Origin of the sequence: Liquorilactobacillus ghanensis DSM 18630 (assembly GCF_001435235.1) — a bacterium.
In the GTDB taxonomy this organism is placed as follows: Bacteria; Bacillota; Bacilli; order Lactobacillales; family Lactobacillaceae; genus Liquorilactobacillus; species Liquorilactobacillus ghanensis.
The window spans coordinates 1-42,309 of record NZ_AZGB01000018.1 but is presented as its reverse complement, the minus strand read 5'-3'; the positions used below and the strand labels follow the sequence as shown (position 1 = coordinate 42,309).

The following is a 42,309-nucleotide window of genomic DNA, read 5'->3' as shown; positions in this document are numbered from 1 at the left end:
TCAGCTTTTGTTGTCCGTATTGCATTTGTCCTTGGTTATTGTAATAAACGGTTTTACGCTGGTTAGCAATAGATTGAAATCCCGTCTTCATAGCTCCGGTAGCACTGTCAAATAAATACCAATGACCGTTCAATTTTTGCTGTCCATATTGCATTTGCCCTTGGTTATTGTAATAAACGGTTTTATGTTGGTTAGCGATATATTGAAACCCCGTCTTCATAGCCCCGGTAGCACTGTCAAATAAATACCAGTGACCATTCAGCTTTTGTTGTCCGTATTGCATTTGTCCTTGGTTATTGTAATAAACGGTTTTATGTTGGTTAGCGATAGATTGAAATCCCGTCTTCATAGCTCCGGTAGCACTGTCAAATAAATACCAGTGGCCATTTAGCTTTTGTTGTCCGTATTGCATTTGCCCTTGGCTATTGTAATAAACGGTTTTATGTTGATCAGCAATAGATTGGAACCCAGTTTTTTTGATACCATTTTGGTACAAATACCAATGGCCGTTTTCGTAAAACTGTCCATTTTTAGCGGTATGATTTTGAGCAGTAGTTAAAGCGGCTTGTGCTTGTTGCAATTGCTGGTTGGCAGTATTATATGCTGCTAAAGCTGTATTGTAATTGGCAGTGGCCTTATTTAACGCTGCTTGAGCGGCTGTAATTTGGTCTTGATTGGCTGCTAAGGGAATCGTGTCAAAATTTGCTTTGAATTTTGTTTGATCACTTACATAATCTGGTTTGATTAATTCCAAATGAACATTGCCATATTGATCAAAACTGACAGCAAAGTATTCTTCTGTAATTCCTTCTGAGGCAGTGATATCTAACCCCAAAATAGAATGTGCATGTGCATATGCTTCACTGGCATCATTAAATAACATGTCGTAAATGGCATTATAAAGATAATTTTTAGCCGCATAGAGTGTCATATCAGTTGCGTAGTTTACGGAAAATGATTCCATATCTTCATAATAGTTGGCACCCTGATCTAATCCATTAGCAGCGGCAGCTTTTTGAATTGCCGGAACATCGTGGTTGCCTTGGGTATATCCGTTCCAATGATCGCTATTATAATTAGCAGCAACTTGTTTGGCAAAATTAATTGCGCCGGGAGTAACGACTACCGATGTATTGCGATAGTAATCATTGGCAGCACGTTGATTATTGAGGGTATTATAGTCTAATTGTCCCCGTAAGTTATTGATTAAGCCGGCAGCATATGCTGAAAGAGTTGCTGCTTGAGATTGAGTTAAATTGTTAGCATCAATTTTGGTGTTCTTATCCGTTGATTCATTATCAGTAAAAGCTGTTTTGGCTGCGGGACCCTCATCAAGGGTGCTCCAGTTAGTTGCAATTTTTGTTTTTTGATTATTAGTCAGATTAATTTGGCTACCACTTGAATTGTTCGTCTGCTGATCTTTTAAGTTATTTACGGCTGTTTGAGCATTGTTTTTAGCCGTTGTGGCACTTGACAGTTGGCTGGAAGCCTTGCTAGCTGCCGTTTGGGCTTGTTTAAGCTGGTTTTGTGCAGTTGTAACGTCATTGGAGTTGGTGCTGTAAACTCGATTAGCATTAGTAGTACTGCTGGCAGTAGCCGAACTGGTTGAACTGCTAGCACTGCTTTGGTGTGAAGCTGTTGGGGCAGTAGTCAGACTACTGGAACTACTAACGGAAGCTGTAACGGTAGCCGTACTGCTGCTGGAAGCATCATCCGCGGCTTGAACAGCTGATTCACCGGCAGCTCCGACAAGAATAATGGCTGCAGTGACAACGGCTTGTCCGAACAGCCGATAAAATCGTGAATATTTCACTTTTGGTACATCCTTTCTTGTTGAATTATTAATTGAATGTGAAAAATATTTTTGACATTACTTATTATTTAATAGTAATCACTGGAAGTCAACGGATCATTTAAAGAAAAGTTTAAATAAATCAAAATTCCTAAAACAAACTTAAGCCATATTAAGCGCTAACTTCTTTAAAATATAAGTTAGATTAACTTGGAGGAATTGAATTTGAAAAAAGAACGCCTTTTTATTATTTTGGGAGTGGCTGGTTTATGTGGACTTTTTGTGGGTTTATTTAATAATATGCAGCAGGAAAGAAAGTATAAAAGTCAGCAGCGATTAGTTGAGCAGCATACAGGCAATGGTAGTCATTATTCAACTCGAATGCCGACTTTAGCCACCATTGATCATAATCATCAACTTGATGCAATACTGCAAAAGTCAGGCTTTACAGGAACCGCGTTGATTGTCAAAAATCAGCAGATCGTTTTGCGTAAAGGATATGGTGCTGCTGATCAGGCCAAGCGGATCCCTAATACCCCGCAGACACTTTTTCCAATCGCTTCAACGGAAAAGGCTTTGATTGCCACGAGCATTTTGCAATTGGATCAAGCACATAAACTATCAATTAACGATCCAATTAATAAATATCTGCAAGGTTTTCCCAACGGATCAATGATTAAGCTACGTAATTTTATGACGCATACATCCGGTATTGTTGGGCGCGCGGAAGATTCGCAAACCAAATCGCTGAACCAGATGATCGAAGAAATTGAGCATCATGGTATTCATCGACCGCTTGGCAGTTGGGAATACGAAGATTCAAATTATACGGTGTTGGTTAAAGTTTTAGAAGAGGTTACACATGAGAGCTTTAAAAAATATTTAGCACAGCATATTTTCGGACCGACCGGAATAAAAACGGTTGGTTATGTCGATGATAATTTTGATCACTTGAAAGCTGCCTCAATTGGATATCTTAAACAAAATAATCGGTTATCAGCACAGCCGTTGCCAAATTTTTCCCAATTGTATGGCGTTAGCGATATGTACATGGACACTACATCTATGTATCAGTTTGATCGAGCCTTAATAAATAAGAAGTTGCTGGATACCACTCATTTGCAGCTGATGTTTACCCCCGGCAGCAGTTCACATTATGGGATGGGATTTTATAATGATCCCGGATTGATCGTTAATCGTGGTTATGTTTCCGGGTGGGTTATCTCTAACGGTTTTACACATAATGGACGCGATTATATTTTGTTGTTTTCCAATGTTAAAGATCAACAGTTATCACTTGGAAAACTGAATGGTGAGCTGTTGAATGTTTTAAGCAAAACAAAAAATTAAATTAAGCTGGTAAAGCCTGAACTTAGACCGAGAATTTAGCCTAAGTTCAGGCTTTTTAAAAAAGAGCAGCTTAATGGACTACATGGTTAGAAATATTTTAATTGCTGTTTCAAAATTGTAACAAATTACTTTAATATGATTACTGTTACTATTAAACCGAGTAATATGTTAGCGCATTCAAAAAGACGCTATAATTAAGAAAAGCCAACTAAAAGGAGCTAACTAAAATGAAATATTCGATACCAAAAGATTTTTTATGGGGTGGAGCAGTGGCAGCTCATCAATTAGAGGGAGCTTGGCAGGCTGACGGCAAGGGCCCAAGTATTGCTGATGTAATGACTGCAGGAGCGAATGGTGTTAGGCGCCAAATAACTGACGGAGTTCTACCGGATAAATTTTATCCTAATCATGAAGCGATTGATTTTTATCATCATTATAAGGAAGACATTAAATTATTTGCGGAAATGGGTTTTAAGAGTTTTCGAACATCAATTGCGTGGACGCGAATTTTCCCGCAAGGAGATGAAGAACAACCCAATGAAGCTGGTTTGCAATTTTATGATGATTTATTTGCCGAATGTCACAAATATGGAATTGAACCGGTTATTACACTATCGCATTTTGAAATTCCATACCATTTGATCAAGAAATATGGTGGTTGGCGAGACCGAAAGATGATTGATTTTTTTGTTCATTTTGCAACTGTCGTTTTTAAACGTTACAAGAATCAGGTTAAATACTGGATGACATTTAATGAAATCAATAACCAAACAGATTATGAAGAGCAATTTTTAATGGCGACAAATTCAGGCTTAATATTAGAGCCAAATGAATCAGATAGTGAAGCATTAATGTATCAAGCAGCCCACTATGAATTAGTTGCGAGTGCTTTAGCTGTTAAAATCGGTCATCAAATTAATCCTGATTTTAAGATCGGCTGTATGGTCAACGTTTCACCATTGTATCCGGCAACCTGTAAACCACAGGATACTTTTCAGGCACTAAAAGCCATGCAGCGGCGTTACTGGTTTGCCGATGTCCATGCACTTGGCAGCTATCCGCGGCACATGGAAGCTTTCTTTGCAGCAAACAATTTACGACCGGATATTACAGCAGAAGATCGGCAAATACTTGCAGCTGGTACAGTGGATTATATCGGTTTTAGTTACTACAATTCATTAACTATTGCTGCGCAAGATGATAACCCTGAATTTCATTTTGTTGGCCCTGAAGCAATTCAAAAGAATCCCTATTTGAAAGCTAGTGATTGGGGCTGGCCAATTGATGCGCTCGGCTTGCGTTATGTGTTAAATTGGCTGACTGACCATTATCATAAACCATTAATGATCGTTGAAAATGGTCTAGGTGCCAGAGATGAAGTAACTGCCAATGGGCGAATCCATGATGATTACCGGATCGCATACTTGAAAGCACATGTTCAGGCAATGAAAGATGCCATTGAAAAAGACGGTGTGCCGCTGATCGGATATATGCCTTGGGGCTGCATTGATTTGGTTTCTGCTGGTACTGGGGAAATGTCAAAACGTTATGGCTTTATTTATGTGGATCGTGATGACCAAGGACACGGCAGTAATAAACGTTTGAAAAAAGATTCATTTTACTGGTATCAAAAAGTTATTAAAACCAATGGAGCCAACTTGGATTAATCTCTTTGAAATAATGTATCCAATGACAATTAATTGAAGATTATTGAAAAATTTATTGTAATGAAATAAGGCTGTGCAAATTAATTTTTGGACAGCCTTTTGCTATGCTAAAAAAGCGTAAAAATAGTGTTGCTTTATTTTCGCTGACCAATGTTTCTGGCCAGTGATTCTAGAATAAAAATTACGGGAACTTGGGTAGTAATATTTAAATTGTTTTTAATAGATTCAGGTTTGACATTATATGAAAAATTGATTTCCGAAATTTTTGCCAAAGTGCTGTAATTATTATTGGTGATACTAATGATATGAAAATTATCGCTTTTCAAACTAACGGCTCGCTCAATAACTTCTGGTGTTTCACCGCTGACTGATAACATAATAGCGACTCGCTTGGTATCATCTTGCCCTTCTTTAGGTAAAGGGTAGAAAGGGTCGATATTATAAATTGAATTAACGCCAAAATTCATAAATTGGCGGGCACCGTACTGAGCTAAGATACCGGATGTGCCGATTCCAAAGAAAAGAATATTATTTGCATTAAGCATTAATTTTTTAAACGCGGTTAATTCATGGGCGTATTGCTGCAGTAATGGCCGTTTGAAAAAATCATGTGATGAATCAATGATTTCGATATCGTAATTAGTGGCTAATTTTTCTGTTTGCGAAGTAAGCTTTTGCTGTTTTAAATCAAATTTGAATTCATAAAAACTATCATATCCCATTTTCTTTACACACCTGATAATAGAAGCGGATGAAACATGGATCGTACTAGCTAACTGGCGAATGCTTAATTTAAGTGCTTCATCAGGATGAGCAATCAGGTAGTTATAAATTAGAATTTCTGTCGGAGTAAAATTTTTTAAATCGATCATTATTGATCCAAACCTTTCTTTTAGTGAGGAATAGTTAAATTATAAATTAATAACCCGAAAAGCACAAAATTATAATTTGTTTCATTATCCGTAACATGTAACCGTTTTCTTAAATGCTATAGTCAATACTTACTTTTACCGCTAAAATAATGATAGTAAAACAAAAGCAGGTGTAATGAAGATGTGAAAACTTTATCACTTCAAAACACCGAAATATTATGAGGAGGAACTTATGATGAGTGAGGAAACGAAAACAATTATGTTGTGCTGTGCCGCGGGGATGAGTACCAGCATGTTAGTTAAACGAATGCAAGAGGCTGCGAGTCAACAAAAAATAACAGCGAAAATTTTTGCCTGTCCAGCAGCTGAGGTCGATGAGAAATTAAGTCAGGAAAATGTTAACTGTATTTTATTAGGGCCGCAAGTTCGTTATATGCTAAGCAATATTAAGGAAAAAGTTGGAAACAAGCCGATCAAAGTTGATGTAATTAATATGCAAGCTTATGGCATGATGAATGGCGCTAAAGTCTTGCAGCAGGGGTTAGAGCTGATTGGTTAAGAGTTAATTTGTTTTGGAGGGATGATTTTAATGACTGATAGTAATAATCAAGAAGAACAGCAATTAATGCAGGCGATGGGATTGATTACCAATGCTGGAAATGCCAAATCATTGGCAATGGAAGCAATTCATGCGGCTCATAATGACGATTTTAAAGGAGCTCAGGCAAAAATTGCTGAAGCTAACAAAGCATTAGTTGAAGCACATAATATGCAGACCAAGATGCTGACGGCGGAAGCTAACGGGCAGCATGCACAGTTAACCTTGCTAATGGTCCATTCACAAGATCATTTAATGACAGCGATTACTTTTATTGATTTGGCACAGGAGTTGATCAGTGTTTATCAAAAACTTGCTGATGCTGGGAAAAATTAGTTTTTAAGAAAAGAGGCGTTAATTAATGAATAATTCTGATGCTTTTAAAGAAAAAATGACAAATATAGTTGGTAAGTTTGCCGGTTCTCGGTTTGTACGGGCAATTATGGAAGCTGGATATAGTGTTATTGCTTTTTCAATTATCGGAGCAATTTTTTTGATTTTGACAGTTCTGCCACAGGCGTTTCCAATTCCGGGTTTTGCCAGCCTATATGCCGAAACATTGGGGCGCTTTACTAACCTATTTCAAGTAGTTTATAATTCCACGATGGGAATCTTAGCACTAATTTTTGCTGGTACATTTACCTATAGTTATACCAAGATTTATCAGGAAGAAGAACACCTTAATTTAAATCCGCTCAATGGGTTATTAATGTTTTTAATGGCAATGTTTATCACCGTTCCGCAATTAGTTTGGAAAAATGGTTCAGTGCAGTTTGTCCAGTCGTTAAGTAAATCAAATATTATTGGTGGCGGTTATGCAGTTTCATCCTCTGGGGTTACTCGAATTGCCGCGGTAGGAATCTTTACTGGCTTGGTAGTTGGCTGGTTAACAGTTCAAATTTACCGTTTTACGATTAAGCATAATTGGTCAATTAAAATGCCGGCAGCTGTTCCAGCCGGAGTTGCTAATTCATTTAGTTCATTAATTCCAGGTTTTTGCGTTGCTTTTGTTATTGCTGGGCTTAACCTGATCTTTGTTATTGCTGGAACCGATATGTTTAAGATCTTGTATATTCCATTTTCATTTATCAGTAATATTGCTGATACTTGGTGGGGTTTCTTGATTATTATTTTCTTGATCCATTTCCTTTGGTGGTTTGGAATTCATGGGGCAACAATTATTGGTTCTTTCCTAACACCGATTGGGTTGGCAAACATGGCGGCTAATGTTCAAGGAGCAAATCACTTTCTAGCAGGTGACCCGATGAATGCCTTTGTTTATGTTGGCGGTTCCGGTGCAACTTTAGGATTAGCAATTTGGTTGGTAGCTAGATCGAAATCACTTCAGTTGCGTGAAATCGGCAAGGCAGAGATTGTTCCAGCGATTTTTAACATCAATGAACCTTTAATTTTTGGTTTACCGATCGTCTATAACGTCCAACTCTTCATTCCATTTGTTTTTGCTCCATTAGTTTCAGGAACTGTTGGTTATTTTGCGATTTCTTCACATCTGGTTCATAAAATCATTGTCCAGCAACCATGGCCAACACCGGTGGGATTAGGCGGCTTTATTGCTACGGCTAGTTGGAAAGGTGCTGTTTTGGCAGTCATTTGTGCGGCAGTTGCTTTTGTAGTTTGGTATCCATTTATCAGACATTATGATCGAACCTTATTGAAAAAAGAACAGGCAGCTGCGAAAGAATAGTTATATTTGTCTTCATCTAGTTCAGAACACTTGAAGTGTGATCAATTGAAATATAATTAAAAAACTGGGTAATGAAGACGAACTGAAATTGCTTCAAGTACTAAAAATACTTGAAGCAATTTTTTTGTATATCATAGGATGTTTTCACACTTTATATCTTACATATTTTGAATTGTATTTAACACATATAAATTATGGAGCTTAACCATATTAAACTTTGATGCAGTTAAAATTTTATTTTGTTTTTGCCTAAATAAAGCCATTTTAATGATTTTAATTTGCAAAAATAAAATTAAAAAAAGCAATTTTTTAACCTGAAACATGTTATACTAAAGTTAGATAATGATTACAAAATTATCCTTTATTTACTTGAGAAGTAATGGGAGGGGACGCTGATGAATGGGTTAGAAAATGATTTTTCTAATGAAATAATGAATTTTATTAGTGGAAAAAATTTCAAAGCATATCAGGTAATGGGAGCCCACCAAGTTAAAAAAAATGGAGAAAATGGTTTTGTTTTTCGCGTGTGGGCACCAAAGGCACAACAAGTTTCGCTGGTTGGTGAGTTTAATCAATGGCAGCAACCAGGATTACCACTGCACAAGGAAACAGCAGGGATTTGGAGTTTATTTACGACCCAACCACAAACTGGACAATTATACAAATATAATATTAAACAAGCTAACGGCCGTGAGTTCTTTAAGATTGATCCTTTTGCCCAACGTTTTGAAAAGCGTCCACAAGATGCAGCTATTTTAGGCGACTTAAAACCACATAAATGGCATGATGGCTTATGGCGTGGGCGGCATAAACGTTCAAATTATTTTGAACGTCCATTAAATATTTATGAAGTTCACGCCAGTTCGTGGAAACAGCATACTGATGGAACTCCCTATACAATAAAAGACTTAACGCGTGAATTAGTACCTTATTTGAAAAAAATGAACTATTCACATGTTGAATTTATGCCTTTGATGGAGCATCCACTAGGAGCTTCTTGGGGCTATCAGTTGATTGGCTACTTTGCTTTTTGTTCTTACTACGGAACACCTGAAGATTTTCAAGATTTTGTCGAAGCTTGCCATGCTGCTAATATTGGCGTGCTAGTAGATTGGGTACCCGGACATTTTTGTCGGAATGCAGATACTTTGCCTTATTATGACGGCACACCAACGTTTGAGTATCAAGATTATCAGCGAGCTGATAATCCTGGTTGGGGGACTTTGAACTTTGATCTAGCTAAACCGGCAGTTCAATCATTTTTAATTTCAAGCGTAATGTATTGGTTGGAAACTTTTCATTTAGATGGAATTCGAGTTGATGCAGTTTCTAATATGATTTATTTAGATTACGGTGGACGACCGTGGAAGCCTAATAAAGACGGCACGAATCGTGATTTGGCCGGTTGGCATTTTTTACGTAAATTAAATCAAGAAGTTAAGGCAGCTTATCCGCAAGTTCTAATGATGGCTGAGGAAAGTACAGCAGACACCAAAGTGACCGGAATGTTAGCGGATAATTCTTTGGGATTTGATTATAAGTGGAATATGGGTTGGATGAATGATGTTTTACAATTTTTTGAAATGGATCCGATTTATCGCAAAGACAATTTGAATTTGCTGACTTTTTCTTGGATGTATCGGCAATCAGAAAATTTTATTTTGCCACTATCACATGATGAGGTAGTACATGGCAAGAAAAGCTTAATGCATAAAATGTGGGGGGATCGTTACCGCCAGTTTGCTCAGTTACGCACATTGTACACCTATCAAATGGTTCATCCGGGCAAAAAATTGTTATTTATGGGGAGCGAATGGGGACAGTTTTTGGAATGGAAGTATGATCACGGTTTAGAATGGGTCGACTTGAATGATCAGTTTAATCGAAAAATGCAATTATTCACACAAACTTTAAATGAATTTTATTTAAAAAATCGCGCGTTATGGGAAATTGATGATCAGGAAAAGTCACTTGAAGTAATTGACGCGGATAATACTGCTGAAACAGTGCTCACTTTTATTCGTCACGGAAAACGCAAAAAAGATTTTTTAGTAATTGCGATGAATTTTACACCGATCGAACGGCGAAATTTCCGGGTTGGTGTTCCATACGCCGGCAGCTATCAGGAAGTTTTAAATACAGAAATGAAAGAATTTGGTGGAACTTGGGTACGGCATAATGATCTCAGCCGAACAACCAAAATTCCATTTAAACAATATCAGTACTCATTGACAACTACTTTACCAGCTTTTGGCACCCTTATTTTACAACCTCAAAAAATTACTTTACGAAAACAGCGAAAGTTTAAATAAAAAATATTACAGTCCGTACTTCTTGTCAGAAAGGGGTGAAGGATGGATTTTTCCATCAGACTAATATGAAAAATGAAATGATAGCAGTTATCTTAGCCGGCGGTCAAGGATCACGGCTCAAAGACTTAACCAAAGATAGTGCCAAACCGGCAGTTCCATTCGGCGGTCGTTATCGGATTATTGATTTTACTTTGAGTAATTGTGTTAATTCAGGAATTTATAATATTGGTGTTATTACTCAGTACCAGCCACTGACTTTAAACAATCATATTGGTAATGGCGCCAGCTGGGGGTTGGATCATCTTGATTCTGGAGTAACGATCTTACAGCCTTATTCCAATAAAGAAGGCAGTAAATGGTTTGAAGGAACAGCGCATGCAATTTATCAAAATATTGATTACATTGACTCGATGGACCCCGAATACCTGTTAGTGCTGTCCGGTGATCATATCTATAAAATGGATTATGATCAGATGCTGCAGACACACAAAGAGAAAAAAGCAGCTTTAACAGTAGCGGTTATTGATGTTCCGTGGGATGAAGCCAGCCGCTTTGGCATTATGAATACTGATGAAAATAATCGAATTATCGAATTTGAAGAAAAGCCGGCTCATCCTAAGAGTAATCATGCTTCAATGGGAATTTATATTTTTAATTGGCAGCGACTGCGCTCGGTATTAGTTAATGCTTTTACTAAAGAAGTACCAATGATTGATTTTGGTAAAAATGTAATTCCATTTTATATCAAAAGCGGTGACAACGTCTTTGCCCATAATTTCTCGGGTTATTGGAAAGACGTTGGCACAATTCAATCCTTATGGGAAGCTAATATGGAATTTATTGATGATCAAGACGGCTTGAACGTTCGTGATCGCAGTTGGCGGGTCTTTTCTAAAAATCCAATTGCCCCCCCGCAATTTATTACGGATACAGCAACTGTTAATGCTTCAATGGTTGTTGATGGCTGTTTTGTTGCTGGCAAGATTGAGCATAGTATTTTATCGGCTAATGTGCAAATTAAAGGGGGATCCTTGGTCAAAGATAGTGTTATTATGCCCGGAACATTGATCGGCAAAAATGTCACAATTAAACGAGCTATCATTGGTGAAAATGTGACTATTGGTGATAATGCAGTAATTGATGGAACAAAAGAAGTTGCGGTTGTTGGCAATGGAGAAGTGATCGGGGTGAAACCAGATGAAGACTAATAAAATATGCGCCATTATTGGTAATGAGCATGAATATGCTGATTTACTGCCGTTGACGGAAAATCGTCCCTTATCGACTTTATATTTTGACTGCAAGTATCGCATCATTGACTTTGCATTGTCGAGTGTTGTCAACGCAAATGTTCGTTCAGTATTTATGTTGGTCAATGAAGGTCGGGTTAAATCCATCTTTGATCATCTTGGCGGTGGTCGGGAATGGGGATTAGACAGTATTGGCAGTTATCAGTATTTTAGTTTTTATCAAGATATGGTACGAAAAAAAGCCCAAGGTGAGCTGCCAGTTGGCGATATAATTGATTTTTTAAAAGCAGCAAAAGCCCCCTATACTGTTTATTTGACAAACAAATTTGTTTGCAATTTAGATTTGCGAGCAGTACTGAAAATTCACCAAGAACAAAACAATCAAATGACAGCTGTTTTCAAACGAGCAGCGGCAAACAGAATTGCTCCAGATGACCACATTTTAACTTTAAAAAAAGATGGAACAGTTAAGCATGTTAAAGAATTTCGGAAAATGAGTTCAAAAACGGAAGTTTATAATTTATCGTTAGGCGTCTTTATTGTTAACACTGAGTGGCTGATCGAGCAGCTGCAAAATAGCCAAACGCTGAGTTTAGAGGAGTTTTTATTTAACAGTTTGCCGCAGATCAAAAGTTCGACCTACGAATACACTGGGTATGTTAGCAACATTTATGATTTACCCAGCTATTACCAGGCAAATTTGGATATGCTTAATTCAGAAAATTATAATTCTTTGCTATTTTCCAGTCATAAAGTGATCACGCGGACTAAAAATGAAGTGGCAACTTATTTTTCAATAGCTTCAGATGTTCAAAACAGTCAAATTGCAACAGGCTGTGTAATTAAAGGAAAAGTTGCTAATAGTTTAATTTCACGCCGAACATTAGTCGATAATGGGGCAGTGGTTGACCATGCAATTATTATGGGGAGTACTAAAATCGGCGCTAAATCACAAATAAGGTATGCGCTGGTTGATAAAGATGTCACGATTGATCCCGGCGTGAAGATTATTGGTCAACCGGATAATCTGCTGGTTGTTAAGAAAAATGAACATATTACTGCGAATATCCACGGAGGAAAATGAAAATGAAGATTTTATTTGCGGCGGCTGAATGTGCTCCTTTTTTTAAAACCGGTGGCTTAGGTGATGTAGTGGGTGCTTTGCCACACAGCCTGCATGAACGTGGTCATCAAGTGGCAGTTGTTTTACCATTTTTTTCAGGGATGAAAGCAAAATATTGTCAACAATTGGAAGACTTATTTAATTTTACAGTTCAGGTTGGTTGGCGGCAGCAGTATTGTGGAGTTAAAACTTTACAGCGCCAAGGCGTTGATTATTATTTTATTGATAATCAGTATTATTTTAAGCGACCGCAGCTTTATGGCTATTATGATGATGGTGAACGATTTGCCTTTTTTCAGCAGGCCGTTATTGAATTAATGGAAAAGATTGATTTTATTCCAGATGTTTTACAAGTTAATGATTACCATACGGCATTTATTCCCTTTTTGTTACGGGAGAAATATCATTGGATTCAGGCTTATCAACAAATTGCAACGGTGTTGACTATTCATAACTTGGAATTTCAAGGGCAATATGACCGCCAAATCCTGCCGGAACTATTTGGAATGGGGACCGAAAGATACGATGATGGAACGGTTCGCTTTAACGACGCGGTTAATTTTATGAAAGCTGGAATTTTATATGCTGATCGGGTCAATACAGTCAGCCCCTCGTATGCTCAAGAAATTCAAACTCCGGCTTTCGGCTGTGGTTTGGAAAGTATTTTAGGGATGGAACGGCATAAACTTTCTGGAATTTTAAATGGAATTGATTTTACGATTAACGATCCGGCAACTGATTCAGTTATAGCTGCAAATTTTACGGCAGCTGATTTGACCGGCAAAAAAACCGATAAGCAGATGTTGCAGCAAGAGTTTAATTTACCACAACAAGCAACAGTTCCGGTAATTGGTGTTGTCAGCCGTTTGACGTATCAAAAGGGGTTTAAGCTGCTGGTAGCAGAGATGGAGAATCTGCTGCAATTTGATGTTCAATTTATTTTATTGGGGACGGGATATGCTGATCTTGAACATGATTTTAGTTACTTTGCCAATAAGTATCCTGATAAATGCAGTATTCGGCTTGATTTTGATGTTGATCTGGCACAGCGAATTTACGCCGGCTGTGATATGTTCTTAATGCCATCAGCTTTTGAGCCTTGTGGATTATCACAATTATTGGCAATGCGTTATGGAACGTTACCAATTGTTCATCAGATTGGTGGTTTGCGTGACAGTGTCCAACCATATAACCCGATTGAACAAACGGGAACCGGTTTTGGTTTTGCTGAATATTCTTCATTTTATTTGATGGAAACCATTAAATTAGCGCTTAATGTTTATCAACAGCAGCCCAATATTTGGCGAAAATTAATTAAAGCAGCCATGCAGCAAGATTTCAGTTGGAAAACAGCAAGTACCAATTATGAGAAATTATATCAACAAGCAGTATCTGGTTAATAAATTCTTAGTAAACGGTGACGCTTTTCAGTTGGTCACTGCTTTTATGTAACGAATAATAATAAATTGCTTTAACAAAAATAATAGGGGGATTGGTAATGGAATTAGACAAAACACTTTTTATTGAAAGTTTCAAGAAACGCTTGAGTCAAAAGTATGCAATTGATGTTAGCGATGCAACTAACAGTGAACTTTATGATACGTTATGCTCTTTGGTAAAATCATCATATTCGGTAAGTTGGCGGCAGACGTGGAAGGATTATTTAAAAGAAAACGAGAAACAAGTTTATTATTTTTCAATTGAGTTCTTACCTGGAAAGTTATTAAAGAGCAATCTTTTAAACATGGGCTGGTATCAGCTAGTAATTGATTCCTTTAAGGAAATCGGAATTGATTTTGAGCAAGTGGCAGCAGTTGAACCGGATATGGCTTTGGGAAATGGTGGCTTAGGTCGGTTAGCAGCTGATTTTATGGACTCCTTGGCATCAGAAGGGTATCCGGTTAACGGCAACGGTATCCGTTATCGCTATGGTTTGTTCAAGCAGCGTTTTGTCAACGGGTATCAAGTGGAATTACCGGATGAATGGCTGAAAACAGCGGCCGGCAATGCTTGGGAAATTCGCCGAGCTAGTAAAGCAGTAACGGTTACAATGGGTGGACATGTTGAATTAGTCCAAAAAAATGGTTATTTAGAACCAATTTATAAGGATGCAACTTTAATTAAGGCGGTTCCTTATGATGTAGGGATAGTAGGATACCATAATCAGCACGTTAATACTTTGCGCCTATGGAGTGCTGAGATTCCGGAAGCTGTTGAAAGTTGCTATCCAACAATTGAGGCGCGGCGACAGATTGAAGATATTACAACTGTGCTTTACCCTGATGATTCAAATGAAGCTGGTCGCCGGTTGCGATTAAAACAGGAATACTTTTTTGTTTCGGCCGGTGTTCAGAGTATTATTCGGCACTATAAAAAATATCATGAAACAATCGATCAAATCAGTCAGCGAGTGGCAATTCATATTAACGATACACACCCAGCTATGTGCGTGGCAGAATTCATGCGTATTTTATTGGATGAAGAACATTTGTCATGGGAAAAAGCTTGGGAGCAAACTGTTAAAACGATGAGTTATACTAACCATACGATTATGGCGGAAGCTTTGGAAACTTGGGATATTCCATTGCTAAATGAAATTCAACCCCGAATTTTGCAGATTGTTGCGGAAATTGATCATCGTTTTGTAGCACATTTGGCAGGTAAGATGGATGGTCAGCTAATTGAAAGAACGCGAATTATTTCTGGTGGTAAGGTTCATATGGCACATTTGGCAGTTATTGGGTCACATAGTACTAATGGAGTAGCTCAATTACATACTGACTTATTAAAATCAGATGTTTTGCGGGACTTCTACACCCTTTATCCGGAGCGTTTCAATAACAAAACAAATGGAATTGCTTTGCGCCGCTGGCTGCAACTGGCAAATCCTGAATTGGCCGCAATTATTGATCAAAAGCTTGGGCGAAATTGGCGCCAAAATGCTTGTCAGCTTCAGCAATTGCAGCAATATAACACAGACGAGCAATTTTTGAAAAAATTGGCTGTTGTTAAGTTGCATAATAAGCAGCGTTTAGCCAAACTAATTGAAGAACGAACGGGAGTTACCGTTGATCCGACAGCGATTTTTGATGTTCAAATTAAACGCCTGCATGCATATAAACGTCAATTACTTAATTTGCTGCGAATTATCAAACTTTATCTTGATTTAAAAGAAAATCCTGATTTGGCGATCGTTCCCCGGGTGTTTATTTTTGGCGCCAAAGCAGCTCCAAGTTATCATTATGCCAAATCAATTATCAAATGTATCAATGAAACTGCGGCGTTAATTAACCACGATTCAACGATTCAAGGAAAGATAAAAGTAATTTTTTTAGAAAATTATGATGTTTCATTAGCAGAGCAAATAATTCCGGCTGCCGATATCAGCGAACAGATTTCAACGGCATCCAAAGAAGCTTCCGGTACCAGCAACATGAAGTTAATGTTAAATGGTGCGCTGACAGTTGCAACTTTGGATGGAGCGAATGTTGAAATTAAAGAACAAGTTGGTGCGGATAATATTTTTATGTTTGGTTTGACGAAACAAGAAGTTTATCGGTATTATCAGGATCATTCTTATCATAGTTTAGATTATTATCATCATAACTTGGTTATTCACCGAGTATTGGACGCATTGATCGATGGAACAATTCCAAATATTGCTGCTGAAGGTCATGAAATTTTTGATTCTTTGACCTACTTAAATGACGACTATTTTGTATTGCGTGATTTTGAAGATTATTTGCGAATTCAAGATCAAGTCGATGAAACTTACCGTGATCAAAAGAAATGGCAGCAGATGAGTTTAATTAATATTGCTAAAGCGTGCCATTTTTCTTCAGACATAACGGTTAAAAAATATGCTTCTGAAATTTGGCAGGTTAGATCGGTGGCGCAAAAAGGCGGTGTAAATATTGGATATCCGCTATAATTCTTGGTTAAAAAAATATAAACAACCTTTTGGAGCGATTCAAGTTAAACAAGCAGTCGTATTTAATTTAAGAATTACCAGTGAACAGCCGCCACTATCAGTTGAATTAATGGTTCGTTCAGATCGGCAGGTGACGCTGGAAAATTATCCGTTGAAAAAAATAGCTGCTGAGACATATCAAACTACATTTACTCCCCTTAAAGCCGGGCTTTACTTTTATTATTTTAAGGTAGTAGTTCAGCTTTCAAAGCAGCAGGCAGTTTATTTTTATGGAACAACAGATGGTTTAGGCGGCACAGGTGAATTGACGGCAATTGATAATTTAAAACCTTATCAATTGACCTGTTATGCTCAACCAGTAAACGCACCTGAATGGTACCGATCGGGAGTTTTTTACCAAATCTTTCCGGATCGTTTTTATAATGGTAATCCCGCTGGTGAAGTTAATGCTAAACGTAAAAACACTTTTATTTATGCAACGACTGAAGACACGCCATATTATATTAAGGATCAAACCGGGAAAGTAGTCAGGTGGGAATTCTTCGGTGGTAATCTGAAGGGAATTACCGCAAAGATTCCTTATTTGAAAAAATTAGGTATTACAGGAATTTATTTAAATCCGATTTTTTTTGCTAGTAGTTCACATCGATACGATACTAATGATTATTTACAAATTGATCCGATTTTAGGAACGGAAGCTGATTTTAAAGAACTAGCTGAACAGCTTCATCAAAATAAAATGCACTTGATTTTAGATGGTGTCTTTAATCACGTGGGAAAAGATAGTAAGTATTTTAATGCTGATCGGTTGTTTTATGGTGACGATCAAGGTGCTGCTCAGGATCAGCATAGCCCTTATCGTGAATGGTTTAATTTTAAACACTATCCAGATGACTACGCCTGCTGGTGGGGCGTGAAAGATTTGCCGACAGTTGATAAAAGTTATCCAGCTTTTCGACAGTTAGTTTATGGTGAAAAAAATAGTGTTATTCAAAAATGGACCGATTTGGGAGCGGATGGTTGGCGGCTGGATGTTGCTGATGAATTGCCGGATGATTTCATTCAGGGGATTCATCAACGTTTGCAGCAATTTTCGAAGGAAAAAGTCTTACTAGGTGAAGTTTGGGAAGATGCTTCCAATAAAAGTGCCTACGATCAGCGGAAACACTATCCAGTTGGTAATGAACTGGATGGAGTGATGAATTATCCGCTGCGTCGTTGTTTGCTTGAACTTTTAACAAAACAACCAGTCCGGCCGGTGAGTCAAGTAATTCGAGAAATCATGAGTTTGCAGGAAAACTATCCGACCAAGTTTTACCTCAACGCATTTAATAATCTAGGGACCCATGATACTGAAAGAATTTTGACAGCTGTTGGTGGTAACCGTGTCCAGCTTAAATTAGCGTGGGATTTATTATTTATGTTACCAGGAGTGCCTTGCGTTTATTATGGTGATGAGGCGGGGATGACAGGCGGCAAAGATCCGCTGAATCGGGGTTTCTTTCCTTGGAAGAAAATTGATCAAACGATTTTTACTTACGTCCAGCAATGGATCAAATGCCGTAAAAATAATCAAGTTTTGCAGAGTGGTAATTTGATTTTAGGAACAACGGTTGGTTGCTTGGCGATTATTCGCAGTACGACAGAGCAATTAGCTCTTTATGTAGTTAATTTATCGGAGCAATCTCAGCAACTTGAACAACTTGATTTTACTTTTTTACACGATGATGATGATTTAGGCGAATTTATTATAACTGAATTGGGAGATTGTAATTTAGCTCCATCTGAAAGTTGTTTTAAGATTATTGAACGGCCATAATTAGTAAATTTGTTTTAATGGGAAATGGACTTAACTGAATATTTAAATTAGGCTGTTTGTTCGGGTTGAACGCAACTTGTTTAATTTTAAAAGATATAATTAATAAGTGATTTTAGCAAGTGATTCTTCTAAATAAAAACAATTTATGCTAACATGTTGAAGTGGAACTTAATAATCACACTATTAGGGAGAAAAAATTGCAAAAATTAAAAAATAATTTATTAATTATATTTATTTTTGCCCTTATCACATTTGTTTATACAATTGTTTTGCTGCATGTTGGGCAATTAGCTTTAACTTCAGATAGCAGCTTTCATTTTTCACGAGTTGAAGAAATTTATCGTAACTTAAGCGAGCATCATCTGTTTACTTTTATTGCAAGTTATACATTTAATCATACTGGCGTTGGAAATTTTCTGTTTTATCCAGCCGTTTTCTTATATCCTTGGGCCTTGTTGAGATTTTGGTTTAATCCGATCAATGCCTTCATTATTTGGTATGGGATGTTTATTTTTGCTACATTAGCTATTGGATATTATTCAATGTTGGATTTTTCAAAAAGCAAAACTCGTAGTTTTATTTTCGCAATTATTTACACGATTGCGCCATATCATTTGTATCTGGGAATTTATAATTATGTACTAGGTGAATTTGTAGCTTATACTTTTTTGCCGTTAGTTTTTCTGGGTGCTTATCATGTTTTTTGGAAAGATACGCAAAAGTGGCCGTTGCTGGCAATTGGTATTAGTTTACTATTGTATTCACATCTATTGAGTGTTTATTTGGTAGGCTTGATTTTAGTGTGCTTGTTATTAGGAAAGCTGATTGTTCAAAGAAATTTTAAGCTTGAGAGAATATTAGCTTTAGGCAAAAGCGTAATACTGGCTATATTGTTAAGCTCTTTTATATTAGTACCTTTTGTGACTGATTTTATGAATCAAAAAATTGCAGCGCCAAAAGGTGGTTTTTTCTTTTTAATGACGGCACAACAATTAATAGATCCGTCGATTTCAAACACCATTGCCATAAATAGATCAGTTGGAATTGTTATTTTACTAACAGCTTTTTTAGGATGGTATTTTGTTAAGGAAAATCCGCGCGAAAGAACTATCTATTTTATTGGCTTGATTTTACTGTGTTCATCTACGACCCTAATTCCTTGGAGTAGTTTTAAACATAATACTATAATTTTAAATATCATTGGGAAGATCCAGTTTCCTTATCGGCTTAACTCTTATTCAAGCTTATTTTTATCATCTACGGCCTCACTGGGTATAAGTCAATTAATGGAGCATACTAATTGGAAATACCCTAAAAAATTTGTTTGGGTAGCATTTGTTTTATTAAGTTTTATTGGATACTATGGCTCAATTCAACCAGTTTTTGATCGAATTATAGCGGCAAATCATAATTTCTTGACTAAAGATAAAGGAAATTTAATTTCATTACCAATTAACGCGCTAATTAACAAAAATAATTACAACAACATTTTCTCATATTTGGTTTTATATGGTGAAACCGATTATTATCATAAATATCCAGCTAAGGATGCAATGGCTTATAATCAATCAATTTATAATAATCAAGTGATTTTAGGAAAAAGAGTTGTTAAAGCAACTCCTAAAGTTAGCGCAAATAAGATCACTTACCTAGTTCATAAAAACAAAACGGAAAAGAACATTAATTTACCAGTTATTGCTTATAATCACACCCAAGTTAAGTTAAATGGCAAACGGGTTAATTATACGCGTAGTTTTCGTGGAACGGTTCAAGTTAAAACCAAACAAAAAAATAATCAAGTAACGGTATCATACCAACCAAGCAAATTTTTTTATGTTAGTTTAATTGTTTGTTGGTTGACCTGGGCCGGCTTGGCTTTAACTTGGGCATTAAAACAGAAGTTGGGGATGAGGTTAACAGGAACAGGTCGGAAATTAAGAAGATAAGTTCCTTACTTTAGAGGAATAATTTTACTTGGAGGATTAAGGATAAACATTGTCCAATTAAAGAAGCAGCAAGTGTTATCAACTTTGTAAAATAAAAGATAGTGGTATTAGAAAATTGTTTTAAAATTATTGAATGAACATAATTGAAAACTTGATATTTTTTAACATATAATTAATAAGAAAATTTAATGATTTCATCTTCTAAAATAAATTTTTTTTTGCTAACATATAGGAGTGGTCTTAATATGTTGCGTGGGAGAGTGTCGAGAAGTTGGAAAAAGTTAAAAGAAATTTGTTAATTATATTTATTTTTGCACTTGTTACGATTATTTATACGTCTGTGCTGCTTAAAGTAGGTGAATTAGCTTTAACTTCAGATAGTAGTTTTCATTTTTCAAGGGTAGAAGAAATTTATCGAAATTTAAGTGAACATCATTTATTTACTTTTATTGCAAGTCATACTTTTAATCATACTGGCGTTGGAAATTTTCTATTTTATCCAGTTGTTTTTCTATATCCATGGGCTTTTTTGAGATTTTGGTTTAATCCGATCAGTGCGTTCATTATCTGGTATGGATTGTTTATTTTTGCAACATTGATTATCGGATACTATTCAATGTTGAACTTTTCTAAAAGTAAAACACGCAGTTTTATTTTTGCAGTGATCTACACAATTGCACCATATCATTTACATTTGGGAATTTATAATTATGTATTAGGAGAATTTATAGCTTATACTTTTTTACCACTAGTCTTTTTGGGGGCTTACCATGTTTTTTGGAAGGACTCTCAGAAATGGCCTTTGCTAGCTATAGGTATTAGTTTATTGCTTTATTCGCACTTGTTAAGTGTTTATTTAGTGAGTTTAATTTTAGTTTGCTTGTTGTTGGGAAAGTTGATTATTCAAAGAAAATTTGAAATTGAAAGAGTAATTGCTTTGGGTAAAAGTGTCGTCTTGACGGTATTATTAAGCGCTTTTATTCTAGTGCCCTTCGTGACTGATTTTGTTGGACAAAAGATAGCTGTTCCTGAAAAAGGTTTCAGTTGGTTAATGTCAGTGCAACAATTAATAGATCCGTCAATTTCAAATACAATTTCGATAAATCGCTCGGTGGGAGTCGTTGTTTTACTAACGGCGCTTTTTGGCTGGTACTTTGTTAGAAAAAATCCAATTGAAAAAAGTATTTATATTATTGGAATTATTTTTATATGTTTAGCCACAACTTTGACTCCATGGGGACTATTTTTGCACAGCTCGATTTTTTTGAAAATTTTGGGTGAAATTCAATTTCCATATCGTTTCAATGCTTATTCAAGTTTCTTTTTATCAATTACTGCTTCTTTGATACTTAGCAAGTTAATTCAGCAGATTAAACTGAATTATCTGAAAAAAACAGCTCTGATTACATTAACTTTATTAAGCTTTATCGGGTACTATGGCTCAATTCAACCAGTTTTTGATCGGATTGTTGCCGCTGATCATAATTTCTTAGCAGTAGCTAAAAAGAACTCAATTCTTTTGCCGGTCAATGCATTGATCAATAAGGACAATTATAATAATATTTTTTCTTACTTAGTCTTATTTGGTGAAACAGATTATTATCATGAATATCCAGCTAAGAATACAACGGCTTATAATCAGTCGATTTATAATAATCAAGTTATTTTGGGCCAAAGAAATATTAAATTGGTTCCCCAAGTTGGACCCAATACAATTACTTATCAAGTTCGTAAAAGCAAAACGGAGAAGAATATTAATTTACCAGTTATTGCATATAACCACACCCAAGTTAAGTTAAATGGCAAGCAGGTTAATTATACACGGAGTTTTCGTGGGACCGTTCAACTGAAAACTAAATCTAAGTATAATCGAGTGACGGTATCTTATCGACCAAGCAAATTATTTTACTTAAGTGTGCTGATTGGTTGGCTGACGTGGCTTGGGTTAATCTTAAGTTGGGTAACAAAGCGGATGTTAGGAATAAAATTAACTGGATTTAAGTTCAAAAATAAGCGGTTAAATTAATCTTAAGACAACAATAGCAATGTGTAAGACAAGCAAAATTTGCCTTACACATTGCTATTTATTTTTGCTGGACTTTTTAACTAATGCGCATCAACTGCTTGGTTCTTGTTGCCAGTTGAAGCCCAAGTAGAGTTAACTTTTGCTGAATCAGTAACTTGATCAATGTTGGACACAGCTAAGTTTTTCTTTGCGGTAGCCAGCATTAAACGAATTCGGTTTAATTGATTGACAGTTGATAAGCTGGGATCATAATCAATCAAGGCAATATTAGCCATTGGATACTGCCGACGCAGTTCTTTAACAACACCTTTGCCGACAATATGGTTTGGTAAGCAGCCAAAAGGTTGCATACAGATAATATTGTTAACGCCTTGTTTCAAGCTGGCGACCATTTCACCAGTCAAGAACCAACCTTCACCAGTTTGATTGCCAAGATTGATGATTGATTTGGCTCCAGCCGCGATTTGATCGATAGCTTCGATACCTTCGAACCGCCGTGATTTCTTCAAAGCCTTATTCATCGGCTTTTCACATTGGCGAATTAGTTTTAAGGCTACTTCAGCCAGCCATTTATTTTTAAGCGGTGAACCTAAATGATCATGTTTGTAGATTTGATTGAACAACGAATAATTCATAAAACCGACAATATCAGGGCAAACCGCTTCAGCGCCCTCAGACTCAAGCAAACGAACTAAGTCATTATTGGCAATTGGCGAATATTTTACTAAAATCTCACCGACTAAAGTAACACGTGGTTTAACAACATCTTTGAGAGCAATTCGATCAAAATCGACTACAATTTGGTCTACATTTTGTTTAAATTCATGGAAACTGCCATTTTTAATGTTGGGACCAACGATTTCTAGCCATTGCTGATGCAATTTATCAACTGAACCGGGAACTTTTTCATAAGGCCGGGTACGATAAACAACTTTTTCAAATAAATCTCCGTATAAGAATGCTAAAGCAGCACGTTTAACTAACGGTAATGTAAATTTAAATCCAGGAGATTTTTCAGTTCCCTGGGCGCCAAGTGATAATGAAATGACTGGGACTTGTGGGAAACCAGCGTCTTTCAATGCTTTACGGATCAACGGAATATAATTAGTTGCACGGCAGCCACCACCGGTTTGACTCATCATTACTGCAGTTTGGTTTAGATCGTATTTACCACTTTTGAGTGCTTCGACCATTTGACCAATAGTGATAATAGCCGGGTAACAAGCATCGTTATTTACATATTTGGTACCTTCATCTACTGAATGTTGGCGTTTGACTGGTAGATTAACTACGTGATAACCAGAAGCACGTAAAGCGATATCAACTAAACCGGATTGATGAATTGGCGATAGCATCGGCAACAGTAACGTGTAATTTTTTTTCATTTCCGGAGTGAAGACAACCGGCTTAACAGTATCATGTTGTTCTTGAGGCAATAAGTGCCGCTGCTGCCGTTCAAAAACAGCCGCTTTAAGGGACCGGATTCGAATGCGGATAGCACCAATATTAGTACCTTCATCGATTTTCAAAACAGTATACAGTCGATTATAATGACTCATAATTTCTTCAACTTGATCAGTTGTAATGGCATCAATGCCGCAGCCGAAAGAGTTTAATTGTACAAATTCCAATTCCGGTGTTTTAGCAGCAATACGAGCTGCTGCGTAAAGTCGGGAATGATAAGTCCACTGATTAACTACTCGTAAACCGCTGACATCACCTAAATGTGAAATACTGTCTTCGGTCAAAACATTGAATCCTTCAGCACAAATAATTTGCGAAATACCGCGATTGATTTGCGGATCTAAATGATACGGACGTCCTGCTAAAACAACGCCGTGTTGGCCATTTTGCCGCAACTGTAATAACGTTTCTTCACCACGATTTTGAATCCAGTGTTTGAAATTATCCAATTCTGCAAAACCAGCATGTAGAGCCTCTTTAACTTCTTTTAAGCTAACACCAAAGTCTTTGAATGATTGATATAAATTTTGCGCAGTTGAATCAAAATCAGCTAAATTCAAGTAAGGATTACGGTAATCAACTTGACCATTGCGGATTTCGTCAACATTCATTCGAATTACATCAGGATAAGATTGAACAATTGGACAGTTGAAATGATTATTTGCGGCTGCTTTTTCTTGCCGTTCATAGACAACACATGGATAAAAGATAGTCTGAACACCGCGATTGATTAGCCACTGAACGTGTCCATGAACTAATTTAGCTGGGTAGCAGGCAGTGTCGCTTGGAATCGTTTCAATTCCCATTTCATAAACTTCGTCAGAAGAACGCGTTGAAAGTTCGGCACGAATTCCTAATTCTTTAAAGAAAGTAGCCCAAAGAGGATAGTCTTCGTACATATTCAAGACTCGTGGAATACCAATGGTACCGCGAGTAGCTAATTTTTTCCGTAATGGTCGGTAAGAAAATAGTTTGCGCAATTTTTCTTTAACCAAATTAACGCGCTGATCTTTGGGCTTTAATTTGATGCGTAATCCCTTTTCACAACGATTGCCGGTGATGAATTTGCGGCCGTCATTAAACATGGTAATTGTCAGCAGACAATTGTTTTCGCAACGTCCACAATGATCAAAAGTTTTGGTTGAAGAAAGGCCTGCCATTTGGGCCGGTGTCAGCAAAGTTGTTTGATCACTTGCGGTGGAGCGTTCTTGGGCGATTAAAGCAGCGCCAAACGCCCCCATTAATCCGGCAATATTAGGTCGAATGACATCTTGACCACTCAGTAATTCAAAGGAGCGCAATACAGCTTCATTATAGAAAGTTCCTCCTTGGCAAACAATATGCTGACCTAAATCTTGAGCTGATCGAGCTTTGATCACTTTAAAAAGAGCATTTTTAATTACAGACATCGATAAACCAGCGGAAATATCCCCAACTGTCGCGCCTTCTTTTTGCGCTTGCTTAACTCGTGATTGCATGAATACCGTACAGCGTGATCCGAGATCAGCTGGGTGCGGAGATAACAAAGCAGCTTTCGCAAAATCTTTAACGTTATAACGTAAGGATTGCGCAAAGGTTTCGATGAAAGAACCACAGCCTGATGAGCAGGCTTCATTTAATTGGATAGTTGCCAATGCACCATTTTTAATATGCATGGCTTTCATATCTTGTCCGCCAATATCTAAAATAAAATCAACGTCAGGCATAAAATGATGAGCGGCTTTGTAGTGTGAAACAGTTTCAACTTCGCCTTCATCAGCGTTTAGAGCACTTTTGATCAGTTGTTCGCCATAACCGGTTGTACAGGTTTTGACAATCGTTACATTCGCGGGCAGTTGCTGATACATAATAGTCAGTAAACTAATAGTTTTCTTTAGCGGATCGCCTTCATTGTTGGCATAAGCGGTATAGAGAATTTTTTGATCTTCGCTCATTAGGACAATTTTAGTAGTGGTTGAACCGGCATCAATTCCCAAGAAAGCTTTTCCATGATAATCAGCAAGTGGACGGGAATCGACTTTAGCATTTGCGTGTCGTTTCCGAAAAGCTGTTAACTCTGCCTGGTTTTTAAACAAAGGATCCAACGAATTAGTTGGTTGCAAGGTATGAGCTGAATTTTGCAAAGCAGCGATTAATTGTTTAATCGTAGTAGGTGATTGTTCTTGAGCAAAAAAGGCTGCTCCTTTAGCAACAAATAATTGTGGATCAGGCGGGAAAATAACATCTTCAGGCTTTAAATTCAGTGTTTCAATAAAGCGCTGCCGTAATTCGCTCATAAAATACAGTGGGCCACCCAAAAAAGCGACTTTCCCCTTGATCTTATGACCAGAAGCCAGTCCAGCAATTGTTTGATTGACAACTGCTTGAAAGATTGAAGCAGCTAAATCTTCTTGCCGCGCTCCATCATTAATTAATGGTTGAATATCAGTTTTGGCAAATACACCGCAACGGGAAGCAATCGGGTAAATATGCTGATAACCCTTAGCCAGCTCATTTAGACCGTTGGCATCAGTTTTTAATAAACTGGCCATTTGATCAATAAAGGCACCAGTTCCACCAGCACAAGAACCGTTCATCTTTTGTTCAAGTGAAGCACCGAAAAAGGTTATTTTTGCATCTTCACCACCTAATTCGATAGCTACATTAGTTTCAGGACAAATTTTTTCAACGGTTTTGGTACAAGCAATAACTTCTTGAATGAATTTAAGTTTTAAGACATCAGCCAATCCCATGCCACCGGAGCCGGTGATTGTAAAAGCAATCGGTGTTTCAGCGCCAATTTTTTCGGCGGCTTCAGCTAAAACTTTTTGACTAGCATGTTTAACATCAGAGAAATGTCGTTGATAAGTTTGATAAAGCGGATGATTCTGCTCATCTAAAATGACAACTTTAATAGTTGTTGAGCCGACATCGATTCCGCCGAATAATTTTTGCGGCTGCATAAGTTTTCCTCCTAATTTATTGCGCCTGATAACTACTTGTTGAATAACCAACAAGTGTCGTTTATACTAACTATAGTTTATTTTACTGCGAAAATAGAGATAATCAATAATCAATAAACTGCAACTTGTTGAATAGCCAACAGGTGTTGCACTTGTGTTGGAATACTAAGTGAGAATTTTAACAAGGGGATAAAAAAATGAAAAAAGAAGATTTAAGAGTTGTTAAAACTAAGCAAGCAATTTTTAGAGCCTTTGTTGATTTGACATTGGAAAAAGATTTAACAGCCATCACAGTCCAAGACATTGCTCAGCGGGCGTTGATTAATCGATCAACATTTTATAGCCATTTTCATGATAAACAAGATGTCTTGGATCAAGTGTTTTCTTATGCTTTGCAGCCATTGCTCAGCGGGATTGAAGATAATATTGTTGAAACCGGCAATGTGATTCGCGAACAACGTTTGGTGCAGGAAGTTACAAAACTTTTTTTGCAGATTCAAAAAGAAAAGAAATTTTATTTAGTAGCTTTTAAAGGCCGTAACAATTTGATTTTATTGGATACTTTTAAACAATTTATGGCGGAACGATTTGCTGATGTTTTTTCCCGACTGGAAGTTAAAGATGGGACACAACTTATTCCAAATGATTTCATTATCTCTTATTTAGTGACAACATTTACTAGTACAGTTTATTGGTGGCTGGAAAATGATTGCCCATTGCCGGCCGAACAAATGGCACGAGTTATGATTAAACTGATTAGTAGTGCCGGCTTAGCTGTGTATCAGTTTAAGATCAGTCGTGATTAATTTTTATTTTGTCCGATTTAGCAGTTAAAAAGACTCCAAAATTTTGAATTGAGAAATGATTAAGATGTTTTACTTTGTTTAAGCTCTTAGCGTATACTTAGCTTACATTAGCGAAGGGAACGATCATTATGGAGCTCAGCAGGAGAAAAAACGCTGCTTATTTACAAAAAGAGCAAAAAGGTCATGGACTAACGCGCTTCATGACTTTTTTGCTCTTGTTAGCATTTTGTGCAGCTGGTTTCAGTTATGTTTTAAAGACGACGATTTTTGATGAACCAACGATGCAACAATTTATTACCCAAAAGAAGTTTGTCCAGCAAATTAACCAAAAATTAAATACGACCCTAGCCGCTACGGCTCAGGAATATAATATTCCTAGCCAGCTGACAACTGGTTTATTAACACAGCAGCAAGTGAAAAGTGATTTAAAAACTACTGTTGCCAATGTTTATGCTGGCAAAACCGATCCGGTGGATACTAGTTTGATTCAGCAGCAAGTAAAAACTAATTTGCAAAAAAAAGCTGAATCTTTAAACATTCCTACCGATAATAGTATTTATCAAACAGCTGTTAATACTCTTTTGAGCGGGTTGCAAAGTGAACTGCAGCAGGAACTGAATACCCAGCAGCTGGTTCAACCAATTAAAGATTTTACAACTATCCGGCGAATTAATGCTCAAGTTTGCTTAATTGCCAGTGCCTTGATAATTATTTTGCTGTTTTTATTGTTATTAAGCGAACGCAATTTTTGGAACTGGCTGCATTATTGGGGATTAGCAGCTTGGCCTGCCGGTATCATTATTCTAATAATCAGTTATTTCCTGACAACCTTACCATTAACTGAATTAAATCAAACGGGGATTGATTTATCTGGAATAGCAGGAGAAGCAGTTGAATTACTAGCTCATGAACTGAATATTTTTGGCATTGGCTTGATTATTATTGGTTTACTTGGTTCTCTGCTGGGCTGGTTGGGTCGTCGGCGACAATAATTATAAGAGGAAGATAATTTTTGGATTATTTATTAACGAACACGACAACGGAAACTTTAGCACTTAAAAAGTTTCTATTAAAAAAACAAATTAGTCAGCGAACACTTAGCAAAATTCGTCGTAAAGAAATTACTTTAACCAGTTCGGGGCAGCCAATTGATTTGAAGGGAAGAATAGCACCGGGCGAAAAAGTTAAACTGGTTTTTCCGCCTGAAAACAATCCAGATATAGTGCCCGATTTTACTTCTTTAGAGATTTTATACGAAGATGCTAATTGGTTGGCAGTTAATAAACCAGCTGGATTAGCCACTGTTCCGGGACCGGCTAATCGTACGACGACTTTAGTTAATCAAGTTAAGGGTTATATGATTGCACAAAAAATGATTGATCAAGTTCCACATATCATTACACGACTGGATCGTTTTACTAGTGGGGTTGTATTGATTGCCAAACACCATTTGGCTCAAAGCATGGTAGAAGCTCAGGTTGAAAAGCATGCCATGGATAAACGCTATCTGGCGGTGGTTGCTGGAAAAGTTGAACCGCCGACTGGTTTAATTGATTTGCCGATTGCTCGGGTTACCGGTCAGCCGCAGCGCATCATTGCACCGACAGGACAACCGGCTCAAACTCGTTATTGGGTAAAACAAACAGCCAATAACGCTAGTTTGGTTGAAGCAAAGCTGTATACCGGCAGAAATCACCAAATTCGACTTCATTTCAGTGCACTAGGATATCCTTTACTGGGTGATCAACTTTATGGTGGTGATCAACATTTGATTGATAGACAAGCTTTGCATGCGGCTTCTTTAAGCTTTTTAGATCCTTTTTCTAAGCGGCAGATAAAGCTAGTGGCAGCTTTGCCACAAGATTTGCAACAGTTGCTGATAAATTTGAATTTACCATTTGTAGAATCTTAAAATTTGTTTCAACCAACTTGTTGCTGGATTTCTGGTATAATACTTCTTGAAACGTTTTTAATACTAAATATTTATATGACAGGTAAAGCTGGGGTGATTGTTCGATGACTCCGATGAAGGAAGATTACTTAAAAATAATTTTTGAGTTGGGTGGCACTAAAAATAAAATTTCAAATAAACAGATTGCATTAAGTTTGAATGTAGCTGCCGGATCAGTAACTGAAATGGTCAGCAAACTGGTTAAAGAAGGATTAGCTTCGCATACGCCATATGCTGGAATCTCATTAACTGATGAGGGAATTAAATTAGCTGAGCAGTTAGTGCGTCGCCATCGTTTATGGGAAGTCTTTTTATTTACAAAATTAAATTATAAATTGGCCGATGTTCATGATGATGCTGAAATTTTAGAGCATACAACCAGTGATCGATTAATGGATCATTTAGATCGGTTTTTGGACTACCCAACACATTGCCCGCATGGAGGAGTGATTCCAAGTGCTGATGGCAGTTATGAAGAAGATAGCCATACGGTACTGGCTGATATAGCAGATGGACAAAGTGTGGTGGTTGAGCGCTTCATTGATAACCATGATTTGTTAACGTACTTGGATGATTTAAAATTAAAAATCGGTGATGAATTAAAAGTTATTGAACACAAACCCTTTGAGGGACCGGTTAAGATTGAGCGTTCTAAAACTGGGCAAGAAATTAATGTCAGTTTTAAAGCGGCGCATTACATCTTTGTCAAATAATTTGTGGTCAAACTATCTTTTTTTAAAAAACTGTGATATACTCTAATTGTATTTTTGTATGGGTTACCGTGGTTAGATTGTTTCAAATAACTTTCCCCATTTGTGCCGATCAAGAATTACAATTTATATTATTAAGTGCCCAAACGGCACAAGGAGGATTTTATTATGGAACAAGGTACAGTTAAATGGTTTAACGCTGACAAAGGTTTTGGTTTTATCACTCGTGAAGATGGCAGTGATGTATTCGTACATTTCTCAGCTATTCAGGGCGACGGCTTCAAAACTTTAGACGAAGGTCAGCATGTAACTTTTGATGTTGAACAGAGCGATCGTGGACCGCAAGCTGTTAACGTTGTTAAAGACTAATTTTAATTAGACTGTTGCTGACAGTTTAATATTTAAATTTGATTTGAAGCAGGATGAACGCTCATCCTGCTTCTTTTTTTTGAGGAGGTTTTCATTGAAACAATTAAAGCTGAAGTGGCTGTTACTGGGAAGTTTGTTAACAAGTACTGGGACGAGTTTTATGTGGCCACTGACAACGGTCTATATGCATGATTATCTGCACCAAAGTCTTTCACTAGCTGGCATTGTTTTATTACTTGAGTCACTAGTTATGATCGGTGGCAGCTATATCGGAGGATATATTTTTGATCATTTGCAAATTCACTTTTGGTTGCAGTTGGCTATCAGTCTTTCGGTTATTTCACTGCTGCTATTAATTTTTTTAAATGGTTGGCCGGCATATCCGATTTTACTGATTATTAACGCGCTTGGCGGTGCAATTGCAAATACAATTGTTAATTCCTTAGCTACGTTAATCGTTGAAAAGGACTCACGCTATGTTTTTAATATGCTTTATTTTATGGCTAATATTGGGGTTGTATTAGGAACAATGCTGGTTGGAATTGTGGTTAAGTATAATATTCGTTTGATTTTTGTAATTACTTTTATTATGTTTGTTTTTTTCTGGTTGATTGCCAAATTCTACTATCAAGTTCCAGCTAGAGCTAAATCGTCATCAACGTCTGCTGGCGATTCGAACAAACAGCTAACTAAGACCAGTCGTCGTCATTTTTGGCTGATCATGGGCTTGTTGCTGGCCTATTTAGCTATTCAATTAGGGTATTCGCAATGGCAGAGTAATTTATCAATTTATATGCAAGGCTTGGGAATTTCTTTGACCAAATACAGTTATCTTTGGACTTTAAATGGAATTTTAATTGTTATCTTACAGCCAATTTTGAATTTTTTTGAGAATCATTACCATATTGATCAATTTTATAAAGTTTTATTGGGATTTATTTTGTTTATTTTAGCATTTATTTCGTTGATTTTTGCCAAAGATTATTTGCACTTTATTTTTTCGATGATTTGGGTAACCATTGGTGAAGTAATAACTTTTCCAACGATTTCGGCACTGGCAGCACAATTGAGTTCAACTGCTGAAAAAGGAAAATATCAAGGAAGTGTCAGTATTGCCGCTTCACTTGGTCATGCGTTCGGTCCACTTTTAGGGGGAATTATTATTGAGCAGACTTCCTATGAGTGTTTATTTTCAGTGATGGCAATTTTAGTAATTACGACAACTGTGATCTGCACTGCAATTAAATTCATGCTATTTAATTCGAAGTGATTAATTATCAATTGCAATTTGAAAAATTTTATAAGATAATTTGCTTCAAGAAGATAGATTTTGAAGGGGATAGGTAAAGTGCAGGGTGACGATCTGATTATTGAAACAGTTTTGTTAGCGGGCAAGATCATGATCGAAAATGGTGCAGACATGGCCCGTGTTGATGATACTCTATCCCGAATTGCTCGAAATGCAGGAATTTACCAGCCTAAGATTTTTGAAACAACTACCGGTATTTTGATGTCGATTCCAGAAAGAAAATCGTCACAAGTTGAACCGATTTTGAAACGAACGATCGATTTAGAAAAAGTGTCATTGGTTAATCAAAATTCGCGGGCTTTTCAAGCTGGTCAAATTACACTAATGGAGTTGCATGATAATTTGGTAAAGCTCAATGTGTCAACTCCTTTTTTTTCCTTTTGGCTGCAGTTATTAGCCGCCGTTGGGGTAAGCTGTACGCTAATGTTAATGTATGGTGGGCATTGGCAAGATCTTTTTGCAACAGCTTTAGCCGGTGGATTGGGTTATGGTTGCTATTATTATATTAATAATCGGTTAAAGGTGCGATTTGTCAGTGAATTTTTGGGTTCGTTTTTAATCGGCGTGGTTGCCGTTTTATGTGTACGAGTTAACCTTGGAGAGCAGATTGATATGATTACAATCGGCGGAGTTATGCCATTAGTGCCAGGAGTGCCGATCACCAATGCAGTACGGGATGTTTTTGCAGGGCATTTGCTAAGCGGTATGTCACGCGCCTCAGAATCTTTATTGAGTGCTTGTGCAATCGGAATGGGGATTGCCGTTGTTTTTAGGTTCATGTAATAGGAGAATGGTGATACGTTGGAATTCATATTGATGCAAGTTATATGTTGTTATTTAGCGACACTAGGATTTGGGATTATTGTTAATATTCCACACCGAGCTTTGAATTCTTGTGGTTGGGTCGGTGTTTTTGGTTGGATAACATATTTAGCGTTAAAATCGTTGAATCTGGGAACAATGCTGGCGAATGTTGGAGCAGCGTTAGTTATCGGTTTGGGTTCAATGATAATGGCGCGCAAATTAAAAATGCCAATGATTCTCTTTAATATTCCCAGCATGGTTCCTTTAGTTCCGGGAGGACAGGCTTATAGGGCTGTCCGCAACTTTGCTTTTGGAAATGACTTGAAAGCTATTTATTACCTAGTTCAGGTAACGATGATTGCCGGTTCAATTGCAATGGGTTTCTTTATTGCCGAATTAATTGCACGAACATATTTTCAGGCAGCAAGACGCCAAAAATCGAAATAAATAATAAGCTGAAAGTAATCTAAAACAATGCAATTGTCTGGATACTTTCAGCTTTATTAAATTTCAGTTGGTGTTAAACTTTACTTGTGGGTTGAGAATAAATTGTATAGTTTTCGGTAGGAACATGATGTTTTTTCATAATGGCGACAAAACAACGACTGAATGTTTCAATTTCAGGGATAGTAGTTTCAACTAGCCAAATTTTATGCGCAGAACGAGTGAATTTTCCTAATTGATCCAATTCAGGGAAATCTTCAATTTGTGGTGGTAAAATACTCTGATTAAAATTTATTTTATAAGTGTGAGGTTTAGCTTCATCCCATTCATTGTAATTCTTTTCACTAATCATTTGATTGTCCTCCTTTATTGAAAGCGCTTACTAGTTCTAATGAACAATATACTACGTTTGATTTTAAAGTCAATAGAATGATTGGGCTTTTCTATAAAAATAAGACTGCATTCTTAGTTGTTAAGAATGCAGTCTTGCGGGTTATTCATTAATTATTTTCTGGTGTAGTATCAATTTGATCAGTATGTTTGAGTGTACTGCCGGTTTCAGCAGCTTGCAATTCTAGCGCTTTTCGCAATTCATTAGTAACGCGCTGCTTTTCGGTTTCCGATACAGCTTCAAAAGAAACACCATTAATTTCATCTTGTGTTCCTTGAGCGTGATCAGAGACTAAGTTGCGGCTAGCATGGCGATACTTGAAAGCTAACAATTCTAAATCGTTAAAAGTCAGGTCAGTTCGCAATTCATTACCAATTTCTTTAAAGAAAGTTGGTGACATTAGACTTTTTAAATTACTTCCCTTGTGTGAAATTGCAGTTAGTACTTGTCGCTGCCGTATTTGTCGGCCATAGTCACCCAAAGGATCGGAATGCCGCATGCGGACATAGGCCAATGCTTGTTTCCCATTTAAATGTTGACTGACATTTTTTTTGAAGGAATAGCCACCATAACTAAAAGTCAAGGTCGGAGTAATTGATACTCCATTAACAGCATTAACCAAATTTTCCAAACCGCCCATATTGATCGTAGCGTAAAAATCGATTGGAATATTCAAATATTTTTGGACAGTTTTGACAGCCGCCCCAGAACCGCCGTAATCATAAGCTGAATTTAATTTACTGGGGTAACTGTTTTCAAAGCCATATACAGCCACTAGAGCATCACGTGGCAAACTAACCATTGTCATTTTCTGATCTTGTGGATTAAGAACCAATACAATTAAGGTATCGGTTCGACCTTTAAAATTTCGGCCTAAAGCACCAGTATCTGTTCCCATTAATAAGATGGAAACGGGTTTTCCATCTTTAAGTAATTGTTGTGTATTTCGAGCTTTGCTGATATGGGCAGAACTATAGACATCAGTGGCAGTTTGATGAGCCTGCTGATAAAGCCTGAAAAATCTATAAAAAAAGATTCCACTAGCAGAAACAAAGAATACACAGAAAATAAAAAAAACCAGTTGCAGCCGACGATGTCGTTTAATCGGTCTGCGATGACGAACCATTGCTGATTGTGATGTTTCATGGTTAGCATTATCTGAGGTTGGCATAACAAAGGACTCCTTATATAGTGATATTTTAACAAATTTGGCGGTTAACGACCAATAAAAACTTATAATTTTCATTAAAGATTTTAAGAAAGCAGCTTTCAGGATAGCACTGATGATATCGGTACAAAAAAGAGCAGGCCGAAAAATGGTAAAATTAAATGTTTGCTTTTAAAATATTGTATAATGAACTTGCAAGAACTTGATTATCGAAGTTGAGTTGAAGGTCAACTAATTTATAGACCAAAACTTTGATTGCTATCTGAGTTGATCAGAGAAGGGATTGAAATTACTAAATGAAATATTGTCAAAGATGCGGTCGAAAAATAGCTAATGAAACTATAGATTGCCCGCATTGCGGGATAAAACAAGAAAACCCAACTGAAGTTGAAAATAAGCATTGTAAAAAGTGTGACCAATTGATTCCGGTAAATGCTAACTATTGTACGTATTGTGGTGCGGATCAAGCCTTTTTCTACCATGATGATCAACAAAAAACAGTAGTGCCTCCAACAGTTACCCCAGAACCAGCAGTTAAAGAAAAATTAGAAGAAGATACGGTTCCAAACAGACTGCAAAAAAATGAATCTTCACGTCCAGGATTAATTATTTCCACTAAGCTAATGATCCATGATATTTTTACAATTTCTAAAAGAATGGGTCGAGCTGATTATTGGTGGGGCTTTTTAGGTCTTAACTTATTATCAGTGGCAGCTGGAATAATAATTGGTACTTTGCTGAGCTTAGTGCAAATGCTGGATCCGCAGCTGACTTGGACTCTTTATCGTTTACTATTGAGTGCTTGGTTGACATTTATTTATATAACTGTCACAACAGCTCAAATCAGAAGATTACATGATTGTGAGTGGTCGGGGTGGCTGATTCTAGCTAAGTTTATCTTTTTTGTCGGTGATATTTTTATTATCTACGCAATGCTGCAGCCACAATCAGTGACTCAGTCTAAATATACTTTTAAAGAAAAAAATCGATCTAATCATTTTTAGTTTAGTGAGAGCAGGAATTAAAATGAAAGATGAGATCAAAACGAATCGATTGTATCTGCGTCAGGTAAAATCAAGTGATTTAGCTGATCTTTTTGAATATGCTTCACAAAAACAAGTTGCGGCAGCAGCGGGCTTCAACTGCTGTCAGACATTGAATGCGGCTAAAACATTTTTAGCAGATTTAGCTGTCCCGGGGACTTGGGTTTTAGAAACAATTGCTTCAAAAAAAGTAATTGGAAATATCTGCTTATTTACTGCCAGTGACGAATCAGGGGAACCGGATGCAACTAAAAAGTTACTAGGCTATGCTTTAAATCAGTTTTACTGGAACCAGGGTTATATGACCGAAGCACTGAGTGGAATAGTAAATTTGGCAAAGCAAAAGAATATTGCCGAAATTGAAGCAGTTGTTTCATTGGATAACTCCGCTTCGCAAAGAGTTTTGGAAAAGAATCGATTTGAACCGCAAATGGTTTTTAATTCACCGGTAGGAGCTGATTTGCAGTTGCAACCAGTAGTCAACTATCGACGACTTATTTAATAATGTAATATAAATACTTTTAGAGAGGTGAAACAAATGCAATTAACTAAGGGTTTTGAACAAGCAGCATGTATTATTGCTTTGTTAGCAACACAAAATCGCCGAATACCAATTTCTTCACAAGTGATTCATGATCGTGTTAATGGTTCACAAACATATCTGCAAAAATTACTACGGAAATTAGTCGTTGCTGGGTTGATTACTTCGGTTTCAGGTAATAGTGGCGGATTTTCATTAGCGAAAGATCCTAAAAAAATCACGTTGCTGGAAGTGGTTCAAGCAACTGAGGGTGAAATTAAAACTTATCCTGATCTAGGTTTTATTGATTTGGTTTTTCGTGATTTTCGTCCCTTATCACAAGAGGCTACGCATGTGATTAATCAAGCTTTTCATCATGCCGACCAGCTTTGGTGTCAATATTTGGGGACAAAAACGGTTTATCAGATTATTTTGGATACTTTCGGAACGGAAAACATTCCCTTGGTTGATTGGAATGATCCTAAGACCGACAGCCGTTTGGTGTTGCCTAAATTAAAAAGTTAATGATTAAGCTTAATTGATTTTTGTCAAGTAGGGTAATCAATATTTAAATTAATTTTTTCACAATAATAAAAGATGATAAGATAATAAGGAAGCAGCAGTAACTGCTTTCAGAAGAAATTACTTGACAAGTATGCTGGAGGTAAGAGCAACTGATGAAAGATGAAAAAAAGTATTATGGTGCTGATGCAATTGTTGATAGTCTGATTAATCATGATGTTAAATATGTATTTGGGATTCCTGGAGCCAAAGTTGATCGAGTCTTTGAACGACTGGATCATCCAACCAACCCTAAGTCGCCTAAATTAATTTTAACTAGACATGAACAAAATGCGGCGTTTATGGCTGCAGGAATTGGTCGAATAACCGGCAAGCCAGGAGTAGCTTTAACAACTTCAGGACCAGGTGCCAGCAATTTGGCTACAGGATTAGTAACAGCTACAGCTGAAGGTGATCCTGTATTAGCAATTTCTGGTCAGGTACAGCGCACCGATTTATTACGTCAAACGCATCAAAGTATGGCAAATTCATCATTGTTTGCTCCGATTACTAAATTTAGTGCGGAAGTTCAAGATCCGGAAAACATTTCCGAAGTAATTGCTAATGCTTATCAAGAAGCGGAGGCGGGCAAACAAGGAGCTGGTTTTGTATCAGTTCCACAAGATGTTACTGATGCAGAGGTTCATACTAAAGTTATTAAACCGTTAGTTGCACCCAAATTGGGCCCGGCTAGTCCAATCGAATCGACTTTGCTGGCACAGCGAATCAAGGCTGCTAAATTACCAGTGTTGCTGTTAGGAATGCGGGCTTCTTCGCCAGCGATAACTAAAGCAATTCGCAATTTGATTGCAGAAACTCATTTACCGGTTGTTGAAACTTTCCAAGGGGCCGGAATTATTCCACGAGAAATGGAAGAAGACTTCTTTGGGCGAGTTGGTTTGTTCCGTAATCAACCAGGAGATCTACTGCTTAAGAAGAGCGATTTAGTGGTTGCTATCGGTTATGATCCAATTGAATATGAACCGCGTAATTGGAATGCTGATGGCCAGGCAAATATTGTAGTAATTGATAGTATGCGCGCGGAAATTGATAAGAATTTCCAACCAGAACGGGAACTAGTTGGTGATATAGCGCAGACACTGGATTTCTTGTTGCCTTATATGAAGGGGTATCAAATTCCTGAAGGCTCAAAAGAATACTTGGCACAAATGCATGAAAAATTTGAAGAACGTGATGCAGCGCCGGCAATTAAAAAAGGCCAAGTTTTAAATCACCCGTTAAGTGTTATTCAGGAATTGCAACAACGAATAACTGATGATATGACGGTCACGGTTGATGTGGGCAGCTTTTACATCTGGATGGCTCGGCATTTTAGAAGTTATGCTCCAAGACATTTGCTTTTCAGTAATGGGATGCAGACACTTGGAGTAGCATTGCCGTGGGCGATTGCAGCCGCTTTGGTTCGGCCGAATACCCAAATTGTGTCAGTTTCAGGTGATGGTGGCTTTTTGTTTTCAGCTCAAGACTTAGAAACAGCGGTTCGGTTGCATTTAAACATTGTGCATATTATTTGGAATGATGGCAATTATGATATGGTTAAATTTCAAGAAGAGTTGAAATATGGTCAGTCAGCTGGGGTCAAGTTTGGACCGGTAGATTTTGTAAAATACGCTGAGAGTTTTGGAGCAACCGGATACCGAGTTAACCAAGCCGCTGATTTAGGTCAGGTTTTGGATAAAGCTTTTGCAACTGAAGGTCCAGTAATTGTGGATATTCCAGTTGACTATAGTTTTAATCAGGAACTTGGAAAACAAATTTTGGATGATCAATTGCATTAAAGCGTGGTATAATTAACTCAATAATTTTACATCGAAGAGGTTGCAGATGATATTAGTAATTGTTGTGAGATGATAAGGCATCGATGATCAACAGTGAAAGGAGATTTTGCCGAAGTTTAACTTAGCCTGAGTAAGTTGAACTGGGGTCTGGCTGAAAAAGTCAGAAACTGTCGCAATCAGATTTGCGGAGCGCTATCGAGTTTGACTTGAATAATTTGGTAAAAAGTCTTGCTGGTAATGTTTGGTAGCAAGACTTTTTTGCTGCAATTTTGTGCTTAACCTCTTGAATTTTTAAGGAGGAGCTTGATGGAAAAGGAAGAACATGTGCGTCGGGCGTTGAAAACACGTCACTTGTCAATGATTGCTTTAGGAGGCAGTATTGGAACTGGCTTGTTTGTGGCTAGTGGCTCAGCGATTTCAACTGCTGGGCCGGGTGGTGCATTATTAGCCTATATCGGTATTGGAACTATGGTGTACTTTTTGATGACCAGCTTGGGAGAAATGGCAACATATTTACCGGTGACGGGATCATTTGCTGTTTATTCGGGTCGTTTTGTCGATCCTGCGCTGGGATTTGCTATGGGATGGAATTATTGGTTTAATTGGGCAATTACGCTGGCAGTTGATGTCAGTACGGTTTCGCTGGTAATGAAATTTTGGCTGCCGGGAGTTCCAACTTGGGTTTTTAGTTCGATAGCATTGATTATTATTTTCTTGATCAATGGTTTTTCCGTTCTTTCATTCGGGGAAACAGAGTATTGGTTAGCTTTAATTAAGGTTGTGACGGTCATTATCTTTTTAATTGTCGGTTTGTTGACAATTTTTGGGATTATGGGTGGTCACGCTGTTGGATTTGAGAATTTTGTTTATAAGAAAGCGCCATTTGTTGGCGGTATCCCCACAATTCTGAGCGTGTTTGTTGTTGCTGGTTTTTCATTTCAGGGGACAGAATTGATTGGAATTACTGCTGGAGAATCGGCGACTCCAGAAGAAAGCGTTCCTAAAGCAATTAAGCAGGTTTTTTGGCGGATCTTATTATTCTATATTTTGTCGATTTTTGTTATTGCTTGTTTGATTCCTTACACCAGCTCAAATCTGTTGGGCTCAGGTGCACAGGATATTACTATCAGTCCATTTACCCTAATTTTTCGGCGAGCTGGTTTGGCGTCAGCTGCTAGTGTTATGAATGCAGTTATTTTAACATCGGTTTTATCAGCGGCCAATTCAGGAATGTATGCCTCAACTAGAATGTTATATTCACTGTCACGGCACGGAGATGCACCAAAGATTTTTGGAAAATTGAATCAAAGAGGAATTCCATTTGCTGCTTTGATTGGAACAACAATGGTTGGCTTGTTTACTTTTTTGATGAGTATTTTTGGTACGGAAATTTATACATTCTTGGTTAGTGCTAGTGGATTAACTGGTTTTATTGCTTGGTTGGGAATTGCAATTTCACATTACCGTTTTCGTCGTGCTTTGAAAAAACAAGGAAAATCGTTAGACAGCTTAAAATATCGGGCTAAGCTTTTTCCATTGGGGCCATTACTGTCTTTTGTATTGTGTGTGCTAGTCATTATTGGTCAGGACCTAAAATCATTTGCTGAATTAAATTGGCAGGCAATCGGCATTAGTTATATGAGTGTTCCTTTATTCTTGATACTCTTTTTCTATTATAAATTACGGCACCATACAAAAATTATTCCACTTGATCAAGTGGATTTATCAAAGCCAGAAATTAAAAAATGAATTATGACTGGTTGACCACTATCAGTGGGTATGCTAACCTAATTTCATGGTATAAATTCACTATAAGTAAGTGTGGCCTGTAAATACGTGATTACAGTACTGAAATTTTAATAATTGACAGTACAAAACAGTTGTTTGTTAGCAAGTTATACTTGTGTTGGTTTGAATATGGTGAATATCGCAATTAGGCCTTTCGTTCCATTTTAGGGATGGAAGGCTATTTTTTAGGAGGTTTTTGGATGCTAGATATTAAAATGATCCGCCAAAATGAAAGTGATGTTAAGGCACGCTTAGCAACAAGGGGAGTTAAAGCAGAGTTGATTGATCAGTTGTTGGCGGCGGATCAGCAACGACGTGATTTGGTAGTTAAATCTGAAACTTTACGCCAACAAAGAAATGAAGTTTCCGAGCAAATAGCCCAAGCAAAACGAAACAAAAAAACGGCTGATGAAGAAATTGCTCGTATGAAACAAGTCGGACAACAAATTAAGCAAATTGAAGAGAAATTAAAAGAAGTTCAAGTGAAAGTTCAAGACTGGGCTGCAAGACTGCCTAATCTACCTAATCCAACAATCCCAGTAGGACCAGATGAAAGTTATAATGTTGAAATAAAAAAAATTGGTACTCCAAAAGAATTCACTTTTAAACCGAAACCACATTGGGAAATTGGTGAAAAACTGGGAATTCTTGATTTTGAACGTGGAGCTAAAGTTTCGGGCAGTCGGTTTTTATATTACGTTGGCTTAGGTGCCAAGCTAGAGCGTGCAGTTTATAATTTTATGTTAGATGAACATGAAAAAGAGGGATACACTGAAATTTTACCGCCATATCTGGTGAATGCAGCATCAATGTATGGTACTGGACAATTCCCTAAATTCAAAGAAGATGTTTTTCAAATTCAAGATCAGGATCTGACTTTAATTCCAACGGCTGAAGTCCCTTTGACCAATTATTATCGTGATGAAGTTATTCCAACAGAAAAATTGCCGGTTTATTTTACTGCATTATCACCGTCGTTTCGTTCGGAGGCTGGTAGTGCTGGGCGAGATACTCGGGGCTTGATTCGATTGCATCAGTTTAATAAAGTTGAAATGGTAAAATATTGTCGTCCGGAAACATCATATGATGAATTAGAAAAGATGACTATTAATGCGGGGAATATTCTTGAAAAACTGGGATTACCGTATCACATTATTACGCTTTCGACTGGAGATATGGGATTTTCAGCAGCAATGACACATGATTTAGAAGTATGGATTCCGGCTCAGAATACGTATCGAGAAATTTCCAGTTGTTCTAATTGTGAAGATTTTCAAGCTAGAAGAGCACATATTCAGTATCGTGATGAAAAAGGAAAATTAAATTTTGTTCATACTTTAAATGGTTCAGGGTTGGCAGTTGGTAGGACCGTTGCCGCAATTTTAGAAAATTATCAAAATGAAGATGGTACGGTTACAGTTCCTGAAGTATTGCGTCCATACATGCATGGTGTAGATTTAATTGAGTGAGCTTGCCAAACAAATAAATTTCGAGAATAATAATTTCAAGGACAGGGGAATTAGCCTCCGTCCTTTTTGTTAAGAAAAGTAAAAGGATCGTCTCCTAATGATTTATTATTTTGGAATTAGACTTTAAATTCGAGATTTTTAAATTGAAGTAACATATAATTTGAAAAAAGTTGTTGACGGGCACGTATTTAATTGGTATTATATTCATTGTTGTTGAAAAGCTGTTTGCTTCAATATCAGCGGCTTAAATGATTGACTATTATAAAACTTTTAGTTGACTTTCAACTATTTAAGAGTATAATTAGTTATCGTGTTACAAATAATGTAGACCTTTGAAAACTGAACAAAGTTTCGATAAGCAAATGTGCAGGGCCTTGCTA

At 37.1% G+C, this 42,309-nt stretch carries 32 protein-coding genes and 1 riboswitch; of the genes, 27 read left to right on the top strand and 5 right to left on the bottom strand.

Annotation, left to right across the window (positions count from 1 at the left end; translation table 11 throughout):
- Nucleotides 1-1,813 (bottom strand): N-acetylmuramoyl-L-alanine amidase family protein (locus FC89_RS07690; RefSeq protein WP_187329659.1); only part of this gene is annotated, 1,813 nt, incomplete at its 3' end.
- A gap of 204 nt (nucleotides 1,814-2,017) precedes the next feature.
- Between FC89_RS07690 and FC89_RS07685 the strand changes: the two genes are divergently transcribed.
- Entirely contained in the window at nucleotides 2,018-3,142 is a 1,125-nt protein-coding gene (locus FC89_RS07685) for a serine hydrolase domain-containing protein (RefSeq protein ID WP_057871978.1), read from the top strand.
- 227 nt (nucleotides 3,143-3,369) lie between these two features.
- Complete coding sequence (locus tag FC89_RS07680) at nucleotides 3,370-4,809, top strand: 6-phospho-beta-glucosidase (protein ID WP_057871977.1); 1,440 nt, start codon at nucleotides 3,370-3,372, stop codon at nucleotides 4,807-4,809.
- 134 nt (nucleotides 4,810-4,943) lie between these two features.
- Here FC89_RS07680 and FC89_RS07675 read toward each other — a convergent pair whose 3' ends face one another.
- The gene (locus FC89_RS07675; protein ID WP_083485446.1) at nucleotides 4,944-5,681 is read right to left on the bottom strand and encodes a MurR/RpiR family transcriptional regulator; all 738 of its coding nucleotides are present in this window, start codon (nucleotides 5,679-5,681) and stop codon (nucleotides 4,944-4,946) included.
- 235 nt (nucleotides 5,682-5,916) lie between these two features.
- Here FC89_RS07675 and FC89_RS07670 point away from each other — a divergent pair, with 235 nt between their 5' ends.
- The 11 genes from FC89_RS07670 (at nucleotide 5,917) to FC89_RS07620 (ending at nucleotide 22,391) form a co-directional block, all read left to right on the top strand.
- On the top strand, nucleotides 5,917-6,240 hold the full coding sequence (locus FC89_RS07670; RefSeq protein ID WP_057871976.1) for a PTS sugar transporter subunit IIB: 324 nt from the start codon (nucleotides 5,917-5,919) through the stop codon (nucleotides 6,238-6,240).
- A gap of 30 nt (nucleotides 6,241-6,270) precedes the next feature.
- Nucleotides 6,271-6,615 (top strand): PTS lactose/cellobiose transporter subunit IIA, encoded by a 345-nt coding sequence (locus FC89_RS07665; RefSeq protein ID WP_083485445.1) that lies wholly within the window; start codon nucleotides 6,271-6,273, stop codon nucleotides 6,613-6,615.
- A gap of 25 nt (nucleotides 6,616-6,640) precedes the next feature.
- Nucleotides 6,641-7,984: a PTS cellobiose transporter subunit IIC gene (gene celB / locus FC89_RS07660; protein WP_057871974.1), complete on the top strand. Its 1,344-nt coding sequence runs from the start codon at nucleotides 6,641-6,643 to the stop codon at nucleotides 7,982-7,984.
- A 395-nt stretch (nucleotides 7,985-8,379) separates the two neighbouring features.
- Complete coding sequence (gene glgB, locus FC89_RS07655; protein WP_057871973.1) at nucleotides 8,380-10,296, top strand: 1,4-alpha-glucan branching protein GlgB; 1,917 nt, start codon at nucleotides 8,380-8,382, stop codon at nucleotides 10,294-10,296.
- A gap of 65 nt (nucleotides 10,297-10,361) precedes the next feature.
- Nucleotides 10,362-11,504, top strand: coding sequence for a glucose-1-phosphate adenylyltransferase (locus FC89_RS07650; protein WP_057871972.1), 1,143 nt, complete (start codon nucleotides 10,362-10,364; stop codon nucleotides 11,502-11,504).
- Nucleotides 11,494-12,630, top strand: coding sequence for a glucose-1-phosphate adenylyltransferase subunit GlgD (gene glgD, locus FC89_RS07645; RefSeq protein ID WP_057871971.1), 1,137 nt, complete (start codon nucleotides 11,494-11,496; stop codon nucleotides 12,628-12,630). Before FC89_RS07650 ends, glgD begins: the two co-directional genes overlap by 11 nt.
- A gap of 2 nt (nucleotides 12,631-12,632) precedes the next feature.
- Nucleotides 12,633-14,069, top strand: a complete 1,437-nt coding sequence (gene glgA / locus FC89_RS07640) for a glycogen synthase GlgA (RefSeq protein WP_057871970.1) — start codon at nucleotides 12,633-12,635, stop codon at nucleotides 14,067-14,069.
- A gap of 98 nt (nucleotides 14,070-14,167) precedes the next feature.
- Complete coding sequence (locus FC89_RS07635; protein WP_057871969.1) at nucleotides 14,168-16,600, top strand: glycogen/starch/alpha-glucan phosphorylase; 2,433 nt, start codon at nucleotides 14,168-14,170, stop codon at nucleotides 16,598-16,600.
- Complete coding sequence (locus tag FC89_RS07630) at nucleotides 16,584-18,419, top strand: glycoside hydrolase family 13 protein (RefSeq protein ID WP_057871968.1); 1,836 nt, start codon at nucleotides 16,584-16,586, stop codon at nucleotides 18,417-18,419. The genes FC89_RS07635 and FC89_RS07630 overlap by 17 nt, the downstream gene beginning before the upstream one ends.
- A 197-nt stretch (nucleotides 18,420-18,616) precedes the next feature.
- Nucleotides 18,617-20,365 carry a 6-pyruvoyl-tetrahydropterin synthase-related protein gene (locus FC89_RS07625; RefSeq protein ID WP_057871967.1) on the top strand — a complete coding sequence of 583 codons (1,749 nt, stop codon included), beginning with the start codon at nucleotides 18,617-18,619 and terminating at the stop codon, nucleotides 20,363-20,365.
- A gap of 271 nt (nucleotides 20,366-20,636) precedes the next feature.
- Nucleotides 20,637-22,391, top strand: a complete 1,755-nt coding sequence (locus tag FC89_RS07620) for a glycosyltransferase family protein (protein ID WP_057871966.1) — start codon at nucleotides 20,637-20,639, stop codon at nucleotides 22,389-22,391.
- An 80-nt stretch (nucleotides 22,392-22,471) separates the two neighbouring features.
- On the opposite strand, the gene FC89_RS07615 is transcribed toward FC89_RS07620, so the two are convergent.
- Nucleotides 22,472-26,797: a 2-hydroxyacyl-CoA dehydratase gene (locus tag FC89_RS07615; RefSeq protein ID WP_057871965.1), complete on the bottom strand. Its 4,326-nt coding sequence runs from the start codon at nucleotides 26,795-26,797 to the stop codon at nucleotides 22,472-22,474.
- Nucleotides 26,798-26,994: 197 nt separating this feature from the next.
- On the opposite strand from FC89_RS07615, the gene FC89_RS07610 reads away from it, so the two are divergent.
- The 8 genes from FC89_RS07610 to FC89_RS07575 all read left to right on the top strand — a co-directional run bounded on the left by FC89_RS07610 (nucleotide 26,995) and on the right by FC89_RS07575 (nucleotide 33,193).
- Entirely contained in the window at nucleotides 26,995-27,603 is a 609-nt protein-coding gene (locus FC89_RS07610) for a TetR/AcrR family transcriptional regulator (protein ID WP_057871964.1), read from the top strand.
- A gap of 128 nt (nucleotides 27,604-27,731) precedes the next feature.
- Nucleotides 27,732-28,595 (top strand): hypothetical protein, encoded by an 864-nt coding sequence (locus tag FC89_RS07605; protein WP_057871963.1) that lies wholly within the window; start codon nucleotides 27,732-27,734, stop codon nucleotides 28,593-28,595.
- A 20-nt stretch (nucleotides 28,596-28,615) separates the two neighbouring features.
- Nucleotides 28,616-29,515, top strand: a complete 900-nt coding sequence (locus FC89_RS07600; protein ID WP_057871962.1) for an RluA family pseudouridine synthase — start codon at nucleotides 28,616-28,618, stop codon at nucleotides 29,513-29,515.
- Between the two features lie 104 nt (nucleotides 29,516-29,619).
- Nucleotides 29,620-30,267: a metal-dependent transcriptional regulator gene (locus FC89_RS07595; protein WP_057871961.1), complete on the top strand. Its 648-nt coding sequence runs from the start codon at nucleotides 29,620-29,622 to the stop codon at nucleotides 30,265-30,267.
- Nucleotides 30,268-30,432: 165 nt separating this feature from the next.
- The gene (locus tag FC89_RS07590; protein ID WP_010581203.1) at nucleotides 30,433-30,633 is read left to right on the top strand and encodes a cold-shock protein; all 201 of its coding nucleotides are present in this window, start codon (nucleotides 30,433-30,435) and stop codon (nucleotides 30,631-30,633) included.
- 94 nt (nucleotides 30,634-30,727) lie between these two features.
- On the top strand, nucleotides 30,728-31,903 hold the full coding sequence (locus FC89_RS07585) for an MFS transporter (protein ID WP_057871960.1): 1,176 nt from the start codon (nucleotides 30,728-30,730) through the stop codon (nucleotides 31,901-31,903).
- A gap of 78 nt (nucleotides 31,904-31,981) precedes the next feature.
- On the top strand, nucleotides 31,982-32,725 hold the full coding sequence (locus FC89_RS07580) for a threonine/serine exporter family protein (protein ID WP_157060688.1): 744 nt from the start codon (nucleotides 31,982-31,984) through the stop codon (nucleotides 32,723-32,725).
- Between the two features lie 33 nt (nucleotides 32,726-32,758).
- A complete protein-coding gene (locus FC89_RS07575) occupies nucleotides 32,759-33,193 on the top strand; it encodes a threonine/serine exporter family protein (RefSeq protein WP_057872248.1) in 435 nt (144 codons plus the stop codon).
- A 73-nt stretch (nucleotides 33,194-33,266) separates the two neighbouring features.
- On the opposite strand, the gene FC89_RS07570 is transcribed toward FC89_RS07575, so the two are convergent.
- Nucleotides 33,267-33,542, bottom strand: coding sequence for a hypothetical protein (locus FC89_RS07570; RefSeq protein WP_057871959.1), 276 nt, complete (start codon nucleotides 33,540-33,542; stop codon nucleotides 33,267-33,269).
- A gap of 148 nt (nucleotides 33,543-33,690) precedes the next feature.
- Nucleotides 33,691-34,752, bottom strand: coding sequence for an LCP family glycopolymer transferase (locus tag FC89_RS07565; protein WP_057871958.1), 1,062 nt, complete (start codon nucleotides 34,750-34,752; stop codon nucleotides 33,691-33,693).
- 293 nt (nucleotides 34,753-35,045) lie between these two features.
- Here FC89_RS07565 and FC89_RS07560 point away from each other — a divergent pair, with 293 nt between their 5' ends.
- The 6 genes from FC89_RS07560 to serS all read left to right on the top strand — a co-directional run bounded on the left by FC89_RS07560 (nucleotide 35,046) and on the right by serS (nucleotide 41,929).
- Nucleotides 35,046-35,753, top strand: a complete 708-nt coding sequence (locus tag FC89_RS07560) for a zinc-ribbon domain-containing protein (protein WP_057871957.1) — start codon at nucleotides 35,046-35,048, stop codon at nucleotides 35,751-35,753.
- Nucleotides 35,754-35,775: 22 nt separating this feature from the next.
- Nucleotides 35,776-36,294, top strand: coding sequence for a GNAT family N-acetyltransferase (locus tag FC89_RS07555; protein WP_057871956.1), 519 nt, complete (start codon nucleotides 35,776-35,778; stop codon nucleotides 36,292-36,294).
- 36 nt (nucleotides 36,295-36,330) lie between these two features.
- Nucleotides 36,331-36,837: an RrF2 family transcriptional regulator gene (locus FC89_RS07550; RefSeq protein ID WP_057871955.1), complete on the top strand. Its 507-nt coding sequence runs from the start codon at nucleotides 36,331-36,333 to the stop codon at nucleotides 36,835-36,837.
- A 152-nt stretch (nucleotides 36,838-36,989) separates the two neighbouring features.
- On the top strand, nucleotides 36,990-38,672 hold the full coding sequence (gene alsS, locus FC89_RS07545) for an acetolactate synthase AlsS (RefSeq protein ID WP_057871954.1): 1,683 nt from the start codon (nucleotides 36,990-36,992) through the stop codon (nucleotides 38,670-38,672).
- A gap of 26 nt (nucleotides 38,673-38,698) precedes the next feature.
- Nucleotides 38,699-38,876: riboswitch (Lysine riboswitch) on the top strand.
- A 102-nt stretch (nucleotides 38,877-38,978) separates the two neighbouring features.
- Entirely contained in the window at nucleotides 38,979-40,421 is a 1,443-nt protein-coding gene (locus FC89_RS07540) for an amino acid permease (RefSeq protein ID WP_057871953.1), read from the top strand.
- A gap of 239 nt (nucleotides 40,422-40,660) precedes the next feature.
- Nucleotides 40,661-41,929, top strand: coding sequence for a serine--tRNA ligase (serS, locus tag FC89_RS07535; protein WP_057871952.1), 1,269 nt, complete (start codon nucleotides 40,661-40,663; stop codon nucleotides 41,927-41,929).
- The last annotated feature ends 380 nt before the right edge of the window (nucleotides 41,930-42,309 follow it).

Coding starts and splice junctions, on each gene's coding strand:
- FC89_RS07565 (WP_057871958.1), bottom strand. CDS start 34,752: ATGCCAACCTCAGATAATGCTAACCATGAAACATCACAATCAGCAATG.
- FC89_RS07590 (WP_010581203.1), top strand. CDS start 30,433: ATGGAACAAGGTACAGTTAAATGGTTTAACGCTGACAAAGGTTTTGGT.
- FC89_RS07670 (WP_057871976.1), top strand. CDS start 5,917: ATGAGTGAGGAAACGAAAACAATTATGTTGTGCTGTGCCGCGGGGATG.
- glgD (WP_057871971.1), top strand. CDS start 11,494: ATGAAGACTAATAAAATATGCGCCATTATTGGTAATGAGCATGAATAT.
- FC89_RS07610 (WP_057871964.1), top strand. CDS start 26,995: ATGAAAAAAGAAGATTTAAGAGTTGTTAAAACTAAGCAAGCAATTTTT.
- FC89_RS07555 (WP_057871956.1), top strand. CDS start 35,776: ATGAAAGATGAGATCAAAACGAATCGATTGTATCTGCGTCAGGTAAAA.
- FC89_RS07615 (WP_057871965.1), bottom strand. CDS start 26,797: ATGCAGCCGCAAAAATTATTCGGCGGAATCGATGTCGGCTCAACAACT.
- FC89_RS07560 (WP_057871957.1), top strand. CDS start 35,046: ATGAAATATTGTCAAAGATGCGGTCGAAAAATAGCTAATGAAACTATA.
- glgA (WP_057871970.1), top strand. CDS start 12,633: ATGAAGATTTTATTTGCGGCGGCTGAATGTGCTCCTTTTTTTAAAACC.
- FC89_RS07570 (WP_057871959.1), bottom strand. CDS start 33,542: ATGATTAGTGAAAAGAATTACAATGAATGGGATGAAGCTAAACCTCAC.
- alsS (WP_057871954.1), top strand. CDS start 36,990: ATGAAAGATGAAAAAAAGTATTATGGTGCTGATGCAATTGTTGATAGT.
- serS (WP_057871952.1), top strand. CDS start 40,661: ATGCTAGATATTAAAATGATCCGCCAAAATGAAAGTGATGTTAAGGCA.
- FC89_RS07540 (WP_057871953.1), top strand. CDS start 38,979: ATGGAAAAGGAAGAACATGTGCGTCGGGCGTTGAAAACACGTCACTTG.
- FC89_RS07650 (WP_057871972.1), top strand. CDS start 10,362: ATGAAAAATGAAATGATAGCAGTTATCTTAGCCGGCGGTCAAGGATCA.
- FC89_RS07675 (WP_083485446.1), bottom strand. CDS start 5,681: ATGATCGATTTAAAAAATTTTACTCCGACAGAAATTCTAATTTATAAC.
- FC89_RS07550 (WP_057871955.1), top strand. CDS start 36,331: ATGCAATTAACTAAGGGTTTTGAACAAGCAGCATGTATTATTGCTTTG.
- FC89_RS07595 (WP_057871961.1), top strand. CDS start 29,620: ATGACTCCGATGAAGGAAGATTACTTAAAAATAATTTTTGAGTTGGGT.
- FC89_RS07605 (WP_057871963.1), top strand. CDS start 27,732: ATGGAGCTCAGCAGGAGAAAAAACGCTGCTTATTTACAAAAAGAGCAA.
- glgB (WP_057871973.1), top strand. CDS start 8,380: ATGAATGGGTTAGAAAATGATTTTTCTAATGAAATAATGAATTTTATT.
- FC89_RS07665 (WP_083485445.1), top strand. CDS start 6,271: ATGACTGATAGTAATAATCAAGAAGAACAGCAATTAATGCAGGCGATG.
- FC89_RS07575 (WP_057872248.1), top strand. CDS start 32,759: ATGCAAGTTATATGTTGTTATTTAGCGACACTAGGATTTGGGATTATT.
- FC89_RS07680 (WP_057871977.1), top strand. CDS start 3,370: ATGAAATATTCGATACCAAAAGATTTTTTATGGGGTGGAGCAGTGGCA.
- celB (WP_057871974.1), top strand. CDS start 6,641: ATGAATAATTCTGATGCTTTTAAAGAAAAAATGACAAATATAGTTGGT.
- FC89_RS07635 (WP_057871969.1), top strand. CDS start 14,168: ATGGAATTAGACAAAACACTTTTTATTGAAAGTTTCAAGAAACGCTTG.